Origin of the sequence: Vibrio sp. Of7-15, from assembly GCF_022347565.1 — a bacterium.
Taxonomy (GTDB): domain Bacteria; phylum Pseudomonadota; class Gammaproteobacteria; order Enterobacterales; family Vibrionaceae; genus NORP241.
The window spans coordinates 1-57121 of the sequence record NZ_JAKRGH010000026.1 but is presented as its reverse complement, the minus strand read 5'-3'; the positions used below and the strand labels follow the sequence as shown (position 1 = coordinate 57121).

Sequence of the window (57121 nt, the reverse complement as noted above, 5' to 3'; positions counted from 1 at the left end):
TTCGATGTTGTACGGAGGGTAACCGCCATTGCTGCCTTTATTAGAATTGGTTTCCATCATGTTTAACAGACGATCAAAACCAATGGCGCTACGGTATAACGGAGTGAAATCTACATTACGCATAATACTATCCTCTAAAATTAAGCAATAGTCTTAACTCAGTAAAGGTTGAGCTAAGGGATCCAACGTCATTCCACGGGCACTGTTGCTCTGGGACATGGCGACGAACCTAAGTGTCAAATTATGTGCTTTCCCTTAACTTCCTCTCATGAGCAAAGTGGGACAAACGCTTCAGAGAACCCTATTGGCGTCCTCTTCATAAATAGATATAAGGATAGGCCAATCACTTTTCAAGGAAATAAATGAATAATTTTTTCTTCCTTTTATTTTTCAAAAACCTACAAATAAAAAAACACCACTTAAAGTTAAGTGGTGTTTTCATGTTTATCGATGTGAAATCTCTTTTTGTGTCAATTACACGTCTAGGTTTGCTACACGTAATGCGTTTTCTTCAATGAAGTTACGACGCGGCTCAACCTGATCACCCATTAGGGTCGTAAACAATTCATCAGCAGCTAGGGCATCTTGAATCGTTACTTGCATCATACGACGTGATTCTGGATCCATGGTGGTTTCCCACAACTGATCTGGATTCATCTCACCCAAACCTTTATAGCGTTGCAATGAAAGACCACGGCGAGACTCTTTAATCAGCCAAGACAATGCATCTGTAAATTGCTCGATAGGTTGCTTACGCTCACCACGTTGAATGTATGCACCTTCTTCAATCAATCCATCTAGCGCTTCGGACAGCTCAGCAATGCGGCCATACTCTTTCGAGTTTAATAGATCCACACTCAGAAGGTATTCGTGTTCAACACCGTGAGTACGAACCACTAGCTTAGGTAGCGATACGCCAGACTCTTCGTCTTTTTCAACACCGTGGCTGTATTGGCTTGCACCCGATTCTTTAGCATTTAGGTGTTCAACTAACTGCTTTGTCCACGCTTCAACCGTTGCTTCATCAGCACACGCTTCCGCCGTTAAACGCGGTGTGTAAACCAGCTCGTTCAACAGTGCCAGTGGGTAACGGCGACTCATGCGCTCAATGAGCTTCATGCCTGCATTGTATTGAATTACCAATTTTTCAAGCTCAGGACCTGCAATCGCCGGCGCATCTGGGTTTACAAACAAAGAGGCATTATCCAATGCCAATGCCACTTGGTATTGACCCATGGCGTCTTCATCTTTGATGTACTGCTCTTGTTTACCTTTCTTCACTTTGTACAGTGGTGGCTGAGCAATGTAGATGTAACCATTTTCAATCAGCTCAGGCATTTGACGATAGAAGAACGTCAGTAACAGCGTACGAATGTGAGAACCATCGACATCGGCATCGGTCATGATGATGATGTTGTGATAACGCAGTTTTTCAATGTTGTATTCATCACGACCAATACCACAACCTAATGCGGTGATCAGAGTCGCAACTTCTTGAGAAGACAGCATCTTATCAAAACGCGCTTTTTCCACGTTTAGAATCTTACCTTTTAGCGGCAGGATAGCTTGGTTTTTACGGTTACGTCCCTGCTTGGCCGATCCACCAGCAGAGTCCCCTTCCACAATGTACAGTTCAGAAACCGCCGGATCTTTTTCCTGACAGTCTGCAAGCTTACCTGGAAGACCTGCAATATCTAATGCGCCTTTACGACGTGTCATCTCACGCGCTTTACGTGCAGCTTCACGAGCACGAGCGGCATCAATGATTTTCGAACAAACCATTTTCGCTTCAGTTGGGTTTTCCATTAAGAAGTCAGACAGTTTTTCACCCATAGTGGATTCAACCGCAGGCTTCACTTCAGAAGACACAAGCTTATCTTTGGTCTGGCTTGAGAATTTAGGGTCCGGTACTTTCACCGATACCACAGCCGTCAAACCTTCACGCGCATCGTCACCCGATGTCGCCGCTTTGGCTTTTTTCGAATAACCTTCTTTGTCCATGAAAGAGTTCAGGGTACGCGTCAATGCAGAGCGGAAACCCGCTAAGTGAGAACCACCGTCTTTCTGTGGAATGTTATTCGTGAAACATAATATGTTTTCTTGGAAAGAATCGTTCCACTGCATCGCCACTTCAACAGCAATGCCATCTTCACGTTCAAAATTGAAGTGGAAAATCTTTTGGTGAATGGCCGTTTTGGCACGGTTTAAGTGCTCAACAAACGCCTGAATACCACCTTCAAACATGAAGTGATCGTGTTTGTCTTCTTCACGCTTATCAATCAGCTTAATGGATACGCCAGAGTTCAAGAACGACAGCTCACGTAGACGCTTTGCTAAAATGTCGTAGTGGAACAACACATTGGTAAACGTTTCTTCACTTGGCCAGAAACGAATGCGTGTACCTGTTTTTTCAGTCTCACCAATCACGTTTAGTGGTGATGTAGGCTCACCATGATGGTAAGTTTGCTGATGGATCTGACCACCACGGTGGATGGTTAATTCCACCTTTTCAGATAGGGCGTTTACTACCGAAACACCAACCCCGTGCAAGCCACCAGAGACTTTGTATGAGTTATCATCAAACTTACCGCCGGCGTGCAATACCGTCATGATAACTTCGGCTGCAGATACCCCTTCTTCTGGGTGCATCTCAGTCGGAATACCACGACCGTCATCGCTCACTGACACCGAGCTGTCTTCGTGAATCGTCACGATAATGTCATTACAGTGACCCGCAAGAGCTTCATCGATTGAGTTATCAACAACCTCAAACACCATGTGGTGTAGGCCTGTGCCGTCATCTGTGTCGCCGATATACATTCCTGGACGCTTTCGTACCGCATCCAGGCCCTTAAGCACTTTAATGCTCGATGAATCATAATTATTGGACATGAGTTACTCTCGCGTTGATAATCCTTGGTCTATTTTACCATGTTCCACGTGGAACATTTTGCCATTTTCATCATGCATGTCAGCAATCTGCTCAGCAGTGATTGAGCTAACAAACACTTGTGCGCCAGTCTGCTGCAAACATTCCGCCAGCAATTGCCGACGATGGCTATCCAGTTCGGAGGCAAAATCATCGATTAGGTAGATACATTGTTTGCCAGTCACTTGAGTCAAATGTTGTCCTTGAGCTAATCGCAGCGCACAAACCATCAGTTTGAGCTGACCTCGAGACAACACATCTTCAACCGGAGTGCCGGCTACCTTTATTCTTAAGTCAGCTTTATTTGGGCCGCTGACGGTATAGCCCAATTGTCTATCACGTTCAAAGTTAGCGCGTAATAATTCCGCGTACGGGGTGTCTTTTTCCCAACCACGATAATACGACAACTTGATCTCGAACTCTGGCAAAAATGCCTGACAAATTTTCTGAGTTGCTTCTGCAATATCAGTAATGTAATCCGCACGCCACTGGCTAATTTGCTCAGCCAGCTGTGCTAATTCCTGATCCCAATAGCTCAGCTCTCGATAGCTTGATGCGGTTTTTAATAACGCATTGCGCTGTTTCGACAACCGTTTTACTCGCCCCCACGCCTCATAAAAACCGGGCTCAACGTGAAACACGCCCCAATCAATAAACGCGCGACGAAATTTAGGACCATCGGTTAATAGTTCAAACCCTTCCGGATGAATGAGCTGCAACGGCAGCACTTGAGCCAGTTGCGCCAATTTCTGCCCTGATTCGCCGCCTATTTTAACCTCTGTTGTGCCATCACGCTTTTTATTTATTCCAATGGGCAACTCAAATTGCTCAGGGCTAGTAAAGCGGCCATGCACAAACAGTTCACTGCACTCATTGCGAATAACTCGTCCAGTTAACGAACTTTTAAAAGAGCGGCCATGCCCCAGCAAGTATAACGCTTCTAGTACACTGGTTTTGCCACTGCCATTTGGGCCAATAAGAAAATTAAAGCCTGGTGACAAGGTTAAGTCACAGGCTTCAATATTTCGAAAATCTTTAATAATAAGACGCGTTAATGACATGTTTTATGTCGCCAATTATAAGCGAATTGGCATCACCACATACATGGCTTCATCGTTCGCACAATCTTCAATTAAGGCGCTGGCGGTTGCATCGGTCATCGAGATACGGACTTGGTCGCATTTTAATACATTTAATACGTCCAATACATAACTGACGTTAAAGCCGATCTCGAGCTCATCACCCTGATAGTTCACATCCAAGAACTCTTCTGCTTCTTCTTGCTCAGGGTTATTGGCCGTAATACACATTTGTGAGCCAGCCAAATTAACACGCACACCGCGGAATTTTTCATTGGATAAAATCGCCGCACGAGACAGAGCTTGACGCAACTCATCACAGCTGGTTTCTAACGTCTTGTTGCTGCTTTGCGGCATAACACGGCGATAGTCAGGGAAACGACCATCAACCAGTTTTGAGGTAAAAATGAAGTTATTCACAGATGCACGCAAATTCGAGTTACCGATCTGCAACGTCACTTCCTGCTCAGGAAATTCCAGCAAACGAACCAACTCTAATACCCCTTTACGAGGCATGATCACTTGTTTACTTGCAAGCTCGGTTCCCAGTTCGATATTACATACCGCCATACGGTGACCATCGGTCGCTACTGAGCGTAATAAGGTGCCTTCCGTCTCAAACATCATGCCGTTGAGGTAATAACGAACGTCTTGGTTCGCCATTGAAAACTGAGTGCTATCAATGAGCTTGCGCAGACTGGCTTGTGGTAAGGTAATTTCCACTTCACTTTGCCAATCTTCAATATTGGGGAAATCATTGGCAGGTAAGGTAGCCAAAGAGAATTTACTGCGCCCAGAGCGAATCAAAACACGATCGCCTTCAAGAGCAATGGTGATCACCGCGCTATCAGGAAGGCCACGGCAAATGTCTAAAAACTTACGAGAAGGAACCGTCACACTGCCCACTTCAAAATCGCCTTCCAGTGCAATTTTACCAACCAGTTCTACTTCTAAGTCAGTGCCCGTCATGGACAACCAACCATCAGCAACCTGAAGTAAGATGTTACCTAAAATAGGCAAAGAAGGACGACCACCTAATGCACCAGACACTTGCTGTAGAGGCTTGAGTAAATGTCCACGTTCAACTGTAAATTTCATATTCAGATAACTTATTAACTTATGTAACGGCTAATTATGAAGACAAAGTACGAATCAGGTTCGAATAGTCTTCTTTAATATCGTGGCTTTCTTCACGAAGTTGCGCAATTTTACGACAGGCATGCAGAACCGTTGTATGGTCTCGCCCACCAAACGCGTCACCGATTTCAGGCAAACTGTGGTTGGTAAGCTCTTTCGCCAAAGCCATAGCTAACTGACGAGGACGAGCAACAGAGCGAGAGCGGCGCTTAGATAATAAATCCGCCACTTTTATTTTATAGTACTCTGCTACCGTTTTTTGAATATTATCAATGGTAACCAGCTTTTCTTGCAACGCCAATAAATCACGCAGAGCTTCACGCACAAAATCAATGGTAATGGCACGGCCTGTGAAGTTCGCATTGGCAATCACACGATTCAGCGCCCCTTCCAGTTCACGCACATTTGAACGTAATCGCTTCGCGATAAAAAAAGCCACTTCGTCAGCCAAACGTATTTGATGATCTTCTGCTTTTTTCATCAAAATCGCGACACGAGTTTCTAGCTCTGGCGGTTCAATCGCAACCGTTAGACCCCAGCCTAAACGAGACTTTAAACGATCTTCTACCCCACTGATTTCACGTGGGTAGCGGTCAGACGTTAAAATAATTTGCTGATTGCCTTCCAATAAAGCGTTAAAGGTGTGGAAGAACTCTTCTTGCGAGCGCTCTTTGTTCGCAAAAAATTGAATATCATCAATAAGCAATGCATCCACACTGCGGTAATAACGTTTGAATTCTTCAATGGCGTTATTTTGCAGCGCTTTGACCATATCTTGGACAAAGCGCTCGGAATGCATGTACACCACCCGGGCATTAGGATTGCCATCGGTGATCGCATTCCCTACTGCGTGTAACAAATGCGTTTTACCTAAACCCGTACCACCATATAAAAACAATGGGTTATAAGCCGCACCAGGGTTATCAGCCACCTGGCGGGCAGCCGCTAAACCTAACTGGTTCGATTTACCTTCCACAAAATTGGTGAATTTGTGTTTTGGATTGACGTTAGAGCGGTGGTTAATTTCAGGCGCTTCATCGCCCGCCCCTGATGTTTCCCATGACTTATGAACTGGCTTACGCGCTTGCAACTGCGCTGGCGCTGACATAGACGCAGCCACATCGGCGGCGGTTGGGGTAGGCGCAGGTGGCGGCGCAGAAACCGGGCGACTCCCCACTTCAAAACGCAGCATAGGAACATCAGCACCACAAAATTCATTCAATAATCTATTGATGCTATTGAGGTATTTATCGCGGACCCAATCAAGAACAAATCGATTAGGCGCAAACAGAGTCAGAGTATTGTCATTCAACTCAGCCTGTAGCGGTCGAACCCACATACTAAATTCTGTCGTAGGTAATTCTTCTTGTAGGCGCTGTAAGCATTGCAACCAAAGCGAAGATGACACGATGACTCACCATTAGATTATTGAAAAAGGGCAGTAATTTTATACCTCTCAGTGACGGATCGCCAGCAATTGATCGGTGATCCAGTGAATAAGATCGAAGTTATTCACAAGATCGGCCTACTTTTCCCTTGATCACCACACATTTCCCATAACTACCCACATGATCATCAACAGATGATGAATAATTCGCCGACCATGATTTCGGTTATTTTTAATAACTTCTGGTTATTTATTTATTCCTATTAGAACAAAGTAACATCCTGTTTCCGTCAGCAGAGGAGTAGACAGATGAAACACTGGATTAAAACAATTGTTACCGCCGTAGCCCTTACCGCCGCAACAGGACAAGCCGCTTATGCAGCCACTGATGTAAAAGTTGGTATGTCTGGTCGCTACTTCCCATTCACATTCGTAAAACAAGATAAGCTCCAAGGCTTCGAAGTGGATTTATGGGACGAAATTGCTCGCCGTAACGATTATAATGTGGAATACGTCACTGCTAGTTTCTCTGGTCTATTCGGTTTACTGGAAACAGGCCGCATTGACACCATTTCAAACCAAATCACCATGACGGAAGCGCGCCAAGCCAAATACCTATTTGCAGACCCATATGTGGTTGATGGCGCACAAATTACGGTTCGTAAGGGCAACGACAGCATTAAAAGTATTGACGATCTCAATGGTAAAACCGTTGCTGTAAACTTAGGATCCAACTTCGAACAGCTGCTGCGTGCTCATGACAAAGACAACAAGATCACCATTAAAACTTACGACACAGGCATTGAACACGATGTGGCTTTAGGGCGTTCAGATGCGTTTGTTATGGATCGCCTGTCTGCTCTTGAATTGATTAAAGAATCAGGTTTACCACTGCAGCTAGCAGGTCAACCATTTGAAACAATTGAAAATGCATGGCCATTTTTAAACAATGAACGCGGTCAAAAATTACAACCAGAAGTGAACAAAGCCTTAGCCGCTATGCGTGCAGATGGTACGCTGGCGAAAATTTCTCAAAAATGGTTTGATGCCGACATTACGAAAAAGTAATTATAACGCGTTATCATCATAAACCATCGAAAACCCACTATCTTGGTAGTGGGTTTTGTCACCTTTGTAGACCCTTAAATTAAGAGAGTATCACCATGGGTTTTGACTTAACGTATATGCTAGAACTGTTGCCTATCTTATTAAAGTATTTAGGTACAACAATGGAGATGGCAATTTGGGGGCTATTTTTCTCATTAGCATTGGCTATTGCTCTCGCTAATATTCGAGTCTTTAAAGTTCCGGTACTGGATCAACTCAGCCAGCTATATATCAGCTTTTTCCGCGGCACCCCGCTCTTAGTTCAGCTGTTTTTACTGTATTACGGCTTACCACAAGTTTTCCCTATTTTTGTTGGCTTAGATGCCTTTAGCGCTGCGGTAATTGGCCTCAGCTTGCATTTTGCTGCCTACATGGCCGAAAGCATTCGTGCTGCTATCATCGGTATTGATCGCTCTCAAATGGAAGCCAGCTTATCTGTCGGTATGACAACCAGTCAGGCCATGAGGCGGATCATTCTTCCTCAGGCAACCCGTATTGCCCTGCCTTCTTTGATGAATTATTTCATTGATATGATCAAATCCACGTCGCTTGCATTTACCCTAGGCGTGGCAGAAATCATGGCAAAAGCGCAAATGGAAGCGTCTTCCAGCTTTAAATTTTTCGAAGCATTTTTGGCGGTCGCATTAATTTACTGGGGCGTGGTGGTGATTTTAACTCGCGTACAAATCTGGGCGGAAGTGAAACTAAATAAGGCGTACCAGCGATGATAAAAATTAATAATCTCCATAAAAAATTTGGTGAAACTTCAGTTTTAGCTGGCATTGATTTAGAGATCAGTAAAGGTGAAATAGTGGTCATTATCGGCTCCAGTGGCACAGGTAAATCCACACTCCTTCGCTGCATCAACTTTTTAGAATCCGCTAATAAAGGTTCGATCTGTATCGATGATGTCAGAGTTGACACTAAAAGTTACATAAAATCAGAGATCTTGGCACTACGACGAAAAACCGGGTTTGTGTTTCAAAACTACGCATTATTCGCCCATTTAACCGCCAAACAAAATATTGCCGAAGGACTCATCACGGTTCGTGGCTGGAATAAAGAACAAGCCTATCAACGTGCTCAACACATCTTGGATGATATCGGTCTTGGCGATCGCGCCGACAGCTACCCTGCCGCGCTCTCTGGAGGGCAACAACAACGAGTCGGTATTGGCCGAGCCATGGCCCTAGAGGCGGAATTGTTGCTGTTTGATGAGCCAACCTCAGCCTTGGATCCTGAGTGGGTGGGCGAAGTACTTTCGCTCATGAAAAAGCTCGCTACCCGTCACCAAACCATGCTGGTGGTAACGCATGAAATGCAATTTGCTAAAGAAGTGGCGGATCGTGTGATCTACATGAACGATGGCGTGATTGTAGAACAAGGCACGCCGGATCAAATATTTAATAATCCACAGGATCCACGACTACAAAAGTTCCTAAATCAAGTAGGGATCTAATAAGGATCCTTGCGCTCTGGCTCACAAAACGTATAATCCGATGTCCGGAAATTAACATTGGGTGATTATTGACTATTTATGAGTCAATGATTACAATCCCGCCTCTTTTGTTAAGAGGGTCTGGGCGTATTCATCCAGTGCCGGGCTTAACAAAACCGAAAAATACTGATCAGTAATAAGGTAAAACCAATGAAACGCACTTTTCAACCTTCAGTTCTAAAGCGCAAGCGTAGCCACGGCTTCCGTGCTCGCATGGCAACTAAGAACGGTCGCGCAACAATCAATGCACGTCGTGCTAAAGGCCGTAAGCGTCTTTCTAAGTAATCTTTGATTATTTTGAATAAGCTAGCCTTCTGTCGGGAGTTACGTTTGTTAACTCCCGAACATTATAAATACGTCTTTCAGCAAGCTCATAGAGCTGGCTCGCCACACTTTACCATTCTCGCCCGAGAAAATGGCTTAACTCATCCCCGTCTTGGTTTGGCTGTTCCTAAAAAACAGATCAAAACTGCCGTTGCACGTAATAAGTTCAAACGTCGTGTACGTGAAAGCTTTCGCCTTAAACAGCACCAGCTACCAGCCAAAGACTTTGTCGTTATCGCCAAAAAAAGTGCCCAAGAGCTTAGCAATGACGAAATGAACAAGTTGTTAGATAAATTATGGCATCGCCTATCTCGCCCTTCTCGTGGCTAATTATTGGCCTAGTTCGCTTTTATAAGCTAGCTATCAGCCCACTTCTTGGGCCACGCTGTCGTTATACCCCTACGTGTTCTACTTACGCTATCGAAGCAATAAAAATGCACGGAACGATAAAAGGGTGTTGGTTATCCGGCAAACGTCTATTAAAATGCCATCCTTTGAATGATGGGGGTTATGACCCCGTCCCGCCAATCCAGAACAATGACAGAGATAAATAACGATGGACTCCCAACGCAATATTCTGTTGATCGCGCTTCTGTTTGTCTCATTTTTGCTGTACCAACAGTGGAATGTAGATAACAACCCTCAACCACAGGGTGTCGCACAACAAACACAAACAAGTGGTGATGTACCAGCACATTCGTCTGTAGACAGCCAACCAATCACGGCATCCTCTCAGTCTGAAAATCTAATCACCATCACAACAGATGTGCTAACTCTGTCTGTTGATACTCTTGGCGGTGACGTCGTATCAGCCCAGCTAAACCAATACAATGCAGAACTTGATTCTGAAGAAAAATTTGTATTACTGAAAAACGAACCTGGCCACAGCTACATAGCTCAAAGTGGTCTGATCGGCCAACAAGGTATCGATACGAATGCCGGCCGTGCTCAGTACAGTGTTGATGCAAAAGAATTCACATTAGAAGACGGTCAGTCTGAACTGCGTATTCCATTAACCTTGGTACAAAATGGCATTACCTACACCAAAACATTCGTTCTTAAGCGTAACAGCTACGCCATTGACGTTGAATACAACGTAGACAACCAGTCTGGTGAAAACGCGAATGTTCAAATGTACGCTCAATTGAAGCAAAACCTAATGGACGACGGTGGCAGCTTAACCATGCCAACGTACCGTGGTGGTGCTTACTCAACTCAAGAAACGCGTTACAAAAAGTACAGTTTCGATGACATGCAAGAGAAAAACCTATCTCTTAGCCTAAGTAATGGCGAAGGTTGGGCGGGCATGCTTCAGCACTACTTTGCATCGGCATGGATACCACGTCACGCACCAGACACTCAGCTGTATTCACGTGTAGCGGGTGGCCAAGGTTACATTGGCGTTCGTATGCCAGGCATTACCATCGCTAATGGTGAAGCGGCGAACTTACAAGCCACACTATGGGTAGGCCCTAAACTGCAAGAACAAATGGCTGAAGTCGCACCAAACCTAGATTTAACCGTCGATTACGGCTGGTTATGGTTCATCGCGAAACCACTACACTGGTTACTATCAGCAATTCAAGGCGTGGTGGTAAACTGGGGTCTAGCAATCATTGTACTGACCTTTATTGTGCGTGGTGCTATGTACCCACTAACAAAAGCACAATACACGTCAATGGCAAAAATGCGTATGCTGCAACCAAAACTGACAGCAATGCGTGAGCGTATTGGCGACGACCGTCAGCGCATGAGTCAAGAAATGATGGAGCTGTACAAGAAAGAAAAAGTAAACCCACTGGGTGGCTGTTTACCGATTCTTCTACAGATGCCAATTTTCATTGCTCTATACTGGGCACTAATGGAATCGGTTGAATTACGTCATACCCCATTCTTTGGTTGGATCACAGACTTATCCGCACAAGACCCATACTTTGTACTGCCATTATTAATGGGTGCAAGTATGTTCTTTATCCAAAAAATGAGCCCGACAACAGTAACAGACCCAATGCAGCAGAAGATCATGACCTTTATGCCGGTTATGTTTACCTTCTTCTTCCTATGGTTCCCATCTGGTTTGGTTCTTTACTGGCTAGTATCGAACATCGTAACGCTAATTCAGCAAACGATCATTTATCGTGCCTTAGAGAAAAAAGGCTTACACAGTAAGTAAGTGCTTATCAAATGAGACAAAGGCGGCCTGATGGTCGCCTTTTTGTTTTTGTGTGATTACAATTGCTCCAACGTCTTAAGAAAGATCCCAAATCATGAACGAACATACCGATACCATCGTTGCCCAAGCAACTCCCCCAGGCCGTGGTGGCGTGGGCATTATCCGCGTCTCTGGCCCTTTAGCCAAAACCGTCGCAGAACAAGTTACAGGAAAAGCCTTAAAACCCCGCTACGCTGAGTACATCAGCTTTAAAGATGAAACAGGCTTAGAACTCGACCAAGGCATCGCTCTGTTTTTTAATAATCCACACTCTTTTACAGGCGAAGATGTACTAGAACTGCAAGGTCACGGTGGCCCTGTCGTGATGGACATGCTGATCAAGCGCATCTTAAAAATAAAAGGCCTACGAGCAGCCAGACCTGGAGAATTTTCAGAACGCGCGTTCCTCAACGATAAACTGGATTTAACCCAAGCAGAAGCCATTGCCGATTTAATCGATGCCAGTTCAGAAGAAGCCGCCAAATCCGCATTACAATCCCTACAGGGACGATTTTCGACAAAAATCAGTGAACTGGTAGAGTCATTGATCCACCTACGTATCTACGTTGAAGCGGCGATTGATTTCCCAGAAGAAGAAATCGACTTTCTGGCCGATGGAAAAGTAAGTGGTGACTTACAAACCATCATTGATAACCTTGCTGCCGTTCGTGCTGAAGCAAACCAAGGCGCCATCATGCGTGAAGGCATGAAAGTGGTTATTGCTGGTCGCCCAAATGCTGGTAAATCCAGCCTATTAAATGCCCTATCAGGCAAAGAGTCTGCCATCGTAACAGACATCGCAGGTACCACTCGTGATGTATTAAGAGAACACATCCATATTGATGGCATGCCACTGCACATTATCGATACCGCAGGCCTACGTGATGCTTCTGACGAAGTAGAACGAATTGGTATTGAACGAGCTTGGGAAGAAATCCGACAAGCCGACAGAGTGTTGTTCATGGTCGATGGCACCACCACAGATGCCACCGATCCCAAAGATATTTGGCCCGATTTTGTTGATCGCCTACCAGAGAATATCGGTATGACGGTCATCCGTAATAAAGTGGATCAAACCGAAGAAGCACTGGGGATTTGCCATGTCAGTAGCCCAACTCTCATCCGCTTATCCGCAAAAACAGGGCAAGGCGTGAATGCACTGCGTGAGCATCTAAAAGAGTGCATGGGCTTTGCTGGTGGCCATGAAGGCGGCTTTATGGCACGCAGACGCCATTTAGCAGCATTGGATAAGGCCGCAGAACATCTGCTGATTGGTCAACAGCAACTTGAAGGCTACATGGCCGGTGAAATATTGGCAGAAGAGTTACGCATCACTCAACAATTCTTAAATGAGATCACAGGGGAATTTAGCTCCGACGACCTATTAGGTAGAATTTTCTCTTCATTCTGTATCGGAAAATAAAGCAACAAGGCGGGCACAAGGCTCGCCTTTTTTATACCTATCACCATAAGGAAAACCATGGATAACATCACCATTATTACCGGCAGCACGCTTGGCGGCGCCGAATACGTCGCCGATCACTTAAGTGATTTATTGAATGAAAAAGGCATTACGACCCATGTTTTTAATGAAGCAACGATTGAAGAGATCCCATTAACAGGACACTGGTTGATCATCACCTCCACCCATGGGGCTGGCGAATATCCTGACAATATTCAGCCCTTCATCACCCAATTGGAAGCCCAAAAACCGGATCTTTCTAGCCTGAAATACGCCGTGATCGCCATTGGTGATTCGAGTTATGACACCTACTGCGCCGCTGGAATACACGCAGATCAACTGCTAGAAACGCTCGGAGCAGGCCGAATTAACGCCCGATTGGACATTGATGTGACCCAAGATCCCGTTCCAGAAGATCCAGCAGAAGCCTGGTTATCCACTTGGCTGCATGATTAATGTGAATAAAAAGTGATCCCACGGTTCAGAGATGTTATCAGATTAACTTTCTGAGCTGTGGATAAGTACCCACTAAAACAGTGATCAACCTATAGTTATTCATTTAATAAGATCCTACTCCCTCCCCACCTGTGAATAAGTCGTCATTTTGATCCCAACCTCTCCCCGGAATGATCAAAACAAAACCACAAGAAACGATCCGATCAAAGATGATGATCTTGTTGATCATTTTCCAGTTATCCACATGATCGTGCGATCTATATAATAGATCTAATAGAAGATCTATTTAAAAGATCTTTATATATATTAAGAGAATCGTGAAGTTGATTTATGTCACATAAAACTTCCTCTTCACCCCATAAAAAGGGTAAAATGATCGTCTTTTGTTCAGAAATAGCCTCTGGTTTAAATACTATCTAAGGTAGATCTATGTTTTACCAAGAAAACTTTGACGTCATTGTTATCGGTGGTGGTCATGCTGGTACTGAAGCTGCATTGGCAGCCGCACGCACCGGACAAAAAACATTACTCCTAACACACAACATCGATACGTTAGGCCAAATGTCATGTAACCCTGCCATTGGTGGGATCGGCAAAGGTCACTTGGTAAAAGAAGTGGATGCTTTAGGTGGCTTAATGGCACATGCCATTGATAAAAGTGGCATTCAATTTCGAACGTTAAATGCGTCTAAAGGCCCTGCGGTTCGTGCAACACGCGCTCAAGCGGATCGCCTTTTGTACAAAGCCGCAGTTCGTGAAACATTAGAAAATCAACCTAACTTAACGCTGTTCCAGCAATCAGTTGATGATCTTATTGTTGAAAACGATCAAGTGGTTGGTGCTGTCACCCAAATGGGGCTTAAATTCCGCGCGAAAGCCGTGGTATTGACCGTTGGTACCTTCTTAGGTGGTCGACTGCACATTGGGCTTGAAAACTTTGCAGGAGGCCGTGCAGGCGATCCTCCGTCGATCGCATTAGCGGATCGACTTCGTGAACTGCCATTTCGAGTGGATCGTTTAAAAACAGGAACACCTCCACGCATCGATGCACGAACAGTTGATTTTAGTGTGCTGGAAACCCAGCATGGTGATAACCCGACACCTGTGTTTTCTTTCATGGGGAATCGAACTGAGCACCCAACGCAAATTCCGTGTTTTATTACTCACACCAATGAGAAAACGCACGATGTGATTCGTAATAATCTTGATCGTAGCCCAATGTATGCGGGAGTGATTGAAGGGATTGGCCCTCGTTACTGCCCATCCATTGAAGATAAAGTGATGCGTTTTGCAGACAAAAACAGCCATCAAATCTTCATTGAGCCTGAAGGCTTAACCACACACGAACTGTACCCAAATGGCATTTCCACCAGCCTACCGTTTGATGTTCAAATGCAAATTGTGCGTTCAATGAAAGGGTTTGAAAATGCGCATATTGTGCGCCCAGGTTATGCGATTGAGTATGATTTCTTTGATCCGCGTGATTTAAAACAGACTTACGAAACTAAGTTTATCAAAGGTTTATTCTTTGCTGGTCAAATTAATGGTACGACAGGCTATGAAGAAGCGGCTGCACAAGGCTTAATGGCCGGTCTAAACGCAAGCTTATTCTCTCAAGAAAAAGAAGGGTGGAACCCTCGCCGTGACCAAGCGTACATGGGGGTATTGATTGATGATTTATCCACGCTTGGTACAAAGGAACCGTACCGTATGTTCACCTCACGCGCGGAATACCGTTTGTTGCTGCGTGAAGATAATGCGGATTTGCGTTTAACAGAACAAGGCCGTGAGTTGGGTCTTGTTGATGACGCTCGTTGGCAGCGTTTCAATGACAAAATTGAAAACATGGAACAAGAACGCCAGCGTTTAAAAGACATTTGGATCAACCCAAAATCGGAACAAGTGGATCAACTCAATAAGATCCTGAAAACGCCGATCGTTCGTGAAGCTAGCGGTGAGGATCTGATCCGTCGCCCTGAGGTTACTTACAGCGAATTAACTAAGATCGAAGGGTTTGGTCCAGCACTTGATGATCAACAAGCGGCTGAGCAAGTTGAAATTCAAGTAAAATACGAAGGCTATATTCAGCGCCAGCGTGATGAGATTGAAAAATCCCTGCGCCATGAAAACACCAAGTTACCACTTGAGCTCGATTACAGCCAAGTGAAAGGGCTGTCTAACGAAGTGATTTCAAAATTAACCAATGCTAAGCCTGAAACGGTTGGTATTGCGTCTCGTATTTCTGGGATCACACCAGCAGCGGTTTCTATTTTATTGGTGTATCTGAAAAAACACGGCATGTTAAAAAAAGGCGAAGCGTAATGACTGAACTACAACAAAAACTGGATGCATTAATTGCTCAAACAACCTTAGAAGTCTCTGAGCAGCAAAGAAGCCAGTTACTGGGTTATGTCGCGATGCTGGATAAATGGAATAAAGCGTATAACTTAACGTCGGTACGCAAACCACAAGACATGTTAGTGAAACACATTATGGATAGCATAGTGGTTAGTCCTCACTTACACGGTGATAGCCTAATTGATGTGGGGACAGGGCCGGGGTTGCCAGGCATTCCACTGGCCATCATGAATCCGGGCAAAAGCTTTACGCTATTAGATAGTTTAGGGAAACGAATTCGTTTTATTAAACAAGTGATCCACGAACTTAAAGTTGAAAACGTTAGCCCTGTTCAAAGCCGAGTGGAAGAGTTCGTACCGGAAACGAAATTTGATATGGTCTTAAGCCGTGCGTTTGCGTCGATGAATGACATGGTGAGTTGGTGTCATCACCTACCAAAAGACGACGATGGCATTTTCTTAGCGTTGAAAGGTATTTACCCAACGGATGAAATTGATAATTTACCTAGTTGGTGTTCTGTGACCGACATCAAAGCTTTGCAAGTTCCTGAGTTAGAAGGCGAGCGTCATCTAGTAACCTTATCACGCAAGGATTAACTGATGAGGTTTTTGTGGGCAAAGTCATCGCGATTGCGAATCAAAAAGGTGGGGTAGGGAAAACCACGACGTGTGTGAATTTAGCAGCCTCTTTGGCGGCCACACAACGGAAAATTCTCGTAATAGACTTAGATCCACAAGGCAATGCCAGTATGGCCAGTGGTGTCGACAAATACCAAGTTGATGCCACTGCCTACGAGTTATTAGTCGAAGAGACGCCATTTGAACAAGTTGTGATCCCTGATACTTCAGGAGGTTACGATCTCATTGCCGCGAATGGTGATGTGACGGCGGCTGAAATTAAACTAATGGAAGTGTTTGCCCGTGAGATGCGATTGCGCAATGCCATAGCATCGGTTCGTGGTAACTATGATTTCATCTTTATCGATTGTCCTCCCGCTTTAAATCTTCTTACAATCAATGCGATGGCCGCATCTGATTCCGTTCTAGTGCCTATGCAGTGTGAGTATTATGCGCTGGAAGGGTTAACTGCTTTAATGGACACCATTGCCAAATTGGCGGCAGTTGTGAATGCCGATTTGAAAATTGAAGGCTTATTACGGACCATGTTTGATCCTCGTAATCGTCTATCGAATGAAGTATCAGAGCAGTTAAAGAAGCACTTTGGTGATAAAGTGTATCGCACGGTGATACCTCGTAATGTGCGCTTGGCTGAAGCACCAAGTCATGGTCGTCCCGCGATGCATTACGATAAATATTCATCCGGTGCAAAAGCGTATTTGGCTTTGGCGGGCGAGATGATCCGTCGTGATGAAAATGAACAAAAAACGACAGATCAAAATGTTGAAGTGTAAGGAACATCATGAGTGCGAATAAACGCGGCCTAGGTAAAGGGTTAGATGCCCTATTGGCAACCAGCTCACTAGCAAGACAAAAACAAAATACAGCAACTCGTAATGAACATTTATCATCAAGCGATGAGTTCAGAGAATTACCCGTTAGCTATTTAAAACCGGGGCAATATCAACCTCGTAAAGACATGGAAGCCGACGCACTTGAAGAGTTGGCCCTGTCCATTCGCTCACAAGGGGTGATCCAACCTATTGTTGTTCGCCTAGTGGCTGAAAATAGCTATGAAATTATTGCGGGAGAACGTCGCTGGCGTGCGGCACGTCAAGCTGGGCTTAAGGTTGTTCCGTGTATTATAAAAAATGTGGTTGATCGTACAGCGATTGCCATGTCGTTGATTGAAAATATTCAGCGTGAAGATTTGAATGTGATTGAAGAAGCACAAGCACTTGAAAGGCTGCAAAATGAGTTTGAATTAACGCACCAACAAGTGGCAGAAGTCATCGGTAAATCTCGCACAACAGTGACCAATTTATTGCGCCTAAATCAGTTAGAAAACTCGATAAAACACCTTGTTGAGCAAAAAAAGCTTGAAATGGGTCACGCGAGAGCATTATTAGCGTTAGATCACTCGCAACAAATTGACGTGGCTGCCGTCATTATCAAAAAGCAATTATCAGTTCGAGATACTGAAAAACTTGTTAAGAAATGGTTAGAGCCAACGGAAGAGAAGCCAGAAGTATCAGTCGATTCAGAGGCAAAAATGTTATCAGAGCGCTTGAGTGAGAAGCTCGAAACACCAGTTTTGATCACTCGCCAGCCAAATGGTAAAGGAAAACTAGTAATTAGCTTTGACGAACATCACAAAATGGAGCAACTTCTCGCAATATTAGAGCGGTAGCTGTGATATTTAATTTATGTTTTTTGCTACAATGGCCACAACTTCTAAGAAAGTTGTCGGTTTGTAAACATTATTGTAAAAATTTGCTGCGATTAGATTGCATTCGATTTTATGCATCGTATAATTTTCGCTGTTTTCCCAGCACGGCTTATTTGTGCTTTGTGGAATGGACTCGAGGAACGAATACATGGTAGCAACGCTGGCTAGACCTGGGCGACTGCTTGCAAAGCGGCTGTTATTGATCCAGTTAAGCGTGGTTATGGTTGTGGCAGTAGGAATGGGGTTAACCATTAATGCTGACTGGGGACTTTCTGCGCTAATTGGTGGTGGTATCTGTATTGCTGCTAATGCGGTATTTGCGCTTTGTGCTTTTATGTTCAGTGGAGCAAGGGCAGCCAAACTTGTGATGGCTACTTTTTACACTGGTGAAGTACTAAAAATCCTTATCACAGTAATTCTATTTTCTGTTGCCTACATGTATATGGAGGTGGATTTAGTTCCCCTCAAACTAACCTATTTGCTGGTTCTTGCAATTAATATATTTGCACCAGTTTTATTCATTAACAACAAAAAATAGGATGAGTTATGGCTGCGCCAGGTGAAGCGCTAACACCGTCCGGTTACATCACTCACCACTTGACCAATTTATCGGTCGGTGATGGTGGTTTCTGGACTGTACATATCGATAGCCTGTTTTTCTCTGTTTTAACAGGTGCGTTATTCCTTTGGGTATTTCGCTCTGTAGCAAAGAAAGCAACAACAGGAGTACCAGGTAAGCTTCAGTGTTTTGTTGAACTTGTGGTGGAATTCGTTGACCAAAACGTCAAAGAAACCTTCCATGGTCGCAATCCTCTGATCGCTCCCTTGGCACTAACTATCTTTTGCTGGATTATTTTAATGAACTTGATGGACCTTGTGCCTATCGATTTCTTACCATACCCAGCAGAGCATTGGTTAGGTATCCCTTACCTAAAAGTTGTACCAACAGCCGATGTGAATATCACCATGGCAATGGCGTTAGGTGTTTTCGCTCTGATGATTTACTACAGCATCAAAGTGAAAGGTCTTGGCGGTTTTGCGAAAGAATTAGCACTTCATCCATTTAATCATCCAGTGATGATTCCGTTTAACCTTGTTTTGGAAGTGATCTCGCTGCTGGCGAAACCTCTTTCTCTTGGCATGCGTCTATTCGGTAACATGTTTGCTGGTGAGGTGGTGTTTATTCTTATCGCGGCGATGATGCCGTGGTGGGCTCAATGGCTAGGTTCAGTACCGTGGGCAATTTTCCACATTCTGGTCATTCTGATTCAGGCCTTCGTATTTATGATGTTGACAATTGTTTACCTGTCAATGGCACACGAAGATCATTAATTTATTTTTTAAGCTTTATTTAAATGGCATTTTGCCAACAACTATAAACTGGAGATAGTGATGGAAACTTTACTGAGCTTTTCTGCAATCGCCGTAGGCATTATTGTAGGTCTTGCTTCCCTTGGTACAGCGATTGGTTTTGCACTTCTAGGTGGTAAATTCCTTGAAGGTGCAGCTCGTCAACCAGAAATGGCTCCAATGCTTCAAGTTAAGATGTTCATCATCGCTGGTCTATTGGATGCGGTTCCAATGATCGGTATCGTAATCGCGCTACTATTCACATTCGCAAACCCATTTGTTGGCCAATTAGGTTAATCAACAAATCTGAAGTGAATATTTGTCGCTGATTCTTAACGAGGGGTAGCTGTTGTGAATATGAACGCAACTCTGCTTGGTCAAGCTATCGCATTTACATTGTTTGTGTGGTTCTGCATGAAATACGTGTGGCCACCAATCATGCAAGCGATTGAGGAACGTCAGAAGAAGATTTCTGATGGTTTAGCTGCTGCGGATCGCGCGGCTAAAGACCTTAACTTGGCACAAGCTAATGCTTCTGATCAATTGAAAGAAGCAAAGCGCGCTGCAACTGAGATCATCGAGCAGGCTAACAAGCGTAAAACGCAAATTTTGGATGAAGCCCGTGAGGAAGCGCAAACTGAGCGCCAAAAAATCCTTACTCAAGGTGAAGCTGAAATTGAAGCTGAACGCAACCGTGCTCGCGATGATCTGCGTAAACAAGTTGCAACTCTGGCTGTGATTGGTGCTGAGAAAATCCTGGAGCGTTCTATCGATAAAGACGCACACAGCGATATTCTTGATAACATCACTGCGAAGCTGTAAATAGAAGGGGTAGCTTATGTCTGAAATGGCAACTATCGCACGCCCCTACGCTAAAGCAGCATTTGACTTTGCTGTCGAGAAAGGTGAGTTGGCCAAATGGGGCCAAATGCTGACCTTTACTGCGGAAGTCACAAAAAATGAAGACATTGCCGATTTATTAAATGGTGCAGTGACTGCCGATAAAATGGCAGAAATCTTAATTAGTATTTGTGATGAGCAACTTGACGATTTTGGCCAAAACCTAATTAAGGTGATGGCTGAAAATGGACGCTTACAAGTGTTACCTGAAGTTTGCAATCAATATCTTTTGATGCAGCAAGAACATGAAAAACTGATTGATGTCGATGTGGTATCAGCAGTGGTTCTTACTGAGCAACAGGAAGCAGACATCAGTGCAAAACTTGAGACGCGTCTGTCTCGCAAAGTTAAGCTGAATTGCAGTGTAGATGAGGCCCTACTTGGTGGGGTTATTATTCGAGCCGGAGACCTAGTCATCGATAACTCAGCACGTGGTCGTTTGAACCGCCTGAGCGATGCCTTGCAGTCTTGATGGGGATTGGAGCATGCAACTTAATTCCACGGAAATTAGCGAACTAATTAAACAGCGTATTGAGAAATTCAACGTTGTTAGTGAAGCTCGCAACGAAGGTACTATCGTATCGGTAAGTGATGGTATCATTCGTATCCACGGCCTTGCAGACGTTATGCAAGGTGAAATGATTGAATTACCGGGTGGCCGTTATGCACTTGCACTAAACCTTGAGCGTGACTCAGTTGGTGCGGTTGTAATGGGCCCATATGCTGACCTACAGGAAGGCATGAAAGTAACTGGTACTGGCCGTATTCTTGAAGTGCCAGTAGGTCCTGAAATGCTTGGCCGTGTTGTAAACACGCTAGGTGAGCCAATTGATGGTAAGGGCCCTATCGAAGCGAAATTAACTTCTCCTGTAGAAGTGATTGCACCTGGTGTAATCGATCGTAAATCGGTAGATCAGCCAGTTCAGACTGGTTATAAGTCTGTTGACTCAATGATCCCAATTGGTCGTGGTCAGCGTGAACTTATCATCGGTGACCGTCAGATCGGTAAGACAGCAATGTCTATCGATGCGATCATCAACCAGAAAAACTCTGGTATTTACTCTATCTATGTAGCGATTGGCCAAAAGGCATCAACAATTGCCAACGTAGTACGTAAGCTTGAAGAGCACGGCGCACTAGAAAACACCATTGTTGTTGTTGCTTCTGCTTCTGAATCAGCTGCACTGCAATACCTAGCGCCATACGCTGGTTGTGCAATGGGTGAATACTTCCGTGACCGCGGTGAAGATGCACTGATTGTTTATGATGATCTATCTAAGCAAGCGGTAGCGTATCGTCAGATTTCTCTGCTTCTAAAACGCCCACCAGGTCGTGAAGCATTTCCAGGTGATGTTTTCTATCTTCACTCTCGCCTACTAGAGCGTGCTGCTCGAGTTAGTGAGGAGTATGTAGAGAAGTTCACGAATGGTGAAGTGAAAGGTAAGACTGGTTCTTTAACTGCTCTTCCTATCATTGAAACCCAAGCTGGTGACGTATCTGCATTCGTACCTACAAACGTAATCTCGATTACTGATGGTCAGATCTTCCTACAAACAGAACTGTTCAACGCGGGTGTACGCCCTGCTGTTGACCCAGGTATCTCTGTATCTCGTGTAGGTGGTTCAGCTCAGACGAAAATCATCAAGAAACTGTCAGGTGGTATCCGTACTGCTCTTGCACAGTACCGTGAGCTTGCGGCATTCGCACAGTTCTCATCTGATCTTGATGAAGCGACTAAGCGTCAGCTAGACCATGGTGAGAAAGTAACTGAACTTATGAAACAAAAGCAGTACGCACCAATGTCTGTTTTTGAGCAAGCGTTAGTTATTTTTGCAGCAGAAAAAGGCTACTTGAATGATGTTGAGCTGAACAAGCTGGCTGATTTCGAAGCAGCATTGCTATCGTTCGCCAAAGGTCAATATGCCGATCTTGTTTCTAAGATCGATGAAACGGGTTCTTACGATAAAGAAATTGAAGGTCAGTTCACTAAACTGGTTGACGATTTCAAAGCAACCCAGACCTGGTAATTCGTTGGTGACCGATTTCGGTCACCCATAAACGGAGAGTAACGATGGCCGGCGCGAAAGAGATTCGTACTAAGATCGGGAGTGTTCAAAGCACTCAGAAGATCACTAAAGCAATGGAAATGGTTGCCGCTTCAAAAATGCGTCGCACACAAGATGCGATGGAAGCGTCACGTCCATATGCTGAAACAATGCGTAAAGTGATCGGTCATTTAGCCCTTGGCAGCCTTGAGTATCGTCATCCGTATCTTGAGGAGCGAGAAGCCAAGCGCGTAGGTTACATCATTATTTCTAGTGACCGTGGTTTGTGTGGTGGTTTGAATATTAACCTATTCAAAAAAGCCATTACAGATATGCAAACCTGGTCTGAAAAAGGTGCTGAAGTTGACTTAGCCTTAATTGGCTCAAAAGCAACGGCATTCTTTAACAGCTACGGTGGTAACGTAGAAGCTCAAGTTTCTGGTTTAGGAGACACTCCAAGCTTAGAAGAGCTTATCGGTACTGTTGGTGTAATGCTGAAGAAATATGATGAAGGCCAACTGGATCGCCTGTACGTGGTTAACAATAAATTTGTTAATACCATGGTACAGCAACCAGTGATCGATCAATTGCTTCCTTTGCCTAAATCTGAAGATGAAGCGATGAAGCGCAGTCATGCTTGGGACTACATTTATGAGCCTGAGCCACAACCACTTCTTGATGCCTTATTGGTTCGCTATGTTGAATCACAAGTGTATCAAGGTGTAGTTGAAAACTTAGCCTGCGAACAAGCAGCGCGAATGATTGCGATGAAGTCTGCGACAGATAATGCAAGTGACCTAATTGATGAACTGCAACTTGTGTATAACAAAGCCCGTCAAGCGGCAATTACACAAGAGCTTTCAGAAATTGTATCGGGTGCTGCAGCAGTTTAAGCATAGGTTAAACGAAAAAGTTTAGAGGATTAACGATGGCTACAGGTAAGATCGTACAGATCATCGGTGCGGTAGTCGACGTAGAGTTTCCACAGAATAGCGTACCTAAAGTGTACGATGCTCTGAATGTTGCAGAATCAAAAGAACGTCTAGTTCTTGAAGTTCAGCAGCAACTTGGTGGTGGCATTGTTCGTGCTATCGCGATGGGTAGCTCTGATGGTTTACGTCGTGGTTTGACAGTAGAAAACACCAACGCTCCAATTGCAGTACCAGTAGGTACTAAAACACTAGGACGTATCATGAACGTTCTAGGTGACCCAATTGATGAGTGTGGTGAGATCGGTGAAGAAGAGCGTTACGCAATTCACCGTGCTGCGCCAAGCTATGAAGAGCAGTCGAACTCGACTGAACTTCTTGAAACGGGTGTAAAAGTAATCGACCTAATTTGTCCATTCGCTAAGGGTGGTAAAATCGGTCTATTCGGTGGTGCAGGTGTAGGTAAGACCGTTAACATGATGGAGCTTATCAACAACATCGCACTGCAGCACTCAGGTCTATCAGTATTCGCGGGTGTTGGTGAACGTACTCGTGAAGGTAACGATTTCTACCATGAAATGCAGGAAGCGGGCGTTGTTAACGTTGAAAATCCTGAAGAATCTAAGGTAGCAATGGTTTACGGTCAGATGAACGAGCCACCAGGTAACCGTCTACGTGTTGCTTTGACTGGTCTGACGATGGCTGAACGCTTCCGTGACGAAGGACGTGACGTTCTTCTGTTTGTTGATAACATTTACCGTTATACGCTAGCTGGTACAGAAGTATCTGCACTACTAGGTCGTATGCCATCTGCGGTAGGTTACCAGCCGACACTAGCGGAAGAAATGGGTGTTCTTCAGGAGCGTATTACATCGACTAAACAAGGTTCTATCACCTCTGTTCAGGCGGTATATGTACCTGCGGATGACTTAACTGACCCATCTCCAGCTACAACGTTTGCTCACTTGGATGCAACGGTTGTACTTAACCGTAACATCGCATCTATGGGTCTATACCCTGCGATTGACCCATTGGATTCGACGTCTCGTCAGTTAGATCCACTGGTTGTAGGTCAAGACCACTATGACACTGCTCGTGGCGTTCAGTCTACGCTGCAGCGTTATAAAGAGCTAAAAGACATCATTGCTATTCTAGGTATGGATGAGCTATCTGAAGAAGATAAGCAAGTTGTATCTCGTGCCCGTAAGATTGAGCGTTTCTTAACTCAGCCTTATCACGTAGCAGAAGTCTTCACTGGTGACCCTGGTATTTATGTACCACTTAAAGAAACTCTACGTGGCTTTAAAGGTCTACTTTCTGGTGAATACGATGACATTCCTGAGCAAGCGTTCATGTACTGCGGTACGATCGACGATGCTATCGAGAATGCCAAGAAGCTATAAGGCTGACTAGGAGGCGATATGGCTATGACCTTTCATCTAGACGTTGTAAGTGCTGAGAAAAAATTATTTTCAGGTCTTGTTGAGACGTTTCAGGTGACCGGTAGCGAAGGTGAGCTGGGTATTTACCCCGGCCATACACCGCTGCTGACCACTATCATACCTGGTATGGTGCGTATCGTGAAACAGCACGGCCATGAAGAGATCATTTATCTCTCTGGTGGTATCGTTGAAGTTCAGCCTAGTACAGCGACTGTATTGGCGGACACAGCAATTCGTGGTGAAGATCTAGACGCAGCTAAGGCAGAAGAGGCGAAGCGTCAAGCTGAGGAGAACATCCGTAATCAGCATGGCGACATTGACTTTGCTCAAGCGGCCAGTGACCTAGCTAAAGCGATTGCTCAGTTACGAGTTATCGAGCTGACTAAAAAGTCGCGTTAATTAGGCGCAATGAGAAAAAAGGCGGCATTAGCCGCCTTTTTTATTATTGTATTGAGAAGATTCCATCATACTAAACTCATCCCCTTTCTTATTTTTCTCCTAAAATAATATCCATTACCTTAAATATCTCTTTGTATCTCGGTACAATCGAAACAATTTCTATATAGAAAAATGATAAGGACAGACTCCAATGAAGTTTAGTGCAGTTATTCTGGCTGCGGGTAAAGGCACTCGCATGTATTCCAATAAGCCTAAGGTTTTGCATACTCTAGCCGGCAAGCCGATGGCAAAACATGTGATTGATACTTGTAATAGTATTGGTGCTCAAAATATTCATTTGGTGTATGGCCATGGCGGCGATCAAATGCAAGCCGAGCTGGGTAATGAAAAAGTTAATTGGGTTTTACAAGCTGAGCAACTAGGAACTGGTCATGCAGTCAATCAAGCAGCGCCAGAGTTTTCTGCTGATGAAAAGGTACTGGTTTTGTATGGTGATGTACCCCTAATTAGTGCCCAAACGTTGGATAGCTTGTTGGAAGCACAGCCAAACGGCGGTATTGCGCTTTTGACCGTTGTTTTAGATAACCCTACTGGTTATGGCCGTATTGTTCGTAAAAATGGTCCTGTAACGGCTATTGTTGAGCAAAAAGATGCTTCGGAAGAACAAAAATTAATTAAAGAAGTGAATACTGGCGTGATGGTTGCGAGCGGTGGCGATCTAAAGCGTTGGCTATCTGCTCTTAAAAACGAAAACGCTCAAGGTGAATATTATTTAACGGATGTGATTGCTGCGGCTCATTCTGAAGGTCGTGCCGTTGAAGCGGTTCATCCACAAAGCCCAATCGAAGTAGAAGGTGTTAATGACCGTGTTCAACTTGCTCGTCTAGAGCGTGCTTTCCAAGACAGACAGGCTCGCTTGTTATTAGAGCAAGGTGTGATGTTACGTGATCCTAGTCGTTTTGATTTACGTGGCACTCTGCAGTGCGGTATGGATACAGAAATTGATGCTAATGTGATCATTGAGGGGAATGTTACTTTAGGTAGTAACGTATTAGTAGGGACCGGTTGTGTTCTGAAAGATTGTGAGATTGATGATAATACTGTTATTCGTCCATACAGTGTGATTGAAGGGGCAACTGTTGGGGAAGATTGTACTGTTGGTCCATTTACTCGCTTGCGTCCAGGAGCTGAGTTAACAGAAGATGCTCATGTGGGTAATTTTGTCGAAGTGAAAAACACCCGTATTGGTAAGGGTTCTAAAGCAAACCACTTAACGTATTTAGGTGATGCGGTTATTGGTGAGCGTGTGAATGTTGGTGCTGGTGTGATCACCTGTAACTACGATGGTGCTAATAAACATAAAACAGAAATTGGTAATGATGTTTTTGTTGGCTCTGATTGTCAGTTAGTTGCTCCCGTTCGTATTGCTGATGGCGCGACAGTTGGTGCGGGGACGACTTTAACCAAAGATGTTGAGCCACGTGAGCTTGTGATCACTCGTGCGAAAGCGCGCTCTATTCCTGATTGGCAGCGACCAGTTAAGAATAAGTAATATTATTTTTACGGGAATGAAAGCGAACTTTGGTTCGCTTTTTTTATTCCCTAGATAGAGAAAGCCCTTCTTTGTTAGTCAAAGAAGGGCGAGGTACACCCTCTTCGGAGTGTTTACGTGTACAGCCTTTTGGGCTGCTCTTCTACACACGCAATTTGGTTGAAATGCTTATTAAGTGTTTTGCGAATTAGACTAAGCTGTATTCAAAATGCGACTCAAATTGGCAAGTATTTTATTTGTCTTTAAGTAACATTTTGAATTGTAAGAACTAATTTTATTTTTAAATATTGGCTTGGTAACTGCAATGTCTTGTATGTGTAATTGGACACAAAAAAATTATATGTGTAGAGGTGATTAGGCATGATTGATTCACGAGATAAAATCTCTGAGCGAATAAAAGAAGCAAGAGAATGGAAGGGCTTAACCCAAGTGTATATGGCGAACTACTTAAAGGTGGCGAGGCAGACTTACTTGGATTTGGAGTCAGGGAAAACGGAACCTAAGGTGCGATTACTTTCTGAAATTGCGGATGTAACAGAAAGGCCGATCACTTGGTTTATTTATGGTGATCAAGGTTGTGACACGATTGCTGCTGAATACAAAGAAGACATGGATAAGTTAATGCGACATTTTAGTCGTTTGCCACACTCAGCAAGAAACATTATTTTGCAGCATAGCACCCAAATGGCTGGGTTTATGGTGGAGTATACCCGAGCCTTAACAAAGAGCCATCAAAAAGCCGGTTAGGCACCGGCTTTTATTTTGGTATGCGGTTATGACAAAAAGAACTGGTATGCTGGGTTTTCAGTTTCATCTTTACATTGATAACCCAGCTCCCTTAGGTGAGCAGAGAAATTGTGCAAATCACTTTCATCTAGTTCAAAACCACATAATACTCGACCGTAATCGGCACCATGGTTACGGTAATTAAATAAACTGATGTTCCAGTGATTACCTAGCGTGTTTAGAAACTTAAGTAATGCACCAGGGTACTCCGGGAACTCAAAACTGTATAAACGTTCTTTCAGTTGCTTAGAGGGTTTACCGCCAATCATGTAGCGAACATGAAGTTTGGCCATTTCGTCATCAGACAAATCGACCACAGGGTAGCCTCCTTTACGAAGTTCCTGAGTGATGCCATTAAGTTCTTCTTGGCCTTGGTTGAGTCGTAAACCAATAAAAATGTTGGCTAACTTATCATTACTATAGCGGTAGTTAAATTCCGTTACAGGACGTCCACCAATTAGGTTAAACAGCTCTAAGAAAGCACCTTGTTGTTCTGGAATGGTAACGGCTAATAGACCTTCTCTTTTTTCACCCAGCTCACAGCGCTCCGAAACATAACGTAAACCATGGAAATTAGTATTCGCGCCAGATAAAACGGTCGCTAGAGATTTATCTTGTAGTTGATTTTGGTCGGTATATTTTTTCAGGCCCGCAAGCGCAAGTGCACCAGAGGGCTCTGCAATGGCCCGAGTGTCTTCAAAAATATCTTTAACGGCAGCGCAGATCTCATCACTGGAAACCGAAATATGCCCATCGAGGTATTGTTGACATAAACGGAAGGTTTCATCACCAATGCGTTTTACTGCAACCCCATCAGCAAACATACTGACTTGATCAAGCACCACAGGTTTTCCAGCATCAAGGGCCGCTTTTAAGCAAGAAGACTCTTCTGGCTCTACTGCAATCACTTTTATTTCAGGCATCAACTGTTTGATTAATACCGCGACACCTGCGGCTAGGCCACCGCCACCGACAGGGACAAACACATAGTCAAGGTGACCATTTTGTTGGAGCAGCTCCATACCTAAGGTACCTTGTCCTGCGATCACTAAGGGGTGATCAAAAGGCGGTACAAAGGTATAGCCATGTTCGGCAGCAAGGCGCTCAGCTTCTGCTTTGGCATCATCAAAACTGTTGCCGTGCAAAACCACTTCACCGCCAAACCCTCTAACCGCTTCCACTTTAATATCGGGAGTGGTTTTAGGCATAACAATAATGGCTTTTACCCCTAGCTTTTGGCCTGAAAGTGCAATCCCTTGAGCGTGGTTTCCTGCAGAAGCTGCAATGGCTCCTGCTGATTTTTGCGCATCGGAGAGATTCGCCATCATATTGTAAGCGCCGCGCAATTTAAATGAATGCACAGGCTGACGATCTTCACGCTTGAGCTGAACACGATTACCAATTCGAGTTGATAATCGTGTCATGTCTTGTAGCGGAGTCACCGCCGCTACTTCATAGACGGGAGCGCGAAGGATATGACGCAGATACTCAGCACCACTGTATTTATTTTGGCTAAGTTCAACATCCTTCATGGGCTTAACCTTCTAGCTTGGATTTATCACGCACAGCCCCTTTGTCGGCACTAGTTGCCATGCTGGCGTAAGCTTTTAATGCAAAGGAGACTTCACGTTGGCGGTTTTCTGGTTTCCAGCCTAGTTCATCTTGTTTCGCTCGGCGGGCTTGAAGCTCTGCCTCTGATACATCCAAAGAAATTGAGCGGCTTGGAATATCAATGGTGATGATGTCGCCATCTTGAACTAGTCCAATAGTGCCACCACTGGCTGCTTCAGGAGAGGCGTGGCCAATAGAAAGACCTGAGGTGCCGCCAGAGAAGCGACCGTCAGTCAGTAAGGCACATGATTTACCCAACCCCATAGATTTTAGGTAGGTGGTTGGGTAAAGCATTTCTTGCATGCCGGGGCCACCTTTTGGGCCTTCGTAGCGGATCACCACTACTTCACCGGCTTTGACTTTTCCGCCTAAAATACCTTCTACTGCAGTATCTTGGCTTTCGAATACGATAGCAGGGCCTTGGAACTTAAGGTTTTCTTCATCTACGCCTGCTGTTTTTACAATACAGCCATCAACCGCAATGTTGCCAGACAGTACTGCTAAGCCGCCTTCTTGGCTAAAGGCATTTTCTTTGGTGCGAATACAGCCTTCTTTGCGATCGTCATCAAGGCGATCCCAACGGCAATCTTGCGAGAAGGCTTGAGTGGTGCGAATACCAGCTGGACCAGCACGGAAGAACTTTAAGACTTCTTGATCCTCTGTCTGCATGATGTCGTATTGAGCAAGCTGCTCTTTCATTGTCATGCCGAGTACGGTGCTTGTGTCACCATTGAGTAGCCCTGCTCGATCAAGTTCACCCAGAATGGCCATTACGCCGCCAGCACGGTGAACGTCTTCCATGTGATACTTTTGGGTGGATGGTGCCACTTTACATAGGTGAGGAACACGGCGTGACATTTCATCAATGTCATTCATGTTGAAGTCGATCTCACCTTCTTGGGCTGCGGCGAGTAAGTGAAGAACGGTATTGCTTGAACCACCCATGGCAATATCTAAGGCCATGGCATTTTCAAACGCTGCACGGTTGGCAATACTGCGAGGCAGAGCTGAAATATCATTTTGTTCGTAATAGCGTTTGGTCAGCTCTACCACACGCTTACCAGCATTGATGAATAGTTGTTCACGATCGGCGTGCGTAGCTAGCATTGAGCCATTACCTGGCTGAGATAACCCTAGAGCTTCCGTTAAACAGTTCATTGAGTTTGCAGTGAACATGCCTGAGCATGATCCACACGTTGGGCAGGCTGATCGTTCGATCTGCTCGCTTTGCTCATCGGATACCGTTGGATCCGCACCTTGGATCATAGCATCAACAAGATCCAGCTTAATGATTTGATCCGATAGTTTGGTTTTACCTGCTTCCATTGGGCCGCCGGAAACAAAAATCACAGGAATATTTAGGCGCATAGCAGCCATCATCATTCCTGGAGTAATTTTGTCACAGTTTGAGATACACACCATGGCATCGGCACAGTGGGCATTCACCATGTATTCCACAGAATCAGCAATAAGCTCACGGGATGGAAGAGAATACAACATGCCGCCATGACCCATGGCAATACCATCATCAACGGCAATGGTGTTAAATTCTTTGGCAATACCACCAGCGGCTTCAATTTCTTTGGCAACCAGTTGGCCCATGTCTTTTAAATGAACATGGCCAGGTACAAATTGGGTAAATGAGTTTACAACCGCGATAATGGGCTTACCAAAATCTTCTTCTTTTACACCAGTTGCTCGCCATAAAGCGCGGGCACCTGCCATATTACGGCCGTGGGTTGTGGTGGTGGAACGATACTTAGGCATTTTACTACAACTCCCTCAATTACTTACTTTCTGTATCACTGTGTACTGGATCTAACCAACCCCATTTATCTTCTGTGGTGCCATCAAACAGGCCAAAGAAGGTGGATTGGATTTTTTCAGTAATCGGGCCTCGTTTCCCTTCGCCTACAGTGATTTGATCCACGCTGCGAACAGGAACGATTTCAGCGGCGGTGCCTGTCATGAAAACTTCATCGGCAAGGTAAAGAGCTTCACGAGTTAAGCTTTCTTCTTTGATTTCATAACCAAGATCTTTGGCGATGATGGTGATGGAATCACGGGTAATGCCCGGAAGAATAGAGCTAGTGGCTGGTGGTGTGGAGATCACCCCGCTTTTTACCACAAAGAGGTTTTCACCAGCGCCTTCTGAAATGTAGCCACGTACATCCAGTGCGATGCCTTCATCATAGCCATGGCGACGAGCTTCACCACCAACCAATATAGAAGATAAGTAGTTACCGCCTGCTTTTGCAGCCGTTGGGATGGTGTTTGGGGCAGCACGGTTCCAGCTTGAAATCATGGCGTCAACACCATTGGTGAGTGCTTCTTCACCAAGATAAGCTCCCCAAGGGAAAGCGGCGATGATTAAATCCATTTCAGTATCGACAGGTGGGCAAACACCGAGACCTACATTGCCAACAAAACCAAGTGGACGAATATAAGCAGAGTCAAGTTTGTTAACACGTAATGTTTCACGACACGCTTCCATTAACTCATCAACCGAGTATGGAATAGGAAAACGGTAGATTTTGGCGGAGTCTTTTAAGCGTTGCATGTGTTCTGGATGACGAAAAACCACAGGGCCATTGGGGGTGCTATAACAACGAATACCTTCAAATACGGATGTACCATAGTGCATCGCATGGGTGAATACGTGAATTTTAGCTTCGCCCCAAGGGGTCATTTCACCATTAAACCAAATATAATCTGCTGTGTTTGCCATATCGCATTTCTTCCTTATGCACTAATTTGTTTTTGTTGTAATACTTCAATTCCATTCACGTCCCATAGCTTTTTTAGTTGGCTATATAGCAGAGTAATAGGACGTTGACTGGCGACCGTAAATTCCAGTGATAATATGTCACTGCTTTCATTTTCGACCATAGTTAACTGTTTTACCATGAAACCGCGGTGACGTGTCACTCTTAATATTCTTTCTAACGCTTCAGGTTTATTGAAAGCGGTGATATTGACTTGATGTTGTTCCATGATTAATTCTCCAACATGTCTTGGTTGGCAGCGCCCGGTGGCACTAATGGCCATACGTTTTCTTCTTCAGCGATTTGCACGTGAAGGAAATACGCCGTTTTACTTTCTAGCATCTCTTTTAATGCCGGTTCGACCTCTTCCTTGGTCGTAATGGTTTTACCCGGAATATCAAAGGCGCTGGCGAGAGTAACAAAGTCTGGGTTGTCATCGAGAATGGTTTCACTGTGGCGGCCATCAAAAAATAGCGATTGCCATTGTCGAACCATGCCAAGACGCTGGTTGTTTAATAGCACCATTTTGAGTGGGATCTGGCGGCGTTTTAATGTGCCGAGTTCTTGAACGTTCATCATGAATGACCCATCCCCAGAGATCAGGACGACTTCGTCTTCTGGGCGAGCTAATTTGGCCCCCATTGCGGCTGGCAAACCAAAGCCCATGGTACCTAAGCCAGCAGATGTTAAGAAGTTTTCAGGTCGGCGAGGTTGAATGTGCTGGGCTGACCACATCTGATGTTGGCCCACATCGGTGGCGATAACTGTGCTGTCTGGCATCATGTCTGATAGTTGTTTTAGCAGCAGTGGAGCGTAAATCAGATCGCCTGGATGATCATAGCGCCACGCGTATTTAGTGCGTAGTGCCTTCACTTCGGTTAGCCACGGTTTGATATTGATTTGAGTGTTGAGCAATTGTGGCAAAATTGTATTGATGTCACCTTGAAGAGCAGAATGAGCATGACGCAGTTTGCTAAATTCTGCAGCATCAATGTCGATATGAATCACTTTGGCATTGGGAGCAAAGGTATCTAATTTTCCTGTTACGCGATCATCAAATCTCGCCCCTACGACAATGAGAAGATCACTTTTTTGTACCACTAAGTTAGCTGCACGTGTGCCATGCATACCTAACATCCCCAAATAGTAAGGGGTATGGCGTTCAATGGTACCTAGACTTTTTAGGGTGCCCACAGAAGGCATAGGGCATGCTGCTAAAAACTCTCGCACAGTGTTCGTTGCGTTGGCCATTTGAACACCGCCACCAACGTATAAAACGGGATGTTCACTAGAGGCAATCATCTCTTGAGCGAGCTTAAGTGCACTGGCACTTGGCTCGGGTGTTTTTACTAAATTACGTAATGGGAGGTGAGGTTTCTCGATTTCAGCCAATTGCACGTCTTTAGCGATATCAACTAAAACGGGCCCAGGTCTGCCTGATTGAGCGACCTCGAAAGCTTCCGTTAATACGCCAGCCAGTTCATTGGGATCGGTAACAAGGTAGCTGTGTTTGGTACAAGATAAAGACATGCCTAATACATCAACTTCTTGGAAGGCATCGGTACCGATCAGTGGGCTGGCAACTTGGCCTGTAATGGCAACAATCGGAACAGAATCTAGCATGGCGTCAGCGAGGCCTGTGATCAAGTTTGTGGCACCTGGGCCAGAGGTTGCTAAGCAGACGCCGACACTTTTTGTGGAGCGTGCTAAACCAATGGCGGCCATGGCTGCACCTTGTTCATGTCGACACAATATATGATCCACACCACCGTCATAAAGGGCGTCGTAAATTGGCATGATGGCCCCGCCTGGGTAACCAAAAACGGTTTTAATTCCTTGCTGTTGCAGTGCTGTAACGACTAACTCGGACCCATTCATAATTTTGCTCCTCTTCGCTTACCTTCCGTCTTACAAAGTAAGTGAGTTAGTTCATTTCGACTGTTGCACATCTTGTGCTCCCATTTCTTCCCAAAGTGATAAAAAAAACCCCCGGACTACTCGGTAGTTCGGGGGTTTGTGTGCTGTGTTTGCTTACCTTTTGCCCACATGCCCCCGCGCGGCGATAATAATCACCACGATGACGCGAATAATGAGAGCTTGTAGTTGAGCAAAAGGTTGCATTGTTTGTCCGGTTACTTAGTTTTTATGATTATTTATGTCTTTATTAAGTGGTAACACAGATATGACTCTCATGACAAGAAAAAATACCGACTTTATTCACATTTTTTCATCAATAACTGGGTATAACTATGGAATTGAATAAACAAATTATTAACTTATATCTTTATTAGTGGAGGGTGTATGGGGTTGGCTGTCATTCATAGCCGTGCGTGCGTGGGCGTTGAAGCGCCTGCTGTTACTGTTGAAGTGCATATCAGCAATGGCATGCCTGCATTTAATCTGGTGGGGCTTGCGGAGACGACAGTAAAAGAAGCTCGTGATCGTGTACGCAGTGCGATCCTAAATGCAAAGTTTGAATTCCCTTCTAAACGGATCACCGTGAATCTAGCTCCCGCCGATCTGCCCAAAGAAGGAGGACGATTTGATCTTCCTATTGCTTTAGGCATTTTAGCGGCTTCAGGACAAATTGCTTCAAATCAGCTCGAAAAATACGAGTTTGTCGGGGAACTGGCGTTATCTGGAGAGTTGCGTCGGGTGAAAGGTGTACTGCCTGCCGCGCTTGCAGCGAACAAAGTGCAACGCTGTTTGGTGGTGCCGGATAGCAATGGCGATCAAGCGGCTTTGGTGGGAGAGAAACGGCATAAATCGGCCCCTCATTTATTGGCGGTATGCGCTGAATTATGCGGCCAGCAAACCTTAGGGTTATTTCAAAGTGAATGCCAAGCTGGGAGTGTTAATCATGAGCGGGACTTACAAGACATTATCGGTCAGCAACAGGGAAAACGGGCGTTAGAAATCGCGGCGGCTGGTGGTCATAACATCTTGTTTTTAGGGCCTCCTGGCACAGGGAAAACCATGTTGGCTTCTCGAATGTCGGATTTATTGCCCGATATGAGTATTGAAGAGGCACTGCAAACGGCCTCTGTCGCGTCATTGACTGAGCAAGACATTAATCAACACAATTGGCGACAACGGCCTTTTCGATCTCCACATCATTCCAGCTCGATGGCCGCGTTAGTCGGAGGCGGCTCTATCCCTCGTCCTGGGGAAATTTCGTTATCTCATAATGGGATCTTATTTCTGGATGAAATGCCTGAATTTGAGCGTAAGGTGTTGGATTCTTTGAGAGAGCCACTAGAGTCGGGCGAGATCATCATTTCTCGTGCGGCCAGTAAAACCCGTTTTCCAGCCCGCTTTCAGTTAGTGGGTGCGCTAAACCCGAGCCCAACGGGTTACTATGAAGGTAACCAAGCTCGTGCCAATCCTCAAACCATTTTACGCTATCTTAGCCGTTTATCAGGGCCGCTATTGGATAGATTTGATATGTCGTTAGAGATTCCATTGTTACCAAAAGGAACCCTAGCAGAAGGTGGAGATCGAGGCGAAACAAGTGCTGTTGTGAAATCTCGGGTACATCAAGCTCGCCAGATCATGGCTCAACGCAGTGGTAAAGTAAATGCGCTGTTAGGGAGTCGAGACATGGATGAGTACTGCCCACTTTTAAAAGAGGATGCGGCTTTTTTAGAAACGGCGTTGCATCAATTAGGACTGTCGATACGGGCGTATCACCGAATCATTAAAGTGGCTCGAACCATTGCTGATTTAGCAGGAGAAGAGCAGATCCAGAAATCACATTTGGCAGAAGCATTAGGGTATCGTGCGATGGACAGGTTGCTGAAGCAGTTAACGATGCAGGTCGCTTAGTGTTCTTTGGGTATCAAAAAGGGAGCGATGAGGCTCCCTTATTTAGTGTGATTTTGATTCTGGCTTATTGTTGTGTGGTTAGCCAGTTGATCAGCTCGTAGTACTCTTCAGCTGATGTGATTTTGTTGGTTTGAACAAGGTATTTATTGTTCACAACAACAACAGGAACACCAGTTAAGCCACTGTCTTGGAATGATTTGTTAAAGCGGTTAACCATTGAGTTGTTTGCAAAGCTTTTGAAAGCGCTGTCGTAATCTTTTGCACTTACCCCTTCATCTAAGAAGATTTGGCGTAGCTCTTCGTCGTTACGAGGTGGTTTGTTCATGTTATGGATACGGTTAAATAGCACTGGGACCATTTTGTCTTCAATATCCAGCATTACCATCACTGCGTAAGCTTTACTTACGGACTTACCCATGTTTCCGCCCATGAAAGAAACATGGCTCTTTTGAAATTTAGCGTCTTCTGGTAATTGCTTTTTCAGGCCCTGGATCAGTGGCTCAAAGCTATGACAGTGCGGGCAGTAAAAAGAGAAGAACTCATTGACGGTTGGCGTAGAAGAAGCAGGAAGATCAAGTACTTTGTAGTAATCGCCTTCTGTAAATTTTGTTGCTGAAGCATTGACTGAAAAGCTTAAAACTAATGCACCAAACAGTGCCGCTATTTTCTTAAACATGTGAGTGTAACTCCAAGTGTTATGATTGTATTTACTGGTTTACCACTGTGGCATTAATTGTAATGGTGGCTCATTCAGGGCTGCAATTTGTTCTTTAAAGCCGAGAACTTGCCCTTCCCAATACTTTGGATCTGCAAACCAAGGAAACGCCTGTGGAAATGCAGGGTCGTGCCAGCGTTTAGCGAGCCAAGCCATGTAGTGCACCATTCTCAGACCACGTAAAGGTTCAATAAGTTTCAATTGTGAATTATCAAAATCACAAAACTCGGTATACGCATCTAAAATGGTATCTAATTGAGCCACTTTGTCATGGCGATCGCCGTTTAATAGCATCCACAAATCTTGAATTGCGGGGCCATTTCGGGCGTCGTCTAAGTCGACAAATAAAGGGCCATCACGCCATAAAATGTTACCTGGGTGGCAGTCACCGTGTAAGCGTATTGCTGTCCAGTCTGTTGTCCAATACTCTTCAATCTTTTGAATCAGTAGGTCCAGATCAGAGAAAAAGCTGTTTTCTAGGTGAGCTGGAATAAAAGATGAATTTTGAAGTAGCTGACGAGGCTGGTGAAGGTACTCTTCTACACCAATGGTTGGGCGATGTAGAAACGGTTGGCTTTGGCCGACTTTATGGATCCGGCCTAAGAATCGGCCTACCCACTCCAGCTGATCAAAGTTATCCACTTCAAATTGACGTCCACCTAGGCTCGGGAATACCGCAAACCAGTAGCCTTGGTAGCTATGTAAACTTTGGCCATCGCGTTTAATAGGGGCAGCCAAAGGAATGTCTTGCTCTTCCAACTGAAAAGAGAAGTCATGTTCTTCTTGGATCTGTTGCTCAGACCAACGTTGAGGTCGATAAAATTTCACCACATAGCGTTGCCGTTCTTCATCGACAAATTGATAAACACGGTTTTCGTAGCTATTGAGTGGTAATAAACCTGATTCTGCTCTGATCCCGATGCTTTCAAGGGCATACCACATAAAGTCAGGAGTCAGGGCACTAAAATTGAACGATTGAGCGTCTGTCATCACGTGTCTTTTTTCGATGAAATAGAAAGTAATAGTAACGTATTAAAACAAAAAGGGCTCCTATTGGAACCCTTTGTATTGTTATGAACTAAGTATCCACCAGGATCAGAGCTTTTTGATGAAGCGGCTTTCGGTTTGGATCAGCTCGTTGTTGCTGTTTTTTAGATTGAACTGAATCTTCGAGATCGGTTTTGCGAGTTCATCAGGATCGGCCCCAAGACTGATAGGAAGGCTTAATACTTCCCCTGCTTTTACTGTGATGGTTTGTGAACCGTACCACTTGGCGTCTTCTAGCCCAGAGACCGATAAACGATATTCCTGAGATTGCTGTGTTTTGTTAATGATTTTTAAGGTGTAGGTGTTTTCCACAAAACCTTCACTGTTGATCCTAAATAGCTGGTTTCTATCACGTAAGACATCCAGTCCCATTGGTTCGACAGACGCGACCTGCGCAAAGAATAGTCCAATCATGATCAGCATGACAGCACCATAACCGATGAGCTTCGGACGCATAACCTTAGTACTTTCTCCGGCTAGTTTGTGTTCGGTAGTGTAGTTGATCAGGCCTTTTGGATAGCCCATGCGATCCATGGTTTTATCACAGGCATCGATACACGCGCCGCAGTTGATGCATTCGTATTGCAAGCCATCTCGAATATCGATGCCCGTCGGGCACACTTGAACGCACAGGTTACAGTCAATGCAGTCACCAAGACCAAGCTCTTTTGGATCTTTTTTACGAGATCGAGGGCCACGAGCTTCCCCTCGTTCGGCATGATAACCCACGATGTAGGTGTCTTTATCAAACATTGCGGATTGGAAACGAGCGTACGGACACATATGAATGCACATGATGGAGCGCATCCACCCCGCATTGCCGTAAGTACATCCCGCAAAAAAGAGCACCCAGAACACTGGCCAAAATTCGGCATCAAGCGTAAAGAAGTTGACGACCAGATCTTTGACTGGCACAAAATAGCCCGTAAAGGTAAAACCAGTGGCTAAGGCAATACTGAACCAAGCGATGTGTTTAGCGGCTTTTCGAAGAGCAAGGTTGCCAGTGAGTGGCATACCGTCTTGCTTGCGTCTTTTGTTCGCGGGACCTTCCAGTTTCTCTTCAAACCAGATGTACATGAAGGTCCATACGGTTTGGGGACACAAATAACCACACCAGACTCGCCCTAAAAAGGTGGTAAGAAAAAAGAGCCCAAAGGCGGCGATAACCAATAATAGGGCCAATAAGGTTAAGTCTTGAGGGAATAGTGTTGTCCCAAAAAAGTTAAATTGCTGATTGCCGATATCCAGTAAAATGGCCTGTCGCTCACCGTAAGGGATCCACGGTGTGAGTGTAAAAAGGAGCAGTAAAAACCAACCACCATAGCGGCGTAGTTTCTGGTATGTCCCCTTACTTTCTCTTACGTAGATCTGGTTACTTGGGTTAAAACGGTCATCGCTTCCTTTATGGGTTTTAGGATTAAACTGTTGGGGAGTCACATCCTTTATTTTGATTTTTTCCTGACTCATTACTTTTCCTTAGGCATACGCAAACAAATACATAGTTTGTTTGGTTTATTTCAATTTGAATAATAGCTGCTATTGGCTGTTAGCCCTTCAAATTGAGCTTCGACTGACATTGATCGAGGCGATTATAACGTGAACAAGAAAGAGAATTCTTTAAGGCAATCAAGCTTTAAAGAAATTGATGTAAGGAAGAGGCTATTTATGACGTAATGATCTAAAAATAGAAACACTCACGTATTTTGCGCGTCAGTGTTTCTAGAGACGTGTTATTCAATGATGCCGCGAGCTTTCAAGATGGCGGTTTTAAAATCATTTTCACAATCTTTGGCTAGGCCTGGGATCATGTCATTTTTTTCACTGTTGCGCATTTTAAGGTGGTAAATCAGCACATCATCAGTGAGATCTTCGAGCTTACCTTGGTAGTTGGCTTCTTGAGCTAGCTTTACTAAGAATTGAACGAGGTTTAGATCAGGATCTTTTTGCCACTCAGGATGCAGCAATTCAATGACTTCGTTAACGCGATGACACTTCATGGTTTCTCCATAATATTTATAGGTGTATTTTATGGTGAGTAAATTACCAGATAAATAACGGGAAAGAAAAAAGCGCAGCATATAAATACCGCGCTTTTCTATTATGCCGCGTGAGAAACAGATTTTGTTGCCGTAGCTGGAGTATCAACAAGGCCCATTTCTGGCGTTGGTTTTTTTGCAACCGGAGCTGCTACAAAGCTTGCACGGCGTCGAGACGCGCTGCGCGCTGAGTTGTACCTGACGGGGGTCGGGTGCATTGATTTACCTAACAGTCAGGCGCTTCCTTGGCCAAATTAATGACCTAACTATTCCTGAGAGTTTCCTCTCTATTCTGGCAGAGCCAATCCTTAAAAATAGTCAGGAATAAATAATATGCTTGATGCATATTGGAGCTCAGAATATCAGCAATATTTTGGGGCGTCGAGTAGCAAATAGTCGAATACCCTTATTTATTTCACAGTTTTTTATTTCTTATTTTTAAGCCGACGATGTGCTCAATTTTGAGCCTTTTTTCAGTTAAAAAATGACCAAAACCCCACTGTTGAAGTGAGATTATTTTTATCACTTCCTCTTTTGTTATTTATAGGTTAAAAAACGGCGACAATAATAAATACAAAGGTTGGAATCAGTAATGGGGCAAGATAAACAGCAACGCGCTGCAAGCCGAAATTTATCCTACAAACTTGCCGAGTCTCTTGGGCGTAATCTACTGAATGGCCAGTCTCAACCTGGCGATATTTTACCTGGGGAAGTGGAACTGGGTGAGATGTACGGAGTGAGCCGTACCGCCGTTCGTGAAGCGATTAAGATGCTCGCAGCCAAAGGCATGGTACTGCCGCGTCCACGTATTGGGACTCGTGTTTTACCAAAACGTGACTGGAACTACTTGGATCGGGATTTATTAGCGTGGATTGACTTTGAAACACAGCCAGAAATTATTAAAGAGTTTCAACACGTCAGGCTTACATTAGAACCAGAAGCGGCTGCGTTGACAGCATTGAATGCCTCAGAGCAAGATCGCATGGAGCTGGTTGAGCTAGTTGGAAAAATGCATGAATTGGCAGTGAACTATGATCAAGATAGTTGGGTCGAAGTAGATACACGTTTTCATCAGTTAGTGTATTTTGCTTCGGGCAATCACTTTATTAGTCCATTCGGTAACCTATTCAAAGCGGTGTTTGAGAGTTACTTTCGAGTCGCAGGGCGTGAAAAATTATTTAAGCTCGAACATCATCAAGCCATGGTTGATGCCATTGTCGCAAAAGATGGCAATGCCGCTAGACAGGCAACGATTGCATTATTAATGGCCTGATTTTCATGGTCGTGCTCACTTGTTTGAGTCGCGTTATGAATGGCTTTTTTGTTGATTATATTTATTCAAAATTTGTGCGGTTACAGGAGGTAATCTCATGTCTTTTTTCAAAAAAACGTTAGCATCACTCGGTATTGGCTCTGCTAATGTGGATTCTATTATTCATGATGAAGCACTGATCCCAGGGGAAACCGTTTCTATCACAGTTCAAGTGACGGGAGGCTCAACCGAGCAGGCTATCGATAATATTGAACTCTCATTGTGCTGCCGTTATATGGCGGAAGTAGAGCGTGAAAACGAAGAGGGTGAGTCTGAAACGGAAACAGAGGTACGTACTCATGTGTTAGCGGAATGGAGTTTACCTTACGCTTTTACTATTCATGCTGGTGAAAGCCGAGATTTTGAAGTTGAGCTGGAGCTACCACTGAATACGCCAGTCACTGTTGGTGACTCAAAGGTGTGGTTGGAAACCGGATTAGATATTGATTTTGCGCTGGATCCAAGTGACAAAGACATGTTGACAGTTCGCCCTGATCCGATCATGGAAGGGATCTTTAACACACTTGAAGACGCTGGATTACGAGTACGACAAGTGGAATGTGAAGCAGTGGATGGTTTTGCGCTGCCTTTTGTTCAAGAGTTTGAGTTTGTGCCAGTAACGGGGCCTTACCATGGGGTGTGGCGAGAATTAGAGATCGTAGCGTATCGCGATGACGATCAGTTGCAGCTGTGGTTTGAAATCGATCGCCAGCAGCGTGGGGTTCGCGGTTTATTAGCTAACTTATTAGGCACTGGTGAGTTAGAGCGCCATTTAGTGATTGATACATCGGTTTCTCCAGAAGAAGCTGGTCAGCAGGTTATTGATTTCTTAGAACAAACTACATAACACTCAAATAACCTCACTTTAATTGCCTTTCAATGTACAATTTTAGCTTACACGTGTAAGCTCAATTGTGCGATACTGCTTTTCATATTAACAATGGCCTTCACGATGGAGTGATGAATATGAAAAGCAGCCTTACCGCGGAATACTCCGTAACAGAAGAAGTCGCTAACAGTGTGACTCATGCTGCCGGTATGCTTTTTGGTATCGTCGGACTAATTTTGCTGTTGCTCAAAGCCAGCGATGCGAATGCGGATCTGCTGACCATGACCAGCATGAGCATTTACGGTGCCAGTATGATTATTTTGTATTTGGCATCGACCTTGTACCATTCAATTTCGTATCAAAAAGCCAAGCGCTGGCTTAAAACCTTTGATCACTGCGCTATCTATCTGTTGATTGCGGGCAGTTACACCCCTTTTTTATTGGTGAGCTTACGAACGCCATTAGCCATCGGCTTGATGATTGTGATTTGGTCGATTGCGGTGATTGGCATTATTGCCAAAATAGTGTTTGTGTATCGGTTTAAAAAACTATCTTTGATCACCTACCTCACCATGGGCTGGTTATCGGTGATTGCGATTTACCAACTGGCGCAGTATTTAGCGACGGGTGGGTTGGTATTATTGGCACTTGGTGGTGTGGTGTATTCCCTTGGTGTTATTTTTTATGTGAACAAACGCATTCCTTATAATCATGCTATTTGGCACTTGTTTGTACTCGGTGGCAGTGTGTGCCACTTTCTGGCCATCTATTATTTTGTCGAGCCAAGATAGAGACAGTTCGATGTTACAGGTTAAAAAGGCGGGATATTTATACCCGCCTTTTTTGTGTTTGCGTATTACGTGAAAAGTTAGTTTTTCCAAAAGGCAGGGAAGAATAAAACCAATACCGTTAGAATTTCTAACCGCCCCATTAGCATCCCCATGCTAAGAATCCACTTTGCCGCATCCGGTAAGGAAGCAAAATTGCCTGTCGGACCGATCACCTCTCCCATTCCCGGGCCCACATTGGCAACGGCAGTCACCGCACCCGATAAGCTGGTGATGGGATCTAACCCCAAAATACTGAGTAAGGCTGCAATGACGATAATGGTGATAAAAAACGTCAAGCCAAAGGCCACCACAGAGCGAACAATATCGTCATTCACAGGGCGATGATTATAGCGCTGAACAAAAATGCCAGAAGGGTGGATGAGCTTCATCATCTGTTTTTTTAGCAGTGCGGCTGCAATTTGAAAGCGGAAAATTTTGATGCCGCCAGAAGTAGAGCCAGAACACGCACCTGCCATCATCACAAAAACGAACACGATGACCGGCAGGCTGCCCCACGCCGTAAAATCTTCGAGCCCAAATCCAGTGGTGGTGATCACTGAAATGATATTAAACAGAGAAACTCGGATTGCATCCATGACGGAGTAGTGATTGTGATACACCAGCCACAGGGCCACGATGGCGCTGGTTAACAGAACTAAGTGAATAAAGCCTCTTACTTGGGCATCACGCCAGAGCAGTTTACCGTCTTTTTTACGCAGAGCTTGAATGAAAAGCAGGAAAGGCAACCCACCGGCAAACATGAAAAAGGTGCCGACCCAATGTGCGCTATTAGAGAAGTGATTCATGGAGCCATCAGAGGTGGAGTAGCCTCCCGTGGATAAGGTGGTAAAGGCATGATTGATGGCTTCAAAAGCGCTCATGCCTGTGAACAAGTAGCCAATAAAACACATGGCGGTAAGGCTGAGGTACACAGCCACAATGTTCTTGGCGACATTTTTGGTGCGTGGGGCGCTTTTATCGGACCAATCAGAGGATTCGGTTTGGAATAAACGCATCCCGCCGACGTTAAGCATGGGCAAAATGGCCACTCCCATTACGATAAAGCCCACTCCACCGAGCCATTGTAGGGTTGACCGCCACAATAAAATGCTCGGTGCCATGTCATCGAGGCCACTGAGCACCGTTGAACCTGTGGTAGTGATACCCGACATGGTTTCAAAATAAGCATCGGTAAAACTAATGTGGTTAATAAATACAAAGGGCAGGGCGGCAAAAGCGCTGGCGATGGTCCAGACCAAGGTGGTGATCAAAAACATGTCGCGCACGTTCATCTTAAATGACGCCGTTCGACCTAAACTCAGACAAGCAAATGCTGCGAGGTGAGTTAGAATAACGGATTGACCAAACTCTAAAAAACCAGCGGTGCCAGTGAGGAAAGCCACTAAAGTGGGGATGTACATGAACAGGGCGATCTTAGATAAGACCAGCCCTATAACAAATAAAATGGATTTTAGATTTACCATGACGGCAGAAGATAATTACAAGAAGAATGGACTTGGTTGGAATAACCGTTCGACATCTGGAACGTATTTTTTATTCACTAAGAACATGACCACGTGATCATCTTGTTCGATGATGGTTCTGTCATGGGCGATCAGCACTTCATCTCCGCGAACGATGGCACCAATGGTTGTCCCCGGTGGCAGTTTGATTTTGCCAATCGCACGACCCACAACTTTAGAGGTGGTTTGGTCGCCATGAGCAATGGCTTCAATGGCTTCTGCCGCCCCGCGTCGTAGCGAAGATACATTCACAATATCGGCACGACGAACATGGGTCAACAGCGCTGAAATGGTGGCTTGTTGTGGCGAAATAGCAACATCAATGGTGCCCCCTTGGACCAAATCGACATACGCACCACGCTGGATCAGCACCATCACTTTTTTAGCGCCCATGCGTTTTGCCAGCATGGCCGACATGATATTGGCTTCGTCTTCGTTAGTGACGGCAATAAACACGTCTACTTGATCGATGTGCTCTTCATTCAGCAATTCTTGATCGGCAGCGTCTCCGCAGAAAACGATGGTGTCTTCTAAGAGCTCAGATAAACGTTCAGCTCGTTGCTGATTACGCTCAATCAGTTTTACGCTGTAGTTCTGCTCTAAGCGGCTAGCAAGGCCTGCTCCGATGTTACCACCGCCCACGATCATGATGCGTTTATAAGGCTTTTCTAAACGCTGAAGTTCACTCATGACCGAGCGGATGTGGTTACTGGCGGCGACAAAAAACACTTCGTCATCGGCTTCAATAATGGTGGTGCCTTGGGGGCGAATAGGGCGACCTTGACGGAAAATGGCAGCCACCCGGGTATCAATGTGTGGCATGTGTTCACGAAGGGCTGATAGGGCATTACCCACTAATGGGCCACCGTAATACGCTTTTACGGCCACTAAGCCGACTTTTTTCTCTGCAAAGCTCACTACTTGCAAGGCACCTGGGTATTCGATAAGGCGTTCGATGTAACCTGTTACCAACTCTTCAGGGGCAATCAGATGATCAACGGGCACCGCATCGGATTGGAACAGTTGATCTTTTTCTTTGAGATATTCTGGTGAGCGAATACGCGCGACACGGTTTGGAGTGTTAAACAAGGTGAACGCAATTTGGCAGGCGCTCATGTTGGTTTCATCCGAGTTGGTTACGGCCACCAACATATCGGCATCTTGAGCACCTGCTTCACGTAAGGTATCTGGGTGGCTGGCAAAGCCTTGAACCACCCGAAGATCGTACTTATCCTGCAGCTCCCTTAGTCTGTCTGAGCTTTTATCGACGATGGTGATGTCGTTGTTCTCACCCACTAAGTTTTCGGCCAGTGTACCGCCTACTTGACCTGCGCCAAGGATAATAATCTTCATATTAAGTGCCTACGTTACGCTTTTTCTAAAACGGCATAGTAGAAGCCGTCCATATCATCTTCACCCGGTAGAATTTGACGACCTGGGTTATTCAGATCTGATCCAATCAATTTGGCATCTGCCGTGCGTTGTAAAAAGGCACTGACTTGATCTTTATTTTCTTGTGGTGTGATGGAGCAAGTTGCATAAACCATTGTGCCACCAGATTTTAGTTGCTTCCACATGGCATCAAAAATTTCACTTTGCAGCTCTACTAATGCGTCAATGTCATTGGCACGGCGTAGCCATTTGATGTCTGGATGACGGCGGATAACGCCTGTTGCCGAGCAAGGTGCGTCCAGTAAGATGCGATCAAATTGCTCCCCTTGCCACCATTCCTGCGGGGCGCGTGCGTCACCACATACCACCGTGGCTTGTAGGTTTAAGCGTTGCAAGTTGTCGTGCACACGTTTTAGACGGTTGTCATCACAGTCAATGGCTACGACGTTGGCGTCGGTCGTGCGTTCTAAAATATGAGCCGTTTTACCACCCGGAGCCGCACAGCAATCTAAAATCAATTCGCCTGCTTTTGGTTGTAAATACTCAACAGACAGTTGGGCGGCAGCATCTTGAACCGATACCCAACCTTTATCAAAACCTGGCAGCTTTTGCACATCACACGCAGAGCCTAATTTCAAAGCATCCGGAGCGCTAGGGTGAAGAGTGGTTTCTATGTTCTCATTATTGAGCAGAGCTTGGTAATCATCACGGTTGTGGTGCTGACGGTTCACACGAAGCCACATAGGTGCTTTGGTGTTGTTGGCTTCCACAATGGTTTGCCACTGCTCAGGGTAGGCTGATTTTAACAGCTTAAGAAGCCAGCTTGGGTGACCATATTTACCCGCATCATGACTGGTGGCTTTCGTGTCTAGAGCTTCTTGATCACGCTGGTAGCTACGTAAAATGGCATTGATTAAGCCTCGTAGACGTGGCCCTTTAAGGCTTTTTGTGCCATCAACGGTTTCAGCGACAGCGGCGTGCGCTGGAATACGCATGAAGCTTAATTGGTACAGGCCCACTAAAATCAGATGATGGAAAACACGCTGCTTTCCTTTTAGCGGTTTTTCCATTAGTTCATTCGTAATGGATTCTAAACGCGGTAAAACACGCAGTACGCCATAACAAATTTCTTGTAGTAGCGCCTGATCGCGAGGTTTGACTTGCTGCTGAGCGACAGGAAGTACATTGGAAAGGGATTGCCCTTGATCGACAACTTGGAAAATAACTTTCGCTGCCGCAGCACGAACATTCATGAGCTGTTACCTAAAATGATGCAAACTGAAAAGAAAACGGCCAGCGAACTGGCCGATTGAATTAGTTAAGAACGGTGCCGACTTCAAACCAGTCTTTGCGAGAGTTCAATAAATCTTGAACCTTCATGGCTTTCTTGCCTGGTGGTTGCAGCTGTTCAAATACGATGGCGTTTTTAGCCGTGGCCACATAAATACCGGTTTTGTCAGCTTTAATAATGGTGCCTGGTTGTTCATCGCCTGAGTGGGGCTCTACACGTGATTGCCATACTTTGACGTTGTTATCAGCGGCGCTGAAGTGGCTCATTGGCCACGGATTAAATGCACGTACACAGCGCTCAATGGCCTCTGCATCTAGCGTCCAATCCACTTTGGCTTCTTCTTTACTTAGCTTTTTCGCATAGTTAGCCAGTTCATCGTCTTGTTTGGTCGCAACAGCAGTGCCATCGGCGATATCACTAAGACAGGCAACTAAAGCATCAGGGCCAAGCTCAGCCAGCTTTTCATACATGGTGGCACTGGTGTCAGTGGCTTCAATTGGCAAAGTGGCAATGCTGAGCATGTCGCCAGTATCTAGACCAATGTCCATTTGCATGATGGTCACGCCGGTTTCTTTATCACCAGCCCAAATAGAGCGCTGAATCGGTGCCGCACCACGCCAACGTGGCAAGATGGAACCATGCACATTAATACAGCCTAGTTTTGGCGTATCGAGCACGGCTTGAGGTAATAATAACCCGTAAGCCACCACTACCATGAGATCTGCATTTAGATCGGCAAGCTGCTGTTTGGCTTCATCACTTTTGAAGTTCTCTGGCTGATAAACAGGAACATCATGTTCAAGTGCGATGTTTTTTACTGGGCTGGCCGTTAATTTTTTACCACGACCTGCTGGGCGATCGGGTTGCGTGTATACCGCGATAACTTCATGGTGTGAAGACAATAATGCCGCCAAATGACGGGCGGCAAAATCGGGTGTACCAGCAAAGACAATACGTAGTGGTTTGCTCAAGGTAACCTCTTATTTGTTCTTTTCGTTAAAACGTTTAATTTTTTCTAGCTTTTGCTTGATACGCTGACGCTTTAAAGGAGATAGGTAATCAACAAACAGCTTACCATCTAGGTGATCCAGTTCGTGCTGCACACAAATGGCTAACAGATCATCGGCTTCAAACGTATATTCTTCGCCATCGCGGTTAAGCGCTTTTACCGTTACTTCTGCTGCGCGTGGCACTAAGCCGCGTGCGCCAGGAACAGACAGGCAGCCTTCTTCAATGCCATCTTCACCGCGTTTTTCGATGATTTCAGGATTGATCAGAACCATTGGCGCATCGCGCTCTTCTGATACATCGATCACCACGATGCGTTGATGGAAATCTACCTGCGTTGCCGCAAGGCCGATGCCTTCTTCGTCGTACATGGTTTCAATCATGTCATCAACGAAGGTTTGAATTTCTGGTGTAACTTCAGCCACTGGCTTCGCTACGGTACGTAGACGCTCATCTGGGAACGTAAGAACTTGCAATACAGACATAGATACTCGAAATATTGAACTGTGCCGAAAACAGCATAAACCTAATTGCTCCAATTCTAGACATTTTATTGACCAAATGACAGCATCACGGCGAATGTCTGACAAGGAAAAGCAGGCGATGAAAAAAAGTTTTCGATTTGGGTCTTCTATATTCGCATTGTTTTTATTTTGTACGCCCTCCCACCTTATGGCCGATGAGTTATCTTTAAAGCCTAATTACCCTCATTCTTATACGGTGAAACAAGGCGATACTCTGTGGGATATTTCTGCTTTATTTCTTGATAGCCCATGGCTGTGGCCAAAGTTATGGAAGCTCAATTCGTACATAGAAAACCCCCACCTTATTTACCCTGGAGATAAACTGACGTTAAGTTGGTTCAATGGCCAGCCTGTCTTGAGCCTTAAACCTTTTAAGACACTGAGCCCAAAGATGAGAATCGTAGAAAAAAGCGCTCTGCCCACTGTTTCTCCCGATTTAATCGTGCCTTATTTAGATTCAGATAAGTTGATTGATCAGTTTACGTTGGATCATGCCTTTCATGTTTTGGGGACACATGACGGTCGGCGATATTTAAGCGCTCAAGATCCTATTTATGTGGATGGCGTGTTAGAGCACCCGAAGTGGGGGGTGTATCGCGTGGTGTCTGAGTTTGCGCGTTCTGATGCAGAAAACATCACTCAGGCCTATGCATTAAAACAAATTGCGAATGCGACCTTAGTAAAGCCGCATAAAAACTTTAGTCAGTTGGCCATCACAACATTGAATCAAGAAGTGCAAATCAATGATCTCATATTGCCGATGACATCACGCCAACCAGAATCATTAACCAATAGTTTTAGCCCACATCCAGCCCCAGCAGGATTAAAAGCTTCCGTATTAGGAGCGATTAATGGTGGCAAATACATGGCGGTGAACCAAGTTGTGGTGGTTGATCGAGGGAGTGATGACGGTTTAGCACAAGGCAGTATGTTTGAACTAAAAGAGCCAAGCATGACGGTAGGTGGTTTAAAAGGGAAATACATGTACCAAACGAAAACCACGGATGATAACAACGCAATTTCATTTCCAAATAATACGGTGGGTGAGCTGATGATGATTAGAACCTATCAAAAGTTTAGTTTAGCGTTGATAACCAAAAGCACAGTGCCTGTTAGCCAGCGCTTGATGGCAGTTTCTCCTTTGACTGAGAGAGAGTAATGATGATGGGGTATGATGAAATCGATCTGTCTGCATGGTTAACATTAAGTTTTACACCAGGGATTGGTGGGCACAAGCTAACCAAGTTACTCAGTATTGATTCTCCAACAAATTTAATAAATTACAGTCGCGAACAGCTGCTAAGTATTGGCTTTAAACCTGCTCAAATTAAGCACTTACATTCCCCTTCTTTACCTATGGTGGAGCAAAGCTTGGCTTGGGCAGAGCAGGGGCAAAATCATATCCTCACCTTGGGCTGTTCAAATTATCCTATACTATTAAAAGAGATCGCTTCGCCTCCACCTATTTTGTTTGTGCAAGGTAACCCAAGTGTGTTGTCTGCGCCTCAAGTGGCATTGGTTGGGAGCCGGAATGCGAGCAGGGAAGGGTTAGAAGCTGCAAAAAGTTTTAGTTATGAGCTGTCTAATCAAGGCTATATTGTGACAAGTGGTCTCGCACTAGGGATAGATGGTTATGCGCATCAAGGAGCGTTACAGGGATCAGGCAAAACCATCGCTGTGTTAGGGTCGGGGTTAAGTGAGGTTTATCCGGCCAGACATAGAAAGCTAGCGGCAAAAATAGCAGAGCAAGGGGCTCTGGTTTCTGAATTTTGGCCCAAAGCAAAACCCAAACCGGATCATTTCCCACGTCGCAACCGAATCATCAGTGGACTTTCTACGGGGGTATTAGTGGTTGAGGCAGCAGAGCGAAGTGGTTCATTGATCACCGCGCGTTATGCGCTTGAACAAGGCCGAGAAGTGTTTGCTCTTCCTGGTTCCATTCATAATCCTACCAGCCGAGGTTGTCATACCTTAATAAAATCTGGCGCTAAATTAGTTGATCACTCAAATGATATATTGGAGGAAATTGGAGCATTAACGAAATGCACAATAAATCATCAACCAAGTCTGTTTGAGCCACAACCTGAGCAGGAACAATTGCCATTTCCTGCTGTGTTGGCTAACGTAGGGGGTGAAGCAACACCTGTAGATGTAGTAGCACAACGCTGCCAGCAGCCTGTACATGAAATCATGATGCAATTGCTTGAACTCGAATTGCAAGGTTTCGTCACTGCAGTCCCAGGTGGCTACATCAATAAGCGGAGGGGCTAGCCATGATGGATATTCTTATGTACCTGTTTGAAACTTATATTCACAGTGATGTGGACTTAAAAGTGGATCAGGATGAATTGGAAGAAGAGTTATTACGAGCCGGCTTTCATCAGCAAGATATTTACAAAGCCTTAAATTGGCTAGAGCAGTTAGCGCTATTGCAAGAAGATGATGGGCATCCATATTTGATCAGCAGTGCATCGACGTCAGTGCGTATTTTTACCGCCGATGAGATGAACCGTTTGGATGTGCAAAGCCGTGGCTTTTTAATGTTTTTAGAACAAGTGAATGTGCTTAGTTCTGAAACTCGTGAAATGGTGATTGATCGAGTTATGGGGCTGGAAACATTGGATTTTTCGCTTGAAGATCTTAAGTGGGTGATCTTAATGGTCTTGTTTAATGTTCCGGGTAACGAAAATGCGTATACCCAAATGGAAGAGTTGATTTATAACGTTGAAGAAGGTTTGCTTCACTAAACGATAATGATTGCGTGTGAATGAGTAACGTATAGATGTCTGGAAAAATTGACGAGCAGCTGTTTGGTGCTCATGAACATGCTTTAGAACATCATGAGTCTTGCCCAAGCTGTGGTGGGGAGCTTGCTATCCGCCACAGTAAGCGTGGGCCTTTTTTAGGATGTACCCAATATCCCGCGTGCGATTACATTCGTCCTTTACATCATAATGATGGTCATGTGGTCAAAGAGTTAGGCTTACCGTGCCCAAGCTGCAGCAGTGAGTTGGTATTACGCCAAGGTCGATATGGGATGTTTATTGGTTGCTCTAGCTTCCCTGAGTGCGATCACATTGAACCTTTAGAGCAAAAAAAAGAAGAAGTCGAAACAGAAGCGATAGATTGCCCGAGTTGTCGTCCTGGCCGTTTAGTTGAGCGAAAGTCGCGTTTCGGTAAAATATTTTACGCTTGTGATAATTATCCTAGCTGTCGATTTGCGGTAAATTCACAACCGATTGCGGGATGTTGTGAAGAGTGTGGTTTTCCTTTGTTGATCGAAAAGAAAACAGCCAAAGGCATACAATCACAATGTGCTGATCGAAAGTGCCACCATATTCAAAGTCAACAGGCGTAAATGAGAACGTTTGTTGTTATCCAAAGCATAAAAAAGCCAGCGTAATTGCTGGCTTTTTCGTGTGTGGTGACTGGCTTTTTTAATTATTCAGAATTCAGGTTAAATTAACTTCTCTGCGTTTTCTTTAATGGCAGGGAAAGCCCTTGGGTCTAGATGCTGAGACAGTGTCAGAAGCGTTTGACCTAAATCTGTAGCACTATTGGCTCTGACATTAATGTGCCCCATTTTGCGGCCTGCTCGTTTGTCTTTACCATACCAATGAACATGACAGGTATTCATGGCTAACACTTCGGGAGATAAAGTATCTTCACCCAAAATGTTCACCATGGCGGTTGGCTGTAGGAGTTCGGTACTGCCGAGAGGTAGATGGCAAACAGCACGCAGGTGATTTTCAAACTGACAGGTCACCGCGCCTTGTTGAGTCCAGTGGCCTGAGTTATGAACTCGTGGTGCAATCTCATTTACCAATAACGTTCCATCAACATCGAAAAACTCTAACGCCAAAACTCCCACGTAATCGAGGCTGTCTGCGACGGCGGTAAACATCTGCTCTGCTTGGTGTTGTACCGAGCTATTGGCTTCAGCAGCAATGGATAAGCTTAATACGCCATTCACATGCACATTTTCTGTGATTGGGTACATGGCCACATGACCGTTTTTGTCACGAACGCCCACCAAAGAGACTTCACGACAAAAAGGCACAAACTCTTCAGCCACAATGGCTTGGTTTGGGGTCTGAATGAGGGCTTCTTCCATTTCATGCCAAATGGAGTCGAGATCGTCATGGTTTTTTAAACGCCATTGCCCTTTGCCATCGTAGCCACCTAGCGCGGTTTTTAATACCATTGGAATACCAACGGTTTCAACAGCATCAAGAAAGTCTTGTTTGCAGTTAATGACGTGGTACTTTGCATTAGTCACACCGGCATTATCCAATAAGGCTTTTTCAATGCGACGATCGCCACCGGCTTTTATCGCCTGAGGCGTTGGGAAGAATTTATGACTGCGTTCGCAAACATCCAGCACATCATAAGGAATGTGCTCAAACTCGGCGGTAATGGCATCGGCATGAGCAATCGCATTATCTAGCCCTTGCATCATGATCTGCTGAGTAAGTGGATGAACAACAGTTTGTGAGTCAACGTCGTAAGCAAACACTTCAATATTAAGTGGGGCTCCGGCTAACGCCATCATACGTGCAAGTTGACCAGCACCTAACACCAAAACCTTCATGATTAATCCTCTGCTGGATTTGGGTTGCTAAGAACCGTGTCAGTTTGCTCTTTACGGAACGCTTCGATTTCCGCCATGATCGTTTCATCGTGCGTACCTAAGATTTGTGCCGCTAAGATCCCGGCATTGGCCGCACCCGCTTCACCAATGGCCAGCGTACCTACCGCGATGCCTTTTGGCATTTGAGCAATCGAAAGAAGAGAGTCCATGCCCTTTAAAGCACGAGACTGAACAGGCACCCCTAATACAGGCAAACTAGTGAACGCCGCTGCCATTCCTGGTAGATGGGCAGCGCCGCCAGCGCCGGCAATAATGACTTTAATACCGCGTTCTTTTGCGCTTTCAGCGTATTCAGCTAAAAGATGTGGGGTACGGTGAGCTGAAACAACTTTGGTTTCGTATGGCACGTTAAAGCGATCTAACATCTCAGCGGCTAGCTTCATGGTAGGCCAGTCCGATTTAGAACCCATAATAATACCGACTTTCATTCCGCACTCCTTTCAATATAAATCAGGCTAAAGGTCATTTTTGCGCGCATTATACGAGTATTTTGAGTTAAGGAAAACGTTTGCGTAGGCTTGGTTACATTTTTATTGTATTTGCTTAACGTTATCCCGTGGTGAGTTTTACAGGGAATTTGTAGAATGTTGGTCAGAGAATCAGCTTAGGGTAAGAAAAGACATGGATAATTTTGATCAAGTAATTGAGGCATTACAACAAGGCGACGTGATTGCCTATCCGACAGAAGGGGTGTTTGGGGTTGGTTGTGATCCTGATAATGTGCAAGCCATCGAAAAATTATTGCAGCTTAAGCAACGTCCAGTGGAAAAGGGATTAATTTTAATCGCAGCGGACTATGAGCAAGTCGAGCCATACGTGGATGACAGCCAATTAAGCGAAGAGCAAAAAAACGCGATTTTTTCAACGTGGCCAGGTCCTGTGACTTGGGTTATGCCAGTCAAAAAAGAAACGTCCAATATGCTGACGGGGCAATTTGATTCTATAGCTGTACGTATTACCGATCACCCTCTAGTTCGTCAACTATGTTCTGAATTCGGTAAACCTATTACATCGACCAGTGCAAACTTAACTGGTGAGCCACCGTGTCGCACCACTGAAGAAGTTTATGCGCAGTTGGGCACACATTTAACGGCGATACTTGAAGGAAAGACCGGAGGAAGAGACAATCCAACGGAAATCCGCGATGCGCGCAGTGGCCAAACTCTGCGTCAGGGCTAAATAACAATAAGGGTAACCGATGGGTCAAGTTGATAAGGGTGCAGTAAAGGCGTTTCTCCTCCAGCTACAAGACAATATTTGTCAGCAGTTGGAAGAAGCGGATGGTCAATCCACATTTGTAGAAGATGCTTGGCAAAAAGAGGCGACAGATCGTCTTGGTGGTGGTGGTCGAACACGTGTGATGACCGATGGCGCTGTATTTGAACAAGGCGGTGTGAATTTTTCGCATGTCACTGGTAAATCCATGCCTGCGTCTGCAACCGCTCATCGACCTGAATTAGCGGGCCGCAGCTTTGAAGCCATGGGGGTTTCTTTAGTTATTCACCCTCGTAATCCTTATATCCCGACGTCTCATGCGAATGTGCGTTTCTTTATTGCCGAAAAAGAAGATGAAGCCCCAATCTGGTGGTTTGGCGGTGGATTTGATCTAACACCGTTTTATCCATTTGAAGAAGATTGCCAGCATTGGCATGACGTCGCCAAAGAGTTATGTGCTCCATTTGGTGAATCGGTGTATGCCGAGCATAAAGCGTGGTGTGATAAATACTTTTTCTTACCACACCGAGATGAAACACGTGGTGTAGGTGGTTTATTTTTTGATGATTTGAATCATTGGGAATTTGAAAAATGTTTGGATTATATTAAAGCCGTCGGGGAAGGGTTTACCCAAGCTTACGTGCCGATCGTGAATAAACGTAAGGACACCGAATATGGTGAACGTGAGCGAGAGTTCCAGCTATACCGCCGGGGTCGTTATGTGGAGTTTAACTTAGTGTATGACCGAGGCACTTTGTTTGGTTTACAAAGCGGTGGTCGAACAGAGTCCATATTGATGTCGATGCCACCACTGGCTCGTTGGGAATATCGCTATGAGCCAGAAGAAGGGTCACCAGAAGCGCGGTTATACAGTGAGTTCTTAAAACCAAGAGAGTGGTAAAGCCATAGCTTGGTTTTCCTGATCAGCAATGTTAGGGTCATCTAAATACGAGATGGCCCTTTTTAATTTCAGGCAGAGGCTAACATGGACAGATATGCCGTATTCGGTAACCCAATCAAACACAGTAAGTCCCCTTTTATTCATACCTTGTTTGCACGTCAAACCACACAAGAGATGGAGTACACATTAAAAGAAGTACCCATTGATGGTTTTGCAGCTGCTGCAAACGCGTTTTTTGCCCAAGAAGGTAAAGGTTGCAATGTGACCGTACCTTTTAAAGAAGAAGCGTATCAATTTGCTGATCAACTTACTGAAAGGGCAAAGCTGGCAGGGGCGGTGAATACCCTTAAGAAGTTAGATGATGGTGGTATTCTTGGTGATAACACCGATGGCGAAGGGTTAGTACAGGATTTATTACAATATCAAACACCATTAAAAGGCAGCCGTATTTTATTGATTGGTGCTGGTGGAGCTGCCCGTGGCGTAGTTTTACCTTTATTAGAGCAGCAGCCATCAGAAGTGGTCATTACCAATCGTACGTTATCAAAAGCAGATACACTGGCTGAACAATTTAAGCCTTATGGTAAGGTCACGGCAATCGCGATGGATGAATTGGCTAATCAACATTTTGATGTGTTGATCAATTCAACCTCGGCCAGTTTGCATGGCAAATTGCCAGAAGTTCCAGCTTCGATTATTCAGGCTCATACCGTGTGCTATGACATGATGTATAGTAAAGAGCAGACATGTTTTAACTTGTGGGCACAAGAAGTGGGTGCAGCACAAACTTATGATGGTCTAGGTATGTTGGTCGGCCAAGCGGCAGAAAGTTTTATGTTATGGCGAGGTCTGCGTCCTGGTACTAAACAAGTATTACGTGAATTGAGAAAAAACTTAGAAGGCTAATCATGAATCAAAATATCCTTTTTCCAGATGATCAAACGTGGGATGTCGAGAGAGAAGTCATTTGTTTTCCGGCCCAACAAGCGGGCTCATTGATTCAGTGTGTGGTCGATAAGGAATGGCTAGAAAAAGTTTCCGGTAGTGTGATCGACGACAGTGCACAAGCATTAGAAGCATTTAGTCAGTGTCGGTTTGATGCGGAAGATGAGGCTGAAGCTCTAATAGAAGATGAGAGCTTCAACTCTTCAGGTGAAATTGAGATTAAATTGTGATGTTTCTGACTTCATTCAGGTAATCATTTTTATTCACAACATAGTTATCTGCTGATTTTTGTAAAAAGGCTTGTTCTTTCTCTGTTAAAGGACGAGCCCGTTTTACGGGGCTACCGACATAAAGGTAGCCGCTTTCCAGTCGTTTTCCTGGCGGTACTAAACTACCTGCACCGATCATTACGTCACTTTCAATATGGGCATTATCTAGAACAATGGCCCCCATACCAACTAATACTCTATCTTCAATAATACAGCCGTGCAGCATGACTTTGTGACCAACTGTGACATCATTGCCAATAAGCAGTGGATAGCCGTCAGGGTTGTCGGCATTTTTATGGGTGACATGTAAGACACTGCCATCTTGGATATTCGTGCGTTCACCAATCACTATATGATTGACATCCCCTCGTGCAGCAACAAAAGGCCAAATACTCGAATCATCACCAAGGGTAATGTCCCCAACTAATACTGATGATGCATCTATATAGACGGATTTGCCTATTTTAGGGGTAATGCCTTTATAGCTTCGTAATGTGGTCATCATCGTTTTTCCTTATTAATAGACCTTTATTCTTAGGTTATGCTGAAAAAAGAATCAAAAAAAGGTCTTTTTGGTGTAAAAATCATCACTCAAATAAATTATCCTTTTTTTTTACGAAAAGCGCTTGCTAATGTGATCGAACTCTCTATAATGCCGCCTCACTGACACGGAGAGCGGCATCCAATAAGGATTCAGCCTCTACTCAGTTAGGACATAAGACCTAAAGAAATAA

60 protein-coding genes (1 of these 60 cut by a window edge) are annotated in these 57121 nt (G+C 44.8%); 36 read left to right on the top strand and 24 right to left on the bottom strand.

The window, feature by feature from the left end:
• The 5 genes from ibpA to dnaA all read right to left on the bottom strand — a co-directional run.
• Positions 1 to 123: the beginning of a small heat shock chaperone IbpA gene (gene ibpA / locus MHO82_RS20745; RefSeq protein ID WP_239187339.1), read on the bottom strand. Its footprint begins 318 nt before the window's first position; 123 of the gene's 441 nt are visible here — the first part of the coding sequence; it begins with the start codon at positions 121 to 123; its stop codon lies beyond the left edge, outside the window.
• A gap of 351 nt (positions 124 to 474) precedes the next feature.
• Positions 475 to 2892 carry a DNA topoisomerase (ATP-hydrolyzing) subunit B gene (gyrB, locus tag MHO82_RS20740; RefSeq protein WP_239187336.1) on the bottom strand — a complete coding sequence of 806 codons (2418 nt, stop codon included), beginning with the start codon at positions 2890 to 2892 and terminating at the stop codon, positions 475 to 477.
• Positions 2893 to 2895: 3 nt separating this feature from the next.
• Positions 2896 to 3990, bottom strand: coding sequence for a DNA replication/repair protein RecF (gene recF / locus MHO82_RS20735; protein WP_239187333.1), 1095 nt, complete (start codon positions 3988 to 3990; stop codon positions 2896 to 2898).
• Positions 3991 to 4005: 15 nt separating this feature from the next.
• Entirely contained in the window at positions 4006 to 5106 is a 1101-nt protein-coding gene (gene dnaN / locus MHO82_RS20730; RefSeq protein WP_239187330.1) for a DNA polymerase III subunit beta, read from the bottom strand.
• 34 nt (positions 5107 to 5140) lie between these two features.
• Positions 5141 to 6553, bottom strand: a complete 1413-nt coding sequence (gene dnaA / locus MHO82_RS20725; protein WP_239187327.1) for a chromosomal replication initiator protein DnaA — start codon at positions 6551 to 6553, stop codon at positions 5141 to 5143.
• A 288-nt stretch (positions 6554 to 6841) separates the two neighbouring features.
• Here dnaA and MHO82_RS20720 point away from each other — a divergent pair, with 288 nt between their 5' ends.
• From MHO82_RS20720 to mioC, 9 genes are all read left to right on the top strand, one after another.
• Positions 6842 to 7600, top strand: coding sequence for an amino acid ABC transporter substrate-binding protein (locus tag MHO82_RS20720; RefSeq protein ID WP_239187324.1), 759 nt, complete (start codon positions 6842 to 6844; stop codon positions 7598 to 7600).
• A 95-nt stretch (positions 7601 to 7695) separates the two neighbouring features.
• A complete protein-coding gene (locus tag MHO82_RS20715) occupies positions 7696 to 8367 on the top strand; it encodes an amino acid ABC transporter permease (RefSeq protein WP_239187321.1) in 672 nt (223 codons plus the stop codon).
• A complete protein-coding gene (locus tag MHO82_RS20710) occupies positions 8364 to 9098 on the top strand; it encodes an amino acid ABC transporter ATP-binding protein (protein ID WP_239187318.1) in 735 nt (244 codons plus the stop codon). The genes MHO82_RS20715 and MHO82_RS20710 overlap by 4 nt, the downstream gene beginning before the upstream one ends.
• 189 nt (positions 9099 to 9287) lie before the next feature.
• Positions 9288 to 9422: a 50S ribosomal protein L34 gene (gene rpmH, locus MHO82_RS20705; protein ID WP_006233350.1), complete on the top strand. Its 135-nt coding sequence runs from the start codon at positions 9288 to 9290 to the stop codon at positions 9420 to 9422.
• A 3-nt stretch (positions 9423 to 9425) separates the two neighbouring features.
• Positions 9426 to 9791 carry a ribonuclease P protein component gene (gene rnpA / locus MHO82_RS20700; RefSeq protein WP_239187315.1) on the top strand — a complete coding sequence of 122 codons (366 nt, stop codon included), beginning with the start codon at positions 9426 to 9428 and terminating at the stop codon, positions 9789 to 9791.
• Positions 9758 to 10015 (top strand): membrane protein insertion efficiency factor YidD, encoded by a 258-nt coding sequence (yidD, locus tag MHO82_RS20695; RefSeq protein ID WP_239187312.1) that lies wholly within the window; start codon positions 9758 to 9760, stop codon positions 10013 to 10015. Before rnpA ends, yidD begins: the two co-directional genes overlap by 34 nt.
• Before the next feature lie 2 nt (positions 10016 to 10017).
• Complete coding sequence (gene yidC / locus MHO82_RS20690; protein ID WP_239187309.1) at positions 10018 to 11634, top strand: membrane protein insertase YidC; 1617 nt, start codon at positions 10018 to 10020, stop codon at positions 11632 to 11634.
• 94 nt (positions 11635 to 11728) lie between these two features.
• Positions 11729 to 13096, top strand: a complete 1368-nt coding sequence (mnmE, locus tag MHO82_RS20685; protein WP_239187306.1) for a tRNA uridine-5-carboxymethylaminomethyl(34) synthesis GTPase MnmE — start codon at positions 11729 to 11731, stop codon at positions 13094 to 13096.
• A gap of 57 nt (positions 13097 to 13153) precedes the next feature.
• Complete coding sequence (mioC, locus tag MHO82_RS20680; RefSeq protein ID WP_239187303.1) at positions 13154 to 13591, top strand: FMN-binding protein MioC; 438 nt, start codon at positions 13154 to 13156, stop codon at positions 13589 to 13591.
• Positions 13592 to 13694: 103 nt separating this feature from the next.
• Here mioC and MHO82_RS25820 read toward each other — a convergent pair whose 3' ends face one another.
• Positions 13695 to 13820: a hypothetical protein gene (locus MHO82_RS25820; RefSeq protein ID WP_275440697.1), complete on the bottom strand. Its 126-nt coding sequence runs from the start codon at positions 13818 to 13820 to the stop codon at positions 13695 to 13697.
• Positions 13821 to 14020: 200 nt separating this feature from the next.
• Here MHO82_RS25820 and mnmG point away from each other — a divergent pair, with 200 nt between their 5' ends.
• The 15 genes from mnmG to MHO82_RS20605 all read left to right on the top strand — a co-directional run bounded on the left by mnmG (position 14021) and on the right by MHO82_RS20605 (position 27659).
• Positions 14021 to 15913, top strand: a complete 1893-nt coding sequence (mnmG, locus tag MHO82_RS20675) for a tRNA uridine-5-carboxymethylaminomethyl(34) synthesis enzyme MnmG (RefSeq protein ID WP_239187300.1) — start codon at positions 14021 to 14023, stop codon at positions 15911 to 15913.
• Complete coding sequence (gene rsmG / locus MHO82_RS20670; RefSeq protein ID WP_239187297.1) at positions 15913 to 16545, top strand: 16S rRNA (guanine(527)-N(7))-methyltransferase RsmG; 633 nt, start codon at positions 15913 to 15915, stop codon at positions 16543 to 16545. The genes mnmG and rsmG overlap by 1 nt, the downstream gene beginning before the upstream one ends.
• A gap of 14 nt (positions 16546 to 16559) precedes the next feature.
• Positions 16560 to 17360, top strand: a complete 801-nt coding sequence (locus MHO82_RS20665) for a ParA family protein (RefSeq protein WP_239187294.1) — start codon at positions 16560 to 16562, stop codon at positions 17358 to 17360.
• An 8-nt stretch (positions 17361 to 17368) separates the two neighbouring features.
• Complete coding sequence (locus tag MHO82_RS20660; protein WP_239187291.1) at positions 17369 to 18256, top strand: ParB/RepB/Spo0J family partition protein; 888 nt, start codon at positions 17369 to 17371, stop codon at positions 18254 to 18256.
• A 187-nt stretch (positions 18257 to 18443) separates the two neighbouring features.
• Positions 18444 to 18833, top strand: coding sequence for a F0F1 ATP synthase subunit I (locus MHO82_RS20655; protein ID WP_239187288.1), 390 nt, complete (start codon positions 18444 to 18446; stop codon positions 18831 to 18833).
• Between the two features lie 8 nt (positions 18834 to 18841).
• A complete protein-coding gene (gene atpB, locus MHO82_RS20650) occupies positions 18842 to 19627 on the top strand; it encodes a F0F1 ATP synthase subunit A (RefSeq protein ID WP_239187285.1) in 786 nt (261 codons plus the stop codon).
• A 60-nt stretch (positions 19628 to 19687) separates the two neighbouring features.
• Positions 19688 to 19942, top strand: coding sequence for a F0F1 ATP synthase subunit C (atpE, locus tag MHO82_RS20645; protein ID WP_002540812.1), 255 nt, complete (start codon positions 19688 to 19690; stop codon positions 19940 to 19942).
• 54 nt (positions 19943 to 19996) lie between these two features.
• Positions 19997 to 20467 carry a F0F1 ATP synthase subunit B gene (gene atpF / locus MHO82_RS20640; protein ID WP_239187282.1) on the top strand — a complete coding sequence of 157 codons (471 nt, stop codon included), beginning with the start codon at positions 19997 to 19999 and terminating at the stop codon, positions 20465 to 20467.
• 16 nt (positions 20468 to 20483) lie between these two features.
• Positions 20484 to 21017, top strand: a complete 534-nt coding sequence (gene atpH, locus MHO82_RS20635; protein ID WP_239187279.1) for a F0F1 ATP synthase subunit delta — start codon at positions 20484 to 20486, stop codon at positions 21015 to 21017.
• 13 nt (positions 21018 to 21030) lie between these two features.
• Positions 21031 to 22572 (top strand): F0F1 ATP synthase subunit alpha, encoded by a 1542-nt coding sequence (gene atpA, locus MHO82_RS20630; RefSeq protein ID WP_239187276.1) that lies wholly within the window; start codon positions 21031 to 21033, stop codon positions 22570 to 22572.
• A gap of 44 nt (positions 22573 to 22616) precedes the next feature.
• Positions 22617 to 23483 carry a F0F1 ATP synthase subunit gamma gene (gene atpG, locus MHO82_RS20625; RefSeq protein ID WP_239187273.1) on the top strand — a complete coding sequence of 289 codons (867 nt, stop codon included), beginning with the start codon at positions 22617 to 22619 and terminating at the stop codon, positions 23481 to 23483.
• A gap of 35 nt (positions 23484 to 23518) precedes the next feature.
• Positions 23519 to 24922: a F0F1 ATP synthase subunit beta gene (gene atpD, locus MHO82_RS20620; protein WP_239187270.1), complete on the top strand. Its 1404-nt coding sequence runs from the start codon at positions 23519 to 23521 to the stop codon at positions 24920 to 24922.
• An 18-nt stretch (positions 24923 to 24940) separates the two neighbouring features.
• Entirely contained in the window at positions 24941 to 25360 is a 420-nt protein-coding gene (locus tag MHO82_RS20615; protein WP_239187267.1) for a F0F1 ATP synthase subunit epsilon, read from the top strand.
• Between the two features lie 190 nt (positions 25361 to 25550).
• The gene (gene glmU, locus MHO82_RS20610; RefSeq protein WP_239187264.1) at positions 25551 to 26912 is read left to right on the top strand and encodes a bifunctional UDP-N-acetylglucosamine diphosphorylase/glucosamine-1-phosphate N-acetyltransferase GlmU; all 1362 of its coding nucleotides are present in this window, start codon (positions 25551 to 25553) and stop codon (positions 26910 to 26912) included.
• A gap of 360 nt (positions 26913 to 27272) precedes the next feature.
• Complete coding sequence (locus MHO82_RS20605) at positions 27273 to 27659, top strand: helix-turn-helix transcriptional regulator (protein WP_239187262.1); 387 nt, start codon at positions 27273 to 27275, stop codon at positions 27657 to 27659.
• A 26-nt stretch (positions 27660 to 27685) separates the two neighbouring features.
• Here MHO82_RS20605 and ilvA read toward each other — a convergent pair whose 3' ends face one another.
• The 5 genes from ilvA to ilvG are packed head-to-tail and all read right to left on the bottom strand — an operon-like array spanning position 27686 to position 33952.
• The gene (ilvA, locus tag MHO82_RS20600) at positions 27686 to 29230 is read right to left on the bottom strand and encodes a threonine ammonia-lyase, biosynthetic (protein ID WP_239187259.1); all 1545 of its coding nucleotides are present in this window, start codon (positions 29228 to 29230) and stop codon (positions 27686 to 27688) included.
• Between the two features lie 4 nt (positions 29231 to 29234).
• On the bottom strand, positions 29235 to 31076 hold the full coding sequence (gene ilvD / locus MHO82_RS20595; protein WP_239187256.1) for a dihydroxy-acid dehydratase: 1842 nt from the start codon (positions 31074 to 31076) through the stop codon (positions 29235 to 29237).
• Positions 31077 to 31095: 19 nt separating this feature from the next.
• Positions 31096 to 32037 carry a branched-chain amino acid transaminase gene (locus MHO82_RS20590; protein WP_239187253.1) on the bottom strand — a complete coding sequence of 314 codons (942 nt, stop codon included), beginning with the start codon at positions 32035 to 32037 and terminating at the stop codon, positions 31096 to 31098.
• Positions 32038 to 32051: 14 nt separating this feature from the next.
• Positions 32052 to 32303: an acetolactate synthase 2 small subunit gene (gene ilvM, locus MHO82_RS20585; protein WP_239187250.1), complete on the bottom strand. Its 252-nt coding sequence runs from the start codon at positions 32301 to 32303 to the stop codon at positions 32052 to 32054.
• 2 nt (positions 32304 to 32305) lie between these two features.
• Positions 32306 to 33952, bottom strand: a complete 1647-nt coding sequence (gene ilvG, locus MHO82_RS20580; protein WP_239187247.1) for an acetolactate synthase 2 catalytic subunit — start codon at positions 33950 to 33952, stop codon at positions 32306 to 32308.
• 423 nt (positions 33953 to 34375) lie between these two features.
• Here ilvG and MHO82_RS20575 point away from each other — a divergent pair, with 423 nt between their 5' ends.
• Complete coding sequence (locus tag MHO82_RS20575; protein ID WP_239187244.1) at positions 34376 to 35899, top strand: YifB family Mg chelatase-like AAA ATPase; 1524 nt, start codon at positions 34376 to 34378, stop codon at positions 35897 to 35899.
• 64 nt (positions 35900 to 35963) lie between these two features.
• Here the strand turns inward: MHO82_RS20575 and MHO82_RS20570 are convergent, their stop codons facing one another.
• From MHO82_RS20570 to MHO82_RS20550, 5 genes are all read right to left on the bottom strand, one after another.
• Entirely contained in the window at positions 35964 to 36575 is a 612-nt protein-coding gene (locus MHO82_RS20570) for a thiol:disulfide interchange protein DsbA/DsbL (protein WP_239187241.1), read from the bottom strand.
• Between the two features lie 39 nt (positions 36576 to 36614).
• Positions 36615 to 37604 carry a serine/threonine protein kinase gene (locus MHO82_RS20565; RefSeq protein WP_239187238.1) on the bottom strand — a complete coding sequence of 330 codons (990 nt, stop codon included), beginning with the start codon at positions 37602 to 37604 and terminating at the stop codon, positions 36615 to 36617.
• A 105-nt stretch (positions 37605 to 37709) separates the two neighbouring features.
• Complete coding sequence (ccoG, locus tag MHO82_RS20560) at positions 37710 to 39128, bottom strand: cytochrome c oxidase accessory protein CcoG (protein WP_239187235.1); 1419 nt, start codon at positions 39126 to 39128, stop codon at positions 37710 to 37712.
• A 263-nt stretch (positions 39129 to 39391) separates the two neighbouring features.
• Positions 39392 to 39658 (bottom strand): YihD family protein, encoded by a 267-nt coding sequence (locus MHO82_RS20555; protein WP_239187232.1) that lies wholly within the window; start codon positions 39656 to 39658, stop codon positions 39392 to 39394.
• Between the two features lie 101 nt (positions 39659 to 39759).
• Positions 39760 to 39915, bottom strand: coding sequence for a hypothetical protein (locus tag MHO82_RS20550; protein ID WP_239187229.1), 156 nt, complete (start codon positions 39913 to 39915; stop codon positions 39760 to 39762).
• Between the two features lie 374 nt (positions 39916 to 40289).
• On the opposite strand from MHO82_RS20550, the gene MHO82_RS20545 reads away from it, so the two are divergent.
• The 3 genes from MHO82_RS20545 (at position 40290) to MHO82_RS20535 (ending at position 42629) form a co-directional block, all read left to right on the top strand.
• A complete protein-coding gene (locus tag MHO82_RS20545) occupies positions 40290 to 40970 on the top strand; it encodes a FadR/GntR family transcriptional regulator (protein WP_239187226.1) in 681 nt (226 codons plus the stop codon).
• A 97-nt stretch (positions 40971 to 41067) separates the two neighbouring features.
• Complete coding sequence (locus MHO82_RS20540; RefSeq protein WP_239187223.1) at positions 41068 to 41856, top strand: sporulation protein; 789 nt, start codon at positions 41068 to 41070, stop codon at positions 41854 to 41856.
• 119 nt (positions 41857 to 41975) lie between these two features.
• A complete protein-coding gene (locus MHO82_RS20535) occupies positions 41976 to 42629 on the top strand; it encodes a hemolysin III family protein (protein ID WP_239187220.1) in 654 nt (217 codons plus the stop codon).
• A 77-nt stretch (positions 42630 to 42706) separates the two neighbouring features.
• On the opposite strand, the gene MHO82_RS20530 is transcribed toward MHO82_RS20535, so the two are convergent.
• The 5 genes from MHO82_RS20530 to def form a co-directional block, all read right to left on the bottom strand.
• Positions 42707 to 44152, bottom strand: coding sequence for a TrkH family potassium uptake protein (locus MHO82_RS20530; RefSeq protein WP_239187217.1), 1446 nt, complete (start codon positions 44150 to 44152; stop codon positions 42707 to 42709).
• Between the two features lie 15 nt (positions 44153 to 44167).
• Positions 44168 to 45544 (bottom strand): Trk system potassium transporter TrkA, encoded by a 1377-nt coding sequence (gene trkA / locus MHO82_RS20525; RefSeq protein WP_239187214.1) that lies wholly within the window; start codon positions 45542 to 45544, stop codon positions 44168 to 44170.
• A gap of 14 nt (positions 45545 to 45558) precedes the next feature.
• Positions 45559 to 46836, bottom strand: a complete 1278-nt coding sequence (gene rsmB, locus MHO82_RS20520; protein ID WP_239187211.1) for a 16S rRNA (cytosine(967)-C(5))-methyltransferase RsmB — start codon at positions 46834 to 46836, stop codon at positions 45559 to 45561.
• Between the two features lie 61 nt (positions 46837 to 46897).
• Complete coding sequence (gene fmt / locus MHO82_RS20515) at positions 46898 to 47845, bottom strand: methionyl-tRNA formyltransferase (protein WP_239187208.1); 948 nt, start codon at positions 47843 to 47845, stop codon at positions 46898 to 46900.
• Between the two features lie 9 nt (positions 47846 to 47854).
• A complete protein-coding gene (def, locus tag MHO82_RS20510; protein WP_239187205.1) occupies positions 47855 to 48367 on the bottom strand; it encodes a peptide deformylase in 513 nt (170 codons plus the stop codon).
• Between the two features lie 118 nt (positions 48368 to 48485).
• On the opposite strand from def, the gene MHO82_RS20505 reads away from it, so the two are divergent.
• Genes MHO82_RS20505 through MHO82_RS20490 form a run of 4 tightly spaced genes read left to right on the top strand, consistent with a single transcriptional unit; the run spans position 48486 to position 51764 of the window.
• Positions 48486 to 49565 carry a LysM peptidoglycan-binding domain-containing protein gene (locus MHO82_RS20505; protein WP_239187202.1) on the top strand — a complete coding sequence of 360 codons (1080 nt, stop codon included), beginning with the start codon at positions 48486 to 48488 and terminating at the stop codon, positions 49563 to 49565.
• A gap of 5 nt (positions 49566 to 49570) precedes the next feature.
• The gene (gene dprA / locus MHO82_RS20500) at positions 49571 to 50677 is read left to right on the top strand and encodes a DNA-processing protein DprA (protein WP_239187380.1); all 1107 of its coding nucleotides are present in this window, start codon (positions 49571 to 49573) and stop codon (positions 50675 to 50677) included.
• Between the two features lie 2 nt (positions 50678 to 50679).
• Entirely contained in the window at positions 50680 to 51153 is a 474-nt protein-coding gene (locus MHO82_RS20495; RefSeq protein WP_239187199.1) for a DUF494 family protein, read from the top strand.
• Between the two features lie 35 nt (positions 51154 to 51188).
• Positions 51189 to 51764: a topoisomerase DNA-binding C4 zinc finger domain-containing protein gene (locus MHO82_RS20490; protein ID WP_239187196.1), complete on the top strand. Its 576-nt coding sequence runs from the start codon at positions 51189 to 51191 to the stop codon at positions 51762 to 51764.
• A gap of 99 nt (positions 51765 to 51863) precedes the next feature.
• Here the strand turns inward: MHO82_RS20490 and MHO82_RS20485 are convergent, their stop codons facing one another.
• Both MHO82_RS20485 and purE read right to left on the bottom strand, forming a co-directional pair.
• Entirely contained in the window at positions 51864 to 52997 is a 1134-nt protein-coding gene (locus MHO82_RS20485) for a 5-(carboxyamino)imidazole ribonucleotide synthase (RefSeq protein ID WP_239187193.1), read from the bottom strand.
• Between the two features lie 2 nt (positions 52998 to 52999).
• A complete protein-coding gene (gene purE / locus MHO82_RS20480; RefSeq protein ID WP_239187190.1) occupies positions 53000 to 53485 on the bottom strand; it encodes a 5-(carboxyamino)imidazole ribonucleotide mutase in 486 nt (161 codons plus the stop codon).
• Between the two features lie 193 nt (positions 53486 to 53678).
• On the opposite strand from purE, the gene tsaC reads away from it, so the two are divergent.
• From tsaC to MHO82_RS20460, 4 genes are all read left to right on the top strand, one after another.
• Positions 53679 to 54236, top strand: coding sequence for an L-threonylcarbamoyladenylate synthase type 1 TsaC (tsaC, locus tag MHO82_RS20475; protein ID WP_239187187.1), 558 nt, complete (start codon positions 53679 to 53681; stop codon positions 54234 to 54236).
• 19 nt (positions 54237 to 54255) lie between these two features.
• Positions 54256 to 55173 carry an oxygen-dependent coproporphyrinogen oxidase gene (gene hemF / locus MHO82_RS20470; protein ID WP_239187184.1) on the top strand — a complete coding sequence of 306 codons (918 nt, stop codon included), beginning with the start codon at positions 54256 to 54258 and terminating at the stop codon, positions 55171 to 55173.
• A gap of 84 nt (positions 55174 to 55257) precedes the next feature.
• Positions 55258 to 56079: a shikimate dehydrogenase gene (aroE, locus tag MHO82_RS20465; protein WP_239187181.1), complete on the top strand. Its 822-nt coding sequence runs from the start codon at positions 55258 to 55260 to the stop codon at positions 56077 to 56079.
• Positions 56080 to 56081: 2 nt separating this feature from the next.
• Positions 56082 to 56348 (top strand): DUF1488 domain-containing protein, encoded by a 267-nt coding sequence (locus MHO82_RS20460; protein ID WP_239187179.1) that lies wholly within the window; start codon positions 56082 to 56084, stop codon positions 56346 to 56348.
• Here the strand turns inward: MHO82_RS20460 and MHO82_RS20455 are convergent.
• Positions 56338 to 56889, bottom strand: a complete 552-nt coding sequence (locus MHO82_RS20455; RefSeq protein WP_239187378.1) for a gamma carbonic anhydrase family protein — start codon at positions 56887 to 56889, stop codon at positions 56338 to 56340. The genes MHO82_RS20460 and MHO82_RS20455 overlap by 11 nt on opposite strands.
• Positions 56890 to 57121: the final 232 nt, after the last annotated feature.

Excerpts from the sequence above, each read along its gene's own strand:
- gyrB (WP_239187336.1), bottom strand. The coding sequence starts at position 2,892 with ATGTCCAATAATTATGATTCATCGAGCATTAAAGTGCTTAAGGGCCTG.
- recF (WP_239187333.1), bottom strand. The coding sequence starts at position 3,990 with ATGTCATTAACGCGTCTTATTATTAAAGATTTTCGAAATATTGAAGCC.
- dnaN (WP_239187330.1), bottom strand. The coding sequence starts at position 5,106 with ATGAAATTTACAGTTGAACGTGGACATTTACTCAAGCCTCTACAGCAA.
- MHO82_RS20720 (WP_239187324.1), top strand. The coding sequence starts at position 6,842 with ATGAAACACTGGATTAAAACAATTGTTACCGCCGTAGCCCTTACCGCC.
- MHO82_RS20715 (WP_239187321.1), top strand. The coding sequence starts at position 7,696 with ATGGGTTTTGACTTAACGTATATGCTAGAACTGTTGCCTATCTTATTA.
- MHO82_RS20710 (WP_239187318.1), top strand. The coding sequence starts at position 8,364 with ATGATAAAAATTAATAATCTCCATAAAAAATTTGGTGAAACTTCAGTT.
- rpmH (WP_006233350.1), top strand. The coding sequence starts at position 9,288 with ATGAAACGCACTTTTCAACCTTCAGTTCTAAAGCGCAAGCGTAGCCAC.
- yidD (WP_239187312.1), top strand. The coding sequence starts at position 9,758 with ATGGCATCGCCTATCTCGCCCTTCTCGTGGCTAATTATTGGCCTAGTT.
- yidC (WP_239187309.1), top strand. The coding sequence starts at position 10,018 with ATGGACTCCCAACGCAATATTCTGTTGATCGCGCTTCTGTTTGTCTCA.
- mnmE (WP_239187306.1), top strand. The coding sequence starts at position 11,729 with ATGAACGAACATACCGATACCATCGTTGCCCAAGCAACTCCCCCAGGC.
- mioC (WP_239187303.1), top strand. The coding sequence starts at position 13,154 with ATGGATAACATCACCATTATTACCGGCAGCACGCTTGGCGGCGCCGAA.
- MHO82_RS25820 (WP_275440697.1), bottom strand. The coding sequence starts at position 13,820 with ATGATCAACAAGATCATCATCTTTGATCGGATCGTTTCTTGTGGTTTT.
- mnmG (WP_239187300.1), top strand. The coding sequence starts at position 14,021 with ATGTTTTACCAAGAAAACTTTGACGTCATTGTTATCGGTGGTGGTCAT.
- rsmG (WP_239187297.1), top strand. The coding sequence starts at position 15,913 with ATGACTGAACTACAACAAAAACTGGATGCATTAATTGCTCAAACAACC.
- MHO82_RS20660 (WP_239187291.1), top strand. The coding sequence starts at position 17,369 with ATGAGTGCGAATAAACGCGGCCTAGGTAAAGGGTTAGATGCCCTATTG.
- MHO82_RS20655 (WP_239187288.1), top strand. The coding sequence starts at position 18,444 with ATGGTAGCAACGCTGGCTAGACCTGGGCGACTGCTTGCAAAGCGGCTG.
- atpB (WP_239187285.1), top strand. The coding sequence starts at position 18,842 with ATGGCTGCGCCAGGTGAAGCGCTAACACCGTCCGGTTACATCACTCAC.
- atpE (WP_002540812.1), top strand. The coding sequence starts at position 19,688 with ATGGAAACTTTACTGAGCTTTTCTGCAATCGCCGTAGGCATTATTGTA.
- atpH (WP_239187279.1), top strand. The coding sequence starts at position 20,484 with ATGTCTGAAATGGCAACTATCGCACGCCCCTACGCTAAAGCAGCATTT.
- atpA (WP_239187276.1), top strand. The coding sequence starts at position 21,031 with ATGCAACTTAATTCCACGGAAATTAGCGAACTAATTAAACAGCGTATT.
- atpG (WP_239187273.1), top strand. The coding sequence starts at position 22,617 with ATGGCCGGCGCGAAAGAGATTCGTACTAAGATCGGGAGTGTTCAAAGC.
- atpD (WP_239187270.1), top strand. The coding sequence starts at position 23,519 with ATGGCTACAGGTAAGATCGTACAGATCATCGGTGCGGTAGTCGACGTA.
- MHO82_RS20615 (WP_239187267.1), top strand. The coding sequence starts at position 24,941 with ATGGCTATGACCTTTCATCTAGACGTTGTAAGTGCTGAGAAAAAATTA.
- glmU (WP_239187264.1), top strand. The coding sequence starts at position 25,551 with ATGAAGTTTAGTGCAGTTATTCTGGCTGCGGGTAAAGGCACTCGCATG.
- MHO82_RS20605 (WP_239187262.1), top strand. The coding sequence starts at position 27,273 with ATGATTGATTCACGAGATAAAATCTCTGAGCGAATAAAAGAAGCAAGA.
- ilvA (WP_239187259.1), bottom strand. The coding sequence starts at position 29,230 with ATGAAGGATGTTGAACTTAGCCAAAATAAATACAGTGGTGCTGAGTAT.
- ilvD (WP_239187256.1), bottom strand. The coding sequence starts at position 31,076 with ATGCCTAAGTATCGTTCCACCACCACAACCCACGGCCGTAATATGGCA.
- MHO82_RS20590 (WP_239187253.1), bottom strand. The coding sequence starts at position 32,037 with ATGGCAAACACAGCAGATTATATTTGGTTTAATGGTGAAATGACCCCT.
- ilvM (WP_239187250.1), bottom strand. The coding sequence starts at position 32,303 with ATGGAACAACATCAAGTCAATATCACCGCTTTCAATAAACCTGAAGCG.
- ilvG (WP_239187247.1), bottom strand. The coding sequence starts at position 33,952 with ATGAATGGGTCCGAGTTAGTCGTTACAGCACTGCAACAGCAAGGAATT.
- MHO82_RS20575 (WP_239187244.1), top strand. The coding sequence starts at position 34,376 with ATGGGGTTGGCTGTCATTCATAGCCGTGCGTGCGTGGGCGTTGAAGCG.
- MHO82_RS20570 (WP_239187241.1), bottom strand. The coding sequence starts at position 36,575 with ATGTTTAAGAAAATAGCGGCACTGTTTGGTGCATTAGTTTTAAGCTTT.
- MHO82_RS20565 (WP_239187238.1), bottom strand. The coding sequence starts at position 37,604 with ATGACAGACGCTCAATCGTTCAATTTTAGTGCCCTGACTCCTGACTTT.
- ccoG (WP_239187235.1), bottom strand. The coding sequence starts at position 39,128 with ATGAGTCAGGAAAAAATCAAAATAAAGGATGTGACTCCCCAACAGTTT.
- MHO82_RS20555 (WP_239187232.1), bottom strand. The coding sequence starts at position 39,658 with ATGAAGTGTCATCGCGTTAACGAAGTCATTGAATTGCTGCATCCTGAG.
- MHO82_RS20550 (WP_239187229.1), bottom strand. The coding sequence starts at position 39,915 with ATGCACCCGACCCCCGTCAGGTACAACTCAGCGCGCAGCGCGTCTCGA.
- MHO82_RS20545 (WP_239187226.1), top strand. The coding sequence starts at position 40,290 with ATGGGGCAAGATAAACAGCAACGCGCTGCAAGCCGAAATTTATCCTAC.
- MHO82_RS20540 (WP_239187223.1), top strand. The coding sequence starts at position 41,068 with ATGTCTTTTTTCAAAAAAACGTTAGCATCACTCGGTATTGGCTCTGCT.
- MHO82_RS20535 (WP_239187220.1), top strand. The coding sequence starts at position 41,976 with ATGAAAAGCAGCCTTACCGCGGAATACTCCGTAACAGAAGAAGTCGCT.
- MHO82_RS20530 (WP_239187217.1), bottom strand. The coding sequence starts at position 44,152 with ATGGTAAATCTAAAATCCATTTTATTTGTTATAGGGCTGGTCTTATCT.
- trkA (WP_239187214.1), bottom strand. The coding sequence starts at position 45,544 with ATGAAGATTATTATCCTTGGCGCAGGTCAAGTAGGCGGTACACTGGCC.
- rsmB (WP_239187211.1), bottom strand. The coding sequence starts at position 46,836 with ATGAATGTTCGTGCTGCGGCAGCGAAAGTTATTTTCCAAGTTGTCGAT.
- def (WP_239187205.1), bottom strand. The coding sequence starts at position 48,367 with ATGTCTGTATTGCAAGTTCTTACGTTCCCAGATGAGCGTCTACGTACC.
- MHO82_RS20505 (WP_239187202.1), top strand. The coding sequence starts at position 48,486 with ATGAAAAAAAGTTTTCGATTTGGGTCTTCTATATTCGCATTGTTTTTA.
- dprA (WP_239187380.1), top strand. The coding sequence starts at position 49,571 with ATGGGGTATGATGAAATCGATCTGTCTGCATGGTTAACATTAAGTTTT.
- MHO82_RS20495 (WP_239187199.1), top strand. The coding sequence starts at position 50,680 with ATGATGGATATTCTTATGTACCTGTTTGAAACTTATATTCACAGTGAT.
- MHO82_RS20490 (WP_239187196.1), top strand. The coding sequence starts at position 51,189 with ATGTCTGGAAAAATTGACGAGCAGCTGTTTGGTGCTCATGAACATGCT.
- MHO82_RS20485 (WP_239187193.1), bottom strand. The coding sequence starts at position 52,997 with ATGAAGGTTTTGGTGTTAGGTGCTGGTCAACTTGCACGTATGATGGCG.
- purE (WP_239187190.1), bottom strand. The coding sequence starts at position 53,485 with ATGAAAGTCGGTATTATTATGGGTTCTAAATCGGACTGGCCTACCATG.
- tsaC (WP_239187187.1), top strand. The coding sequence starts at position 53,679 with ATGGATAATTTTGATCAAGTAATTGAGGCATTACAACAAGGCGACGTG.
- hemF (WP_239187184.1), top strand. The coding sequence starts at position 54,256 with ATGGGTCAAGTTGATAAGGGTGCAGTAAAGGCGTTTCTCCTCCAGCTA.
- aroE (WP_239187181.1), top strand. The coding sequence starts at position 55,258 with ATGGACAGATATGCCGTATTCGGTAACCCAATCAAACACAGTAAGTCC.
- MHO82_RS20460 (WP_239187179.1), top strand. The coding sequence starts at position 56,082 with ATGAATCAAAATATCCTTTTTCCAGATGATCAAACGTGGGATGTCGAG.
- MHO82_RS20455 (WP_239187378.1), bottom strand. The coding sequence starts at position 56,889 with ATGACCACATTACGAAGCTATAAAGGCATTACCCCTAAAATAGGCAAA.